61 protein-coding genes, 7 tRNA genes, 2 pseudogenes and 1 riboswitch (1 of these 71 only partly in view) are annotated in these 57,267 nt (G+C 40.7%); of the genes and pseudogenes, 57 read left to right on the top strand and 13 right to left on the bottom strand.

Going from position 1 to position 57,267, the window contains the following annotated elements; translation table 11 throughout:
* The 3 genes and pseudogenes from ACP69X_RS17430 to ACP69X_RS17440 all read left to right on the top strand — a co-directional run.
* A pseudogene (locus ACP69X_RS17430) lies at positions 1-543 on the top strand (hypothetical protein); the annotation flags it as partial.
* A 21-nt stretch (positions 544-564) separates the two neighbouring features.
* Positions 565-882 carry a hypothetical protein gene (locus tag ACP69X_RS17435; RefSeq protein ID WP_039179063.1) on the top strand — a complete coding sequence of 106 codons (318 nt, stop codon included), beginning with the start codon at positions 565-567 and terminating at the stop codon, positions 880-882.
* Between the two features lie 540 nt (positions 883-1,422).
* Positions 1,423-1,647, top strand: a complete 225-nt coding sequence (locus ACP69X_RS17440; RefSeq protein ID WP_073979350.1) for a hypothetical protein — start codon at positions 1,423-1,425, stop codon at positions 1,645-1,647.
* A gap of 39 nt (positions 1,648-1,686) precedes the next feature.
* Here ACP69X_RS17440 and ACP69X_RS17445 read toward each other — a convergent pair whose 3' ends face one another.
* The 4 genes from ACP69X_RS17445 to ACP69X_RS17460 all read right to left on the bottom strand — a co-directional run bounded on the left by ACP69X_RS17445 (position 1,687) and on the right by ACP69X_RS17460 (position 4,450).
* Positions 1,687-1,950 carry a hypothetical protein gene (locus tag ACP69X_RS17445; protein ID WP_008346966.1) on the bottom strand — a complete coding sequence of 88 codons (264 nt, stop codon included), beginning with the start codon at positions 1,948-1,950 and terminating at the stop codon, positions 1,687-1,689.
* Positions 1,951-2,048: 98 nt separating this feature from the next.
* Positions 2,049-2,618 carry a GNAT family N-acetyltransferase gene (locus ACP69X_RS17450; RefSeq protein WP_039176679.1) on the bottom strand — a complete coding sequence of 190 codons (570 nt, stop codon included), beginning with the start codon at positions 2,616-2,618 and terminating at the stop codon, positions 2,049-2,051.
* 71 nt (positions 2,619-2,689) lie between these two features.
* Positions 2,690-3,967: an Nramp family divalent metal transporter gene (locus ACP69X_RS17455; RefSeq protein ID WP_041089177.1), complete on the bottom strand. Its 1,278-nt coding sequence runs from the start codon at positions 3,965-3,967 to the stop codon at positions 2,690-2,692.
* Positions 3,968-4,189: 222 nt separating this feature from the next.
* A complete protein-coding gene (locus ACP69X_RS17460; protein WP_003214275.1) occupies positions 4,190-4,450 on the bottom strand; it encodes a GlsB/YeaQ/YmgE family stress response membrane protein in 261 nt (86 codons plus the stop codon).
* Positions 4,451-4,610: 160 nt separating this feature from the next.
* Here ACP69X_RS17460 and ACP69X_RS17465 point away from each other — a divergent pair, with 160 nt between their 5' ends.
* Positions 4,611-5,441, top strand: a complete 831-nt coding sequence (locus tag ACP69X_RS17465; protein WP_426052922.1) for an EcsC family protein — start codon at positions 4,611-4,613, stop codon at positions 5,439-5,441.
* Between the two features lie 26 nt (positions 5,442-5,467).
* Here the strand turns inward: ACP69X_RS17465 and ACP69X_RS17470 are convergent, their stop codons facing one another.
* The gene (locus ACP69X_RS17470; protein ID WP_041089181.1) at positions 5,468-6,565 is read right to left on the bottom strand and encodes a DctP family TRAP transporter solute-binding subunit; all 1,098 of its coding nucleotides are present in this window, start codon (positions 6,563-6,565) and stop codon (positions 5,468-5,470) included.
* A 67-nt stretch (positions 6,566-6,632) separates the two neighbouring features.
* Here ACP69X_RS17470 and ACP69X_RS17475 point away from each other — a divergent pair, with 67 nt between their 5' ends.
* From ACP69X_RS17475 to ACP69X_RS17510, 8 genes are all read left to right on the top strand, one after another.
* On the top strand, positions 6,633-8,252 hold the full coding sequence (locus tag ACP69X_RS17475) for an ATP-binding protein (RefSeq protein WP_073979362.1): 1,620 nt from the start codon (positions 6,633-6,635) through the stop codon (positions 8,250-8,252).
* Positions 8,249-8,932 (top strand): response regulator, encoded by a 684-nt coding sequence (locus ACP69X_RS17480; protein ID WP_041089182.1) that lies wholly within the window; start codon positions 8,249-8,251, stop codon positions 8,930-8,932. The genes ACP69X_RS17475 and ACP69X_RS17480 overlap by 4 nt, the downstream gene beginning before the upstream one ends.
* A gap of 124 nt (positions 8,933-9,056) precedes the next feature.
* On the top strand, positions 9,057-10,325 hold the full coding sequence (gene dctP, locus ACP69X_RS17485; protein ID WP_041089184.1) for a C4-dicarboxylate transporter DctP: 1,269 nt from the start codon (positions 9,057-9,059) through the stop codon (positions 10,323-10,325).
* 198 nt (positions 10,326-10,523) lie between these two features.
* On the top strand, positions 10,524-11,546 hold the full coding sequence (locus tag ACP69X_RS17490; protein WP_426052923.1) for an AI-2E family transporter: 1,023 nt from the start codon (positions 10,524-10,526) through the stop codon (positions 11,544-11,546).
* A 63-nt stretch (positions 11,547-11,609) separates the two neighbouring features.
* Positions 11,610-11,743, top strand: a riboswitch (cyclic di-AMP (ydaO/yuaA leader).
* Positions 11,744-11,820: 77 nt separating this feature from the next.
* The gene (locus tag ACP69X_RS17495; RefSeq protein ID WP_041089333.1) at positions 11,821-13,062 is read left to right on the top strand and encodes a dicarboxylate/amino acid:cation symporter; all 1,242 of its coding nucleotides are present in this window, start codon (positions 11,821-11,823) and stop codon (positions 13,060-13,062) included.
* 125 nt (positions 13,063-13,187) lie between these two features.
* A complete protein-coding gene (locus tag ACP69X_RS17500; RefSeq protein WP_426052924.1) occupies positions 13,188-14,114 on the top strand; it encodes an ABC transporter ATP-binding protein in 927 nt (308 codons plus the stop codon).
* Entirely contained in the window at positions 14,092-14,859 is a 768-nt protein-coding gene (locus ACP69X_RS17505) for an ABC transporter permease (protein ID WP_075610918.1), read from the top strand. The genes ACP69X_RS17500 and ACP69X_RS17505 overlap by 23 nt, the downstream gene beginning before the upstream one ends.
* A 117-nt stretch (positions 14,860-14,976) precedes the next feature.
* Entirely contained in the window at positions 14,977-15,312 is a 336-nt protein-coding gene (locus tag ACP69X_RS17510) for a hypothetical protein (protein WP_008359528.1), read from the top strand.
* 82 nt (positions 15,313-15,394) lie between these two features.
* Here ACP69X_RS17510 and fbpB read toward each other — a convergent pair whose 3' ends face one another.
* Positions 15,395-15,544, bottom strand: a complete 150-nt coding sequence (gene fbpB / locus ACP69X_RS17515; RefSeq protein ID WP_065215285.1) for a Fur-regulated basic protein FbpB — start codon at positions 15,542-15,544, stop codon at positions 15,395-15,397.
* A gap of 315 nt (positions 15,545-15,859) precedes the next feature.
* Positions 15,860-16,180 (bottom strand): thioredoxin family protein, encoded by a 321-nt coding sequence (locus ACP69X_RS17520; protein WP_012008983.1) that lies wholly within the window; start codon positions 16,178-16,180, stop codon positions 15,860-15,862.
* Between the two features lie 184 nt (positions 16,181-16,364).
* Here ACP69X_RS17520 and ACP69X_RS17525 point away from each other — a divergent pair, with 184 nt between their 5' ends.
* The 7 genes from ACP69X_RS17525 to ACP69X_RS17555 all read left to right on the top strand — a co-directional run bounded on the left by ACP69X_RS17525 (position 16,365) and on the right by ACP69X_RS17555 (position 23,811).
* Complete coding sequence (locus ACP69X_RS17525; RefSeq protein ID WP_305960843.1) at positions 16,365-17,447, top strand: D-alanine--D-alanine ligase; 1,083 nt, start codon at positions 16,365-16,367, stop codon at positions 17,445-17,447.
* 79 nt (positions 17,448-17,526) lie between these two features.
* Positions 17,527-18,891, top strand: coding sequence for a UDP-N-acetylmuramoyl-tripeptide--D-alanyl-D-alanine ligase (locus tag ACP69X_RS17530; protein ID WP_338594077.1), 1,365 nt, complete (start codon positions 17,527-17,529; stop codon positions 18,889-18,891).
* Between the two features lie 18 nt (positions 18,892-18,909).
* Complete coding sequence (locus ACP69X_RS17535; RefSeq protein ID WP_058837372.1) at positions 18,910-19,602, top strand: alpha/beta hydrolase; 693 nt, start codon at positions 18,910-18,912, stop codon at positions 19,600-19,602.
* Between the two features lie 127 nt (positions 19,603-19,729).
* Entirely contained in the window at positions 19,730-20,068 is a 339-nt protein-coding gene (locus ACP69X_RS17540) for a glutamate synthase (protein ID WP_039176701.1), read from the top strand.
* Between the two features lie 165 nt (positions 20,069-20,233).
* Positions 20,234-21,733: a degradosome RNA helicase CshA gene (gene cshA / locus ACP69X_RS17545; RefSeq protein WP_024427371.1), complete on the top strand. Its 1,500-nt coding sequence runs from the start codon at positions 20,234-20,236 to the stop codon at positions 21,731-21,733.
* 112 nt (positions 21,734-21,845) lie between these two features.
* Complete coding sequence (locus ACP69X_RS17550; protein ID WP_058837374.1) at positions 21,846-22,325, top strand: PH domain-containing protein; 480 nt, start codon at positions 21,846-21,848, stop codon at positions 22,323-22,325.
* Positions 22,315-23,811, top strand: a complete 1,497-nt coding sequence (locus ACP69X_RS17555; protein ID WP_039176705.1) for a PH domain-containing protein — start codon at positions 22,315-22,317, stop codon at positions 23,809-23,811. The genes ACP69X_RS17550 and ACP69X_RS17555 overlap by 11 nt, the downstream gene beginning before the upstream one ends.
* 54 nt (positions 23,812-23,865) lie before the next feature.
* On the opposite strand, the gene ACP69X_RS17560 is transcribed toward ACP69X_RS17555, so the two are convergent.
* Positions 23,866-24,471: a rhomboid family intramembrane serine protease gene (locus tag ACP69X_RS17560; protein ID WP_126681956.1), complete on the bottom strand. Its 606-nt coding sequence runs from the start codon at positions 24,469-24,471 to the stop codon at positions 23,866-23,868.
* 94 nt (positions 24,472-24,565) lie between these two features.
* On the opposite strand from ACP69X_RS17560, the gene acpS reads away from it, so the two are divergent.
* The 14 genes from acpS (at position 24,566) to ACP69X_RS17630 (ending at position 35,567) form a co-directional block, all read left to right on the top strand.
* Complete coding sequence (gene acpS / locus ACP69X_RS17565) at positions 24,566-24,931, top strand: holo-ACP synthase (RefSeq protein ID WP_059376208.1); 366 nt, start codon at positions 24,566-24,568, stop codon at positions 24,929-24,931.
* A gap of 160 nt (positions 24,932-25,091) precedes the next feature.
* Positions 25,092-26,108 carry an outer membrane lipoprotein-sorting protein gene (locus tag ACP69X_RS17570; RefSeq protein WP_087975235.1) on the top strand — a complete coding sequence of 339 codons (1,017 nt, stop codon included), beginning with the start codon at positions 25,092-25,094 and terminating at the stop codon, positions 26,106-26,108.
* A 141-nt stretch (positions 26,109-26,249) separates the two neighbouring features.
* Complete coding sequence (gene alr / locus ACP69X_RS17575) at positions 26,250-27,431, top strand: alanine racemase (RefSeq protein ID WP_064498172.1); 1,182 nt, start codon at positions 26,250-26,252, stop codon at positions 27,429-27,431.
* A 294-nt stretch (positions 27,432-27,725) separates the two neighbouring features.
* Complete coding sequence (locus ACP69X_RS17580) at positions 27,726-28,007, top strand: hypothetical protein (RefSeq protein WP_003214273.1); 282 nt, start codon at positions 27,726-27,728, stop codon at positions 28,005-28,007.
* A 4-nt stretch (positions 28,008-28,011) separates the two neighbouring features.
* Positions 28,012-28,362: a type II toxin-antitoxin system endoribonuclease NdoA gene (gene ndoA, locus ACP69X_RS17585; RefSeq protein WP_024425388.1), complete on the top strand. Its 351-nt coding sequence runs from the start codon at positions 28,012-28,014 to the stop codon at positions 28,360-28,362.
* A 116-nt stretch (positions 28,363-28,478) separates the two neighbouring features.
* Positions 28,479-29,309: an RsbT co-antagonist protein RsbRA gene (locus ACP69X_RS17590; RefSeq protein WP_039176712.1), complete on the top strand. Its 831-nt coding sequence runs from the start codon at positions 28,479-28,481 to the stop codon at positions 29,307-29,309.
* Positions 29,310-29,313: 4 nt separating this feature from the next.
* Positions 29,314-29,682 (top strand): RsbT antagonist protein RsbS, encoded by a 369-nt coding sequence (rsbS, locus tag ACP69X_RS17595; RefSeq protein ID WP_003214235.1) that lies wholly within the window; start codon positions 29,314-29,316, stop codon positions 29,680-29,682.
* 2 nt (positions 29,683-29,684) lie between these two features.
* Positions 29,685-30,086, top strand: a complete 402-nt coding sequence (locus ACP69X_RS17600) for an anti-sigma regulatory factor (protein WP_024425390.1) — start codon at positions 29,685-29,687, stop codon at positions 30,084-30,086.
* Between the two features lie 10 nt (positions 30,087-30,096).
* A complete protein-coding gene (locus ACP69X_RS17605) occupies positions 30,097-31,104 on the top strand; it encodes a PP2C family protein-serine/threonine phosphatase (RefSeq protein WP_039176714.1) in 1,008 nt (335 codons plus the stop codon).
* A 59-nt stretch (positions 31,105-31,163) separates the two neighbouring features.
* Positions 31,164-31,493 carry an anti-sigma factor antagonist gene (locus tag ACP69X_RS17610; protein ID WP_017358393.1) on the top strand — a complete coding sequence of 110 codons (330 nt, stop codon included), beginning with the start codon at positions 31,164-31,166 and terminating at the stop codon, positions 31,491-31,493.
* On the top strand, positions 31,490-31,978 hold the full coding sequence (rsbW, locus tag ACP69X_RS17615; RefSeq protein WP_024425393.1) for an anti-sigma B factor RsbW: 489 nt from the start codon (positions 31,490-31,492) through the stop codon (positions 31,976-31,978). Before ACP69X_RS17610 ends, rsbW begins: the two co-directional genes overlap by 4 nt.
* Positions 31,944-32,732 (top strand): RNA polymerase sigma factor SigB, encoded by a 789-nt coding sequence (gene sigB, locus ACP69X_RS17620; protein ID WP_024427378.1) that lies wholly within the window; start codon positions 31,944-31,946, stop codon positions 32,730-32,732. The genes rsbW and sigB overlap by 35 nt, the downstream gene beginning before the upstream one ends.
* On the top strand, positions 32,732-33,331 hold the full coding sequence (locus tag ACP69X_RS17625; protein WP_041089211.1) for a PP2C family serine/threonine-protein phosphatase: 600 nt from the start codon (positions 32,732-32,734) through the stop codon (positions 33,329-33,331). Before sigB ends, ACP69X_RS17625 begins: the two co-directional genes overlap by 1 nt.
* 76 nt (positions 33,332-33,407) lie before the next feature.
* Complete coding sequence (locus ACP69X_RS17630; RefSeq protein ID WP_411264482.1) at positions 33,408-35,567, top strand: Tex family protein; 2,160 nt, start codon at positions 33,408-33,410, stop codon at positions 35,565-35,567.
* Positions 35,568-35,586: 19 nt separating this feature from the next.
* Here the strand turns inward: ACP69X_RS17630 and cmpA are convergent, their stop codons facing one another.
* Complete coding sequence (cmpA, locus tag ACP69X_RS17635) at positions 35,587-35,721, bottom strand: cortex morphogenetic protein CmpA (protein WP_008346893.1); 135 nt, start codon at positions 35,719-35,721, stop codon at positions 35,587-35,589.
* A 99-nt stretch (positions 35,722-35,820) separates the two neighbouring features.
* Between cmpA and ACP69X_RS17640 the strand changes: the two genes are divergently transcribed.
* The 14 genes and pseudogenes from ACP69X_RS17640 to ACP69X_RS17705 form a co-directional block, all read left to right on the top strand.
* On the top strand, positions 35,821-36,294 hold the full coding sequence (locus tag ACP69X_RS17640) for a SprT family protein (RefSeq protein WP_426052925.1): 474 nt from the start codon (positions 35,821-35,823) through the stop codon (positions 36,292-36,294).
* Between the two features lie 200 nt (positions 36,295-36,494).
* Positions 36,495-37,472: a thiamine pyrophosphate-dependent dehydrogenase E1 component subunit alpha gene (locus ACP69X_RS17645; protein WP_041089217.1), complete on the top strand. Its 978-nt coding sequence runs from the start codon at positions 36,495-36,497 to the stop codon at positions 37,470-37,472.
* A 20-nt stretch (positions 37,473-37,492) separates the two neighbouring features.
* Positions 37,493-38,530 carry an alpha-ketoacid dehydrogenase subunit beta gene (locus tag ACP69X_RS17650; protein WP_008346887.1) on the top strand — a complete coding sequence of 346 codons (1,038 nt, stop codon included), beginning with the start codon at positions 37,493-37,495 and terminating at the stop codon, positions 38,528-38,530.
* 17 nt (positions 38,531-38,547) lie between these two features.
* Positions 38,548-39,681, top strand: coding sequence for a dihydrolipoamide acetyltransferase family protein (locus tag ACP69X_RS17655; protein ID WP_338527761.1), 1,134 nt, complete (start codon positions 38,548-38,550; stop codon positions 39,679-39,681).
* A gap of 18 nt (positions 39,682-39,699) precedes the next feature.
* Positions 39,700-41,079 (top strand): dihydrolipoyl dehydrogenase, encoded by a 1,380-nt coding sequence (gene lpdA, locus ACP69X_RS17660; RefSeq protein WP_426052946.1) that lies wholly within the window; start codon positions 39,700-39,702, stop codon positions 41,077-41,079.
* A 108-nt stretch (positions 41,080-41,187) separates the two neighbouring features.
* Entirely contained in the window at positions 41,188-43,029 is a 1,842-nt protein-coding gene (locus tag ACP69X_RS17665; protein ID WP_426052926.1) for a sigma-54-dependent Fis family transcriptional regulator, read from the top strand.
* Between the two features lie 223 nt (positions 43,030-43,252).
* Positions 43,253-43,327, top strand: a tRNA-Asn gene (locus tag ACP69X_RS17670).
* Between the two features lie 4 nt (positions 43,328-43,331).
* Positions 43,332-43,422: transfer RNA gene (locus tag ACP69X_RS17675), tRNA-Ser, on the top strand.
* A gap of 9 nt (positions 43,423-43,431) precedes the next feature.
* Positions 43,432-43,503 (top strand) — tRNA-Glu (locus ACP69X_RS17680).
* A gap of 20 nt (positions 43,504-43,523) precedes the next feature.
* Positions 43,524-43,598, top strand: a tRNA-Gln gene (locus ACP69X_RS17685).
* Between the two features lie 31 nt (positions 43,599-43,629).
* Positions 43,630-43,705 (top strand) — tRNA-Lys (locus tag ACP69X_RS17690).
* Between the two features lie 7 nt (positions 43,706-43,712).
* A tRNA-Leu gene (locus ACP69X_RS17695) sits at positions 43,713-43,795 on the top strand.
* 48 nt (positions 43,796-43,843) lie between these two features.
* Positions 43,844-43,927 (top strand) — tRNA-Leu (locus tag ACP69X_RS17700).
* Between the two features lie 103 nt (positions 43,928-44,030).
* Positions 44,031-44,126 (top strand): annotated as a pseudogene (locus ACP69X_RS17705) (hypothetical protein); the annotation flags it as partial.
* A gap of 80 nt (positions 44,127-44,206) precedes the next feature.
* Here the strand turns inward: ACP69X_RS17705 and ACP69X_RS17710 are convergent.
* Together ACP69X_RS17710 and ACP69X_RS17715 are read right to left on the bottom strand one after the other, a co-directional pair.
* The gene (locus ACP69X_RS17710; RefSeq protein WP_426052927.1) at positions 44,207-44,764 is read right to left on the bottom strand and encodes a hypothetical protein; all 558 of its coding nucleotides are present in this window, start codon (positions 44,762-44,764) and stop codon (positions 44,207-44,209) included.
* 226 nt (positions 44,765-44,990) lie between these two features.
* A complete protein-coding gene (locus ACP69X_RS17715; protein WP_426052928.1) occupies positions 44,991-45,335 on the bottom strand; it encodes a hypothetical protein in 345 nt (114 codons plus the stop codon).
* A 547-nt stretch (positions 45,336-45,882) separates the two neighbouring features.
* Between ACP69X_RS17715 and ACP69X_RS17720 the strand changes: the two genes are divergently transcribed.
* The 9 genes from ACP69X_RS17720 to ACP69X_RS17760 all read left to right on the top strand — a co-directional run bounded on the left by ACP69X_RS17720 (position 45,883) and on the right by ACP69X_RS17760 (position 54,833).
* Complete coding sequence (locus tag ACP69X_RS17720; RefSeq protein ID WP_426052929.1) at positions 45,883-46,026, top strand: hypothetical protein; 144 nt, start codon at positions 45,883-45,885, stop codon at positions 46,024-46,026.
* A gap of 96 nt (positions 46,027-46,122) precedes the next feature.
* Complete coding sequence (locus tag ACP69X_RS17725; RefSeq protein ID WP_426052930.1) at positions 46,123-47,649, top strand: ATP-binding protein; 1,527 nt, start codon at positions 46,123-46,125, stop codon at positions 47,647-47,649.
* A gap of 643 nt (positions 47,650-48,292) precedes the next feature.
* On the top strand, positions 48,293-48,868 hold the full coding sequence (locus tag ACP69X_RS17730; protein ID WP_248351592.1) for a TetR/AcrR family transcriptional regulator: 576 nt from the start codon (positions 48,293-48,295) through the stop codon (positions 48,866-48,868).
* Between the two features lie 80 nt (positions 48,869-48,948).
* Positions 48,949-49,797: an alpha/beta fold hydrolase gene (locus ACP69X_RS17735; protein ID WP_426052931.1), complete on the top strand. Its 849-nt coding sequence runs from the start codon at positions 48,949-48,951 to the stop codon at positions 49,795-49,797.
* Between the two features lie 14 nt (positions 49,798-49,811).
* On the top strand, positions 49,812-50,870 hold the full coding sequence (locus ACP69X_RS17740) for an alkene reductase (protein ID WP_426052932.1): 1,059 nt from the start codon (positions 49,812-49,814) through the stop codon (positions 50,868-50,870).
* A gap of 166 nt (positions 50,871-51,036) precedes the next feature.
* Positions 51,037-51,822 (top strand): SDR family NAD(P)-dependent oxidoreductase, encoded by a 786-nt coding sequence (locus ACP69X_RS17745; RefSeq protein WP_426052933.1) that lies wholly within the window; start codon positions 51,037-51,039, stop codon positions 51,820-51,822.
* A 182-nt stretch (positions 51,823-52,004) separates the two neighbouring features.
* Positions 52,005-52,754, top strand: coding sequence for an SDR family NAD(P)-dependent oxidoreductase (locus ACP69X_RS17750; RefSeq protein WP_248351596.1), 750 nt, complete (start codon positions 52,005-52,007; stop codon positions 52,752-52,754).
* 243 nt (positions 52,755-52,997) lie between these two features.
* On the top strand, positions 52,998-54,011 hold the full coding sequence (locus ACP69X_RS17755; RefSeq protein WP_248351597.1) for an NADP-dependent oxidoreductase: 1,014 nt from the start codon (positions 52,998-53,000) through the stop codon (positions 54,009-54,011).
* A 618-nt stretch (positions 54,012-54,629) separates the two neighbouring features.
* A complete protein-coding gene (locus ACP69X_RS17760) occupies positions 54,630-54,833 on the top strand; it encodes a cold-shock protein (protein ID WP_003214229.1) in 204 nt (67 codons plus the stop codon).
* Between the two features lie 274 nt (positions 54,834-55,107).
* Here ACP69X_RS17760 and ACP69X_RS17765 read toward each other — a convergent pair whose 3' ends face one another.
* Positions 55,108-55,569 (bottom strand): CarD family transcriptional regulator, encoded by a 462-nt coding sequence (locus ACP69X_RS17765; protein ID WP_248351598.1) that lies wholly within the window; start codon positions 55,567-55,569, stop codon positions 55,108-55,110.
* A gap of 353 nt (positions 55,570-55,922) precedes the next feature.
* On the bottom strand, positions 55,923-56,972 hold the full coding sequence (locus tag ACP69X_RS17770) for an NAD(P)-dependent alcohol dehydrogenase (RefSeq protein ID WP_248351599.1): 1,050 nt from the start codon (positions 56,970-56,972) through the stop codon (positions 55,923-55,925).
* Positions 56,973-57,190: 218 nt separating this feature from the next.
* Here ACP69X_RS17770 and ACP69X_RS17775 point away from each other — a divergent pair, with 218 nt between their 5' ends.
* On the top strand, positions 57,191-57,267 hold the 5' end (the start) of the coding sequence (locus tag ACP69X_RS17775) for a MerR family transcriptional regulator (RefSeq protein WP_248351600.1). The gene runs 325 nt beyond the window's last position; only the first 77 of its 402 coding nucleotides appear in the window; the start codon lies at positions 57,191-57,193; the stop codon falls past the right edge of the window.

A 57,267-nucleotide genomic window follows, 5' to 3' on the forward strand; every position in this document is an offset into this window, starting at 1 on the left:
AAAGCATCTCAAAAAGGCTTATATGGCCTCACCGCCACCAACGGCTTCAGCGAAGCAATCACAGGCCGCGATATGTTTGGAAATAAGGTCTCGAAAGAACAGCAGGAAGCGAGTATGAACGCGGCTCTGGGGATACTTTTGCCGTTCGGGGTGAAAGGGTTTCATGGTAAGATGGGGATTAAGGGTACGGGTGAAATTGGTTGGAATATGTCAAAAGGCGGAGGGAAAATAAATGGAAGAAGGTATTCTCACCATGCTTTGGAAAGAATGGCACCTGATACTCCTGAAGTAAAAGCTACTTTAACAAGTAGAGCAATTAAAAAAGCTGAAGAATTAGGATTTAAACCACAAACAAAAGAATTTAGTGATTTCATCAAAAAATATGTTGATCCAAGAAATATTCCACCTTCAGTTATTGAAGACGCTATAATGAATACGAAAAAGATACCTGGTAATAGAAGTGGAACGTTTGTTCATGAAACACGGGATGTCAAAGTAATTATAAATGAAGCAGGCGATGTTATCACAGTTATACCAAAATAATTAATAAAAGGATGAATACGAATGTTTATCAAGTATGATGAATATGATCTATTAGAACTTTTTCAAAGTGAGCCGGTGAGTATAACAGGCAATATAGATGATGGAGAATTAATTTATACTTACAAAGATGACCAAAATTTCAAGGTGATTTTAACTTTAGATGTATATAAGCAAACGAGTAGTCTAAGTATTACATTTAATGATTCTATAGTATTTACAGGTGATTTTAATAATGTAACAAGTATAAAAAAAGATGACAAAGCTATGGTAATGAACGTGGGCGAAGAAGAGAGGCTAAAAGTTAAATTTTATAAACAAGTTGGAGTGGAGTTACTTTAAAATAGCCTTATTGTATTAGAAAGAAATATAAAGCAATTATGATATTCTCTCAGATAAATCAGTAGGTGAAGTAGTTGATACTTCTAAATATAATGTTATTGTTATCATACCTTGACTGGCTATATGCCTTTCAAGGTTTTTGTGTTTATTGGCCTTCATACCGAGAAAAAACCGATAAAATGGAGATGTTTTTCCTGAGTGGATCATCTTATGATAGAGAAAAGCAAAACGAACGCATTGAGTGATTAAAAGAAATAATGGAAGAATTACAGGATTACGACGATGCTATGTCTGATGAGTGAAAGTGAACAGTTAATAAAAATATAATGAATGAAGCTTTGCCAGTAAAAGAAGCTATGTAATTTTAACGTCTAAATGATGACATAAAAACTAAAAGATTACGATACTATGTTAACCTTGATTTTTTTACGAAATCAAGGTTTTTTAAACTGAAAATGCACTTGCAAACCCAATCAATCACTCATTATTGGAAATCATATGTTAAACTAATCCAATCACCACAAAAAAGGAGTTAAAACCATGCTATGGATTTTCACACAAAACCAGCAAAGTTTCGTTCATGTCCACGAAGTCACAGTAACCGGCAAAAAGATTGAAGGGATGATCGCAGGAAGCGATACTTGGGTCAAGACGCTTGGCAAGTATGACTCAAACGATCGTGCAGCAGAGATCCTTCAAGACATTGTGAAAGTAATTGAAGCCAATCAAGATGCCACCGTGACTTACAGAATGCCAAATCAATAAAAAAGAAACCACCTTTCCATTGAAAAAGGTGGTTTTTGTTTATGATGGTGTTTTTGTAAAGGCTAAAAATAAAGGAATGCCTGTGCCGACAAGGGTTGTGGCAAATAGGAACATACCGCAAATGAATAGAAAATGGCTAGCTGAAAAGACAAGTGCCAGAATGAGAAAAACGATGCTGAGTCCTGCCATGCTATATGATGGAACAAAGCGGCGTTTGTAGGTGGCTTTCTTTGTTAAGAATGAGAAGAAAATGCCAAATAATAAAGGGACTATCCATAAGTAAAATAAAATAATAAGAGACATACTTCATACCTCGATTTTTCCTTCTATTTTATCAGATGCTGATCGCAACCGATACTACAAAGCTTCACTTTGTAAAATAATTCATTCAATCGACACAATTAAGTGGGCTGATTCATGGAATGTGTTTTTTCTTTCATATATTCAGGCTGCAAAAGGGCGTATACACAATGATCCGTAAAGCGGTCGCCCAGCCATTCACATTGTCTCAAAATGCCTTCAAGCGAAAAGGATAATCGCTCTGCGATGCGTCTGCTCTTCTGGTTATCGACAGCAGCCCTGATTTCAATGCGGTGCAGTCCACATTCTTCAAATAAATATTGAATGACTGCTTTGCATGCTTTTGTCATGATGCCTTTTCCTTGATAGCCTTCTCCGAGCCAATAGCCAATTGAAACAGTTCTGTTGATCCAATGAATTTGGTGGGTGCCAATGATCCCGACAAGCTCTCCATGTGACCAGATGCCCGCTTGAAAACCGTTGTTCTGCAAGGCTTGCTGCATCGCGCCTTGAATGAACGCCATGCTGTCTTCTTCTGTCTGAGTTGAATCCACCCAAAGCATCCATTCACGTAAATGCTCTCTTGACCGCTGGATGAGCAAATATAGACTTCTTGCGTCTCTTGGCTCAAGCAGCCGCATGGATATCTCTTGATCCTGATAAAAAAACATGTGCCCACATCCTCTCAGGGGAATTTTACCATAACCATATGAAAAGAAAAAGACAGCATCACGACTGTCTTTTACATAAACGTATCCACAATTAAAAAGAGATTGAGTGCGACAACAAGAGCTGCTATCACCCAAGATATTCCTGTCACCCAGCGGGCATTCGTCAATTCGCCCATAATTCGTTTTTTACTTGTAAATAAAATGAGCGGAATTAAAGCAAAGGCAATACCAAAGGATAAGACCACCTGACTCATCACAAGTGCAGATGTCGGATTCACCCCAGATGCAATGATCACAATAGGGGGAATCATGGTAATCAGCCGGCGGACATACAGTGGAATGCGGTATTGAATAAAACCCTGCATAATGATATCGCCTGACAATGTACCGACAGAAGAGCTGGATAGTCCGGCTACAAGCAGGCCTACACCAAATAAGATAGCTGATACAGGACCTGCGAGTGTGCCAAAATGCTGGAACGCAACATCTAGATCTTCAACAAAGAGACCATTTTTATAAAATAGAGCGGCTGCCACAATCAACATACTGGCATTGATGGCTCCGGCAACTAGCATCGCAATGAGGATATCGAAAAACTCAAAGCGGAAAATCTGTTTTTTCTCCTTTTCTGTTCTGCCGACGACTCTTCTTTGGGTTAATGCTGAATGTAAATAGATCGCATGCGGCATCACAGTGGCACCTAAAATTCCAGCTGCAAGTAGCACACTATCTGCGCCATCAAATTTTGGAATGAAAAGCCCGCCTGCGACACTTGCCATATCAGGCTTGGCAACAAAGGTTTGCACAGCGAAAGCAATCACGACAACGAAGAGCATGCCGGTAATGCCAGCTTCTAATGCTCGATATCCCCGTCTTTGCAATTCTAAAATCGCAAATGATCCGATGGCTGCAATAATGGATGCTTCAAGCAGCGGGATCCGAAAGAGCAAGTATAAACCAAGTGCTGCTCCAATAAACTCAGCTAAATCTGTGGCAATAATGACGAGTTCGCCCTGAATCCATAAACCGATGGAGACGGGTTTTGGAAACTCTTCACGTGCAATTTCAGGTAAGTTTTTACCTGTTGCTATTCCAAGCTTTGCGGACAAGGATTGGATGAGCAAAGCCATGAGATTTGATATAAGAATGACCCATAAGAGGAGATATCCGTATTTGGAGCCAGCGGCAATGTTGGTGGCAAAATTCCCTGGATCAATATATGCAATGGCAGCGATAAAAGCAGGGCCCAGAAAAGGAAGAAGCCTTCTAAATCCTTTGACTTTTCCTTCAAGTGCACGCTCAGCTGCTGCTGACATGTGTGCTTGTGCCTCGATGTATTTGTTTGTCATATGTCATCACCTAGATTCTACAAAGTTTTGCTTGGGCACAAAAAGTTTCCTTCATGCAATTTTTAATCATCATATGCCCATCTTCATGAAAAGTCAACTATCTGAACTAATAGGTTTGTTTATCATATGTAAGTGAAAAAAATAGATACCTTGTCAACGCGCAACATAAAAAACACCGCCCCTTAGACGGTGTCCCTACTGCTTCCTCTGTTATTTGTTTTTTTAAGATACCCTTGATCCCACGCTGCGGAAGATCAGGCTTAAAATAATGACAAAGATTGCTGCTCCTAAGATCGCTGGAATGATCGCAAAGCCTGCCAGACTAGGACCCCACGTTCCAAGTAATCCATGACCAATCCAAGCGCCTGCAAGCCCGGCAATCATTGAACCGATCCATCCTCCTGGTACACTGCCTCCAGCGAGTGCACTCCCAATGAGCCCGATGACAATCGCCACAACCAATGAAATTAGAAATCCTAACATGTTGATCACTCCTCTTTTGTTTGTTTATTAAGCAATAACCGTTTTGAAAAAGATTAAAACCTTTCGGAACCGCTTCAATGTTCTATACGTATGATGGACAAGGATTGTGTATAATAACAGACAAATACTTCAGCGGCATCTAAGGAGGCATATGACTGACATGGAGGAAAGAGAATGGCTAAAAGCACAGTTAAAGGAGATTGAAAAGTGGGAGAAAGACCAGCAAAAGGTATGGTTTTGGGAGAAACTCAGCCGTCTTCCATTTCAAATGCTGGACAAGCTGACGCCTGCTTTTATTCAGAAAAAAATCGGTGTACTGCTAGACGAAATGGGCCATTACATTCAATCCGGCGGTGCCTATTTGACATCGGAAAAAGGCATCATTCATCAATTTCAAAAGAAGTGTGCCGATGAATCCATTCAGCGTATAGAGGATATTGGAAAGGCTCCGATCGAAATGATGGATGCCATTAGTGAGCATATGGGGAAAAACAGAACGAATCTCGCGACAGTGCAAGGGGCGACAACTGGTGTTGGCGGAATGTTTACACTAGCCGCTGATATTCCTGCTGTACTCGGTCTCTCTCTGAAAACATTACAGGATATTGCCGTCACCTATGGCTATGATCCTAAAAACAAAGAGGAGCGGGTCTTCATCATTAAATGCTTGCAGTTGAACTCTGCGGATGTCGTTGGAAAGAAATCGATTCTAAAAGAGCTGAAAAGCTATCATGCATCTGAAGGGAAGTATGAAAACATGATTTCCCAAATCCAAGGGTGGCGTGAGGTCGTCTATAATTATCGGGATTCGTTTGGCTGGAAGAAACTGTTTCAGCTTGTGCCCATCGCTGGGATTTTGTTTGGTGCCGTTTCGAACCGCTCCCAATTAAAAGGAATTGCCGAAACAGGCATGATGCAATACCGAAAGCGAAGAATTTTAACAAGATTAGAAGAGCTCACCGAGCAAGAACAGAGTGAGTCCGGCGCATAAAAAGATCCCTTATCAAAGGGATTTTTTTATTTGCTCTCATCCTCTTCCTGAAAAGCATGAATAGGTGAGTGTTCATAACGTGCACGAAGTTCGCGGATCTGCTTGATTAGGGTGGAGCCAATCGTTTTTTCGGCTTCGTCATACAAAGGATCAAGAGCTTTCATCCATTTTTGTCTTTCAGCTAGCGTCAATTCATGAATGGCAATGGGCGATTCACGTTTAATGTCCTCCAGCTGATCTTTGTTCATCTGTTCTGCATGCTTTTCATTCCAAGCCGTTGTTTCCTCCATGGCTTCGAGTAAAATTCGTTTCGTTTCGGGTGTCTGGCGGTCAAAGAAGGATTGATCTGTTAAGACCACATAGCCTAAATACCCGTGATTGCTGATCGTCATATAGTCTTGTATATGATAGAATTTTTTTGAATAAATATTTGAAATGGTATTTTCTTCACCGTCTACTTTTTTGGTTTCTAATAGCTGAAACGTTGAATTAAATGATTCCTGATAGGGCTTTGCACCAAGAAGCTTGAATTGTTTTTCAATCATGTCGCTTTGCATTATGCGGAGAGACTGGTTTTTTAAATCAGCAGGCTGTTTGATGGGCCCATTATTTGAGGTAATTTGCTTAAAGCCATTTGTCCAATAAGCCATTCCCTTTAATCCATCTTTTTGCAGCGTGCCAAACAACCTTTGTCCAATTGCACCGTGCAGGCCTTCTTGAACTGCGCTGTAATTTGAAAAAGCAAAGGGGAGATCAAGTGCCAGCCACTCAGGGGACAGCATGCCGAGCTTTGAGGTAGATGGAGCGATAAATTGAACTTGATTCTCTTTGAGTGCATTAATTTCTTCAATATCAGAATAAAGGCTTCCGTTGGAGAAAATTTGAATGCTGATCTTTCCATCGGATTTTTCGTGCACGAGTTCAGCAAATTTTTTTGCGGCAAGTCCTTTAGGTGTATTGTCTGCCACGACATGACTGAATTTGAATACAAGCTGATCCTTCAGTCCGGTCTGTTCATCATCAAAGGTTGTCGCTGATTTTGGCATCATATGATAAAAGCCAAAGTATAAAGCGGTTACAAAACCGATCATGAGCAATAGTGTATAAGCGAGTAAATTCTTCATGCGTCAAATCCCCCTTATGTCAAGCATACTTGACAGAGGAAGAATTCGTAAAGATACAGGTGAAAAAATGATGAGAAATCGATTGAAATTACAACAATTATCTATTAGATGGAAGCTTACCATCCTCACATATTTCGTTGTCATTTTCGCCCTTTTAATCGGAGGAATTGTCCTTGTCGGGGGAATTCAGCAAACAGAGGAACGGGAGCTTCGAAAAAGACTCATGAACACGGCGAGAACCGTCGCTGAGATGAATGAGGTGAAGCAGGCGTTAGCTGATCAGACAAAGGAACGTGATCGATTACAGCATGCAATCGAAGAAATTCGCATTATTCAAGACGCTGACTACATTGTCGTGATGGATATGGATCATGTGAGATTAACGCATCCAGTAAAAACAAGAATTGGTCAGCGTTCAGAAGGAACAGATGAAGAGCCGGCTTTTGCAGAGCATATTTATTTCTCAGAAGCAGAGGGAGAGCTTGGAACAGCCATCAGAGCTTTTTATCCAGTGAAGGATGATCAATTTAATCAAACAGGGGTTGTGCTTGTAGGAAGAACCCTGCCAAGTATGGCAGATATATTAGGAGAAATGAAGCGGGATATCCTCATGATCCTCCTGCTGACGCTGAGCTTTGGGCTTGTGGGTTCATTTTTGCTCGCCCGCCATATTAAACAGCAAATGTTTAAGCTGGAGCCGCATGAGATTGTTAGAATGTTAGAGGAACGTACTGCAACCTTTCACTCTATTAATGAAGGGGTCATCGCCATTGATAATCAGCACATAATCACCATTTTTAATGAGAAGGCGAAACAGATTTTTGGCGTGACGGGTGATGTCGTGGGCCAGAATATTTGGGGTGTGCTCTCTGATACACGACTTCCTGAGATCATCGATCGCGCAGAACCCGTCTACAATGAAGAAATTCATATGAGCGGAAAGCGGATCATGAGCAGCCGGATTCCGATTGTGATGAAAAAGAAGATCATCGGAGCGGTCGCCATTTTTCAGGACCGGACGGAAGCGGCAAAATTGGCGGAGGAGCTCACAGGGGTTAAAAACTTTGTGGACGGTTTGCGGGTGCAAAACCATGAGCATATGAATAAGCTTCATACGATTGCCGGGCTGATTCAGCTTGGTAAAGCCGATCAGGCGCTCGATCTAGCCTTTCAAACGACAGAGGAGCAGGAACATGTGACGGACTTTCTTCATCGCGTCATTCAGCATGATGCTGTCGCAGGGTTAATGATGAGCAAAATCAGAAGGGGCAAGGAGCTTGGCATCAAGGTCGAAGTAGATGAACATAGCAGTCTCCGTCATTTCCCTGAGCGGCTTGATCAGCATGATATGACAAAGCTGCTCGGAAATCTCATCGAAAACGCCTTTGCTTCGTATGATACTGTAGAAAGAGATACAAAAGTCATTTCCATTAGCATCGATCAAACGGAGGATGTCCTCGCGATTTTAATTGAAGACAATGGCTCCGGAATCGAAGAGGAACTAATTCCTTATATTTTCGATAAAGGCTTCACACACGGCAAAGAGGGCGGAACAGGCTATGGCCTGTATATTGTAAAAACGATTATCGACAAAGGGATGGGAAATGTAGAGGTCACATCAAGCATCGGCATTGGTACCACCTTCTCAATCGAATTCCCAATGACCATAGAGGAGAGAGACAGATGACTCAGATTAAGGTGCTGTTAATTGAAGATGACCCGATGGTGCAAGAAGTGAATAAAGAGTTTATTATGAGTGTTCCTGGTTTTCAAGTAGCAGCTGTCGCTGGAAATGGGGAGCAGGGCATCCAGCTGATTAAAGAGATTCGTCCAGATCTCGTGGTACTTGATGTCTATATGCCAAAAAAGGATGGCGTCAAAACGCTGCAAGACATCAGAAAACAGAAGATGAAAGTGGACGTGATTGTCATTTCAGCAGCGAAGGACAAAGAGACCATCGGCATCATGCTTCAAAATGGTGCGCGGGATTATATTATTAAACCATTCAAATTTGAACGAATGAAAGAATCACTTGAAAACTATAAGGCGTTTAAATCAAAAATTCGAACCGCAACAGAATTTTCTCAGGAGATGCTCGATGATATCATACGAAAGCCTGCTGTTAAGCAGGAAGAAATTTGGCTTCCTAAAGGGCTGAATGTGCATACGATGAACGAAATTAAAGCTTATATGGGCTTGCAGGAAGACCCTCAGTCTGCAGAGGAAGTCGCCAATGCACTTGGCATTGCCCGTGTCACGGCACGCCGGTATTTAGACTTCCTCGTAAAAGAAGGCGAGCTGAAATTAGATATGCAATATGGCGGGGTAGGACGGCCTGTGAATAAATATATCGTACATTCTGACTAAGAGACCAAAAAGACCAAAATGTACGATATGTCCATAAGCTTCACAGCCTTTGATGAAATCGCTATCATTTATCTACAGATAATAGTTAAGCGTTTACATCAAAGGGTGAGGGAGTTGATTTTTTATGAAAAGGCTTTTGAAGAACCTGACATTTCAGGTGATTGCAGCTGTCATCATCGGGATCATTGTCGGGATGGTGTGGCCAAACGTCGGAAAAGAAATGAAGCCACTTGGTGACACCTTTATCAATGCCGTTAAAATGGTGATCGCACCAATTATTTTCTTAACTATTGTTCTTGGTATTGCCAAGATGGGGGATATGAAAAAGGTTGGAAAAGTTGGGGGAAAAGCATTTATTTATTTTGAAGTCGTCACGACACTTGCTCTCGTCATCGGTCTTTTTGTTGTAAATATCATGAAGCCAGGTGCAGGTCTTGACTATAGCAAGCTTGAAAAAGGGGATGTCTCACAGTATACACAAAATGGGGGACAGGGCATCGACTGGATGGAATTTGTTACACACATCGTGCCATCTAACATGGTTGATGCTTTCGCAAAGGGTGATATTTTACAGGTCTTATTCTTCTCTATTTTATTCGGTGTTGCGCTCGCTGCACTTGGCGAGAAGGGGAAAGGCATCATCGAATGGCTTGATAAGCTTTCACTCGTTTTCTTTAAAATCATTGGATATATCATGCGTGCAGCGCCGCTTGGTGCATTTGGAGCAATGGCTTATACAATTGGACACTTTGGGCTGGCATCGATTAAACCGCTGGCAAGTCTGATGCTCTCGGTTTATATGACGATGTTCCTGTTCATCTTCGTTGTACTGAACATTATTTGTAAAATGTATGGCTTCAGCCTGTTCAGCTATCTGCGATTTATCAAGGATGAAATTTTGATTGTTCTTGGCACAAGCTCTTCAGAATCTGTGCTGCCAAGAATGATGGATAAAATGGAACGCTACGGTTGCTCTAAATCTGTTGTTGGTCTTGTTATTCCAACAGGTTATTCCTTTAACCTAGACGGAACTTCAATCTATTTATCGATGGCCGTCGTCTTCTTGGCGCAAGTGTTTGGTGTAGACCTGTCCATCGGTCAGCAGATCACGATTATCCTTGTTCTGATGCTGACATCAAAGGGAGCTGCTGGGGTGACAGGAAGTGGATTTATCGTGCTTGCATCTACACTTGCAGCACTTCAGGTCATTCCGCTAGAGGGGCTTGCACTGCTGCTTGGGGTTGACCGGTTCATGAGTGAAGGAAGAGCCATTACAAACCTCATTGGAAATGGAATCGCAACAATTGTTGTCGCGAAGAGTGAGGGTGAATTTGACGAAGCGAAGAGCAAAACAGCACTTCAGGAAATGCGGAATATGAAGCAGGCTGTTTAGTATAAAAACAACCAAAAACCGAAACCTTATGTTCTACATAGGTTCGGTTTTTTCTTGTGTAAAAAGAAAATCAATAAAATTTACTACGAATCGTAAGACCTCATTGACCTTTTATTATATAATTTACAGAAAGATCCGATATAATGTATATCAGATACGATGAAAAATAGACTTTAGTCCTGGCAGGTGTGTAACGTAATGGCGGCATTTTTAAAATTGTTCGAAAAACCCGGTGTTAAGCGGTTTTTAGTATTTGTAGTATTAGCCACAGCATTATATCTATTAAGGGGAATGATGAATTTAATTCTTCTGACCTTCATTTTCACCTTTTTGATGAATCGGTTAGAAGGGGTCATTAGGGGCTTTTTAAATCGCTTCCTGAAAATAGGACAGAAATCGGTCATTACTATTTTGTATATTCTTCTGGCTGGTGGATTGACATTTGGCGGATTCGTTTTTGTACCAATTATCGCCAAACAGGTAGAGCAGCTATTTCATTTAGGAAAGAAAATTGCGGATCATCCACAAGATTTACCCTTCTTTGACGTCATCACGAACGTATTCGGTGATTTCAAAATATCAGCTTTCTTTGAGAAAGGGTTTAATTTCCTCTATACATACTTAACCGATTTCAGCACGTTCAGTATCCAGGTCATTATGTCCTTAATATTAAGCATGTTTTTCCTGTTCGAAAAGGAACGCCTCATTCAATTCATGAACAAGTTCAAAACGAGTAAAATCTCCGTGTTCTATCATGAAATTGCCTTCTTTGGACGTAAATTTTCCCGAACGTTTGGAAAAGTACTCGAAGCACAGTTTATTATTGCAACCGTTAACTGTGTGCTAACGACAATTGCGCTAGGCATTATGGGTTTCCCGCAGTTATTTGGCTTAGCGGTCATGGTCTTTTTGCTAGGCTTAATCCCAGTAGCGGGTGTAGTTATCTCTCTTATTCCACTCAGCATCATTGCTTATACACTCGGAGGCGGAATGTATGTCCTGTATATTGTGCTGGTGATCGTGATTATCCATGCCATTGAAGCATACTTCTTGAATCCGAAGCTCATGTCAGCTAAAACGGAACTCCCTATTTTCTTCACGTTTATTGTGCTGATCTTTTCTGAACACTATATTGGCATTTGGGGACTTATTATTGGTATCCCAATCTTTGTGTTTATTTTAGATATTCTGGAGGTCACAAATAGGGAAGAAAGTAATTAAAAAGTTCATATGAACCTGTTTACAATTTTCTAAAAATAAGGTATAAATGGTATGAAAATATCATATTACCACACGCTTAATCCTTCTAAAGGAATGGGGGACCCATGTTTTTGGGGTGAATTTTTCTTATTTGAGAAAAAAGGACATCTCTTCGTCCTAACCCGTCAGCTAACCTCATCAGCGTGAAGAGAGTAGACAGTGGTACACGTATGGACACGTAGGCCCACGAGAAGACTCTCTCGTGGGTCTTTTTGACGAGGAAGGGGAGATTTTATTGAAGCTGGCTACAAAAATTATTATTGCCCTTATTGTAGGTGCAATCACGGGACTTTTGCTTAACATTTTCGCTCCAAATGTATTCAAAACGTTAGACCCTTATCTATTCACACCTCTAGGTCAAATCTTTTTAAATCTAATCAAAATGCTAGTTGTACCTATCGTCTTCTTTTCCATTACACTTGGTGTGGCAGGCCTCGGCGATCCAAAAAAGCTAGGCCGAATTGGCGCAAAAAGCATCTTATATTTTCTACTGACCACAACATTCGCTATTATCATTGCGATGTCTTTGGCATTATTGATCAAACCAGGTTCCTTTGGTACATTCGATACGAAAGGGGCAGAATACAAACCTCAAGAAGCACCATCTACCACCGACACTTTATTAAACATCATTCCATCAAATCCAGTTCAATCTTTAGTCGAAGGAAATATGCTACAAATCATTGTATTCTGTGTTTTCTTAGGACTAGGAATTGCAGTATTAGGTAAAAAGACAGAAGGATTACTCAAAATATTAGAACAAGGCAATGAACTCATGATGTACCTTGTAGGTGTGGTCATGAAATTTGCTCCATACGGAACATTCGGCTTAATTGTGACGGCGATTGGGAGTCAAGGTCTTGATGCCATTAAAGCCATGGGACTGTATTTTACAGTGGTGTTAGTAGCGCTATTGGTGCATTTCTTTCTCACTTACGGCTCAACGTTGGCTATATTTGCAAAAAGAAATCCATTTACATTCTTTAAAGACTTTTCACCTGCCATGGTCGTAGCCTTTAGTACGTCCAGCAGTAGTGCAGTTCTCCCTGTATCAATGGAAACCGCTCAAAAGAAATTGAAAGTACCTGAGCCGATCTCTAGTTTCGTACAGCCGTTAGGCGCTACGATCAATATGGATGGAACAGCGATTATGCAAGGGGTTGCAACCATTTTTATTGCTCAAGTGTTTGGTGTGGAGCTAACGCTGATGCAAATGCTCACAGTTGTATTAACGGCAGTATTAGCCAGTATTGGGACAGCCGGTGTACCAGGCGTTGGCTTGATCATGCTTGCGATGGTATTGAATTCAGTTGGACTTCCTGTCGAAGGCATTGCGCTTATTCTTGGAATCGACCGCCTACTAGATATGGCAAGAACTGTTGTCAATATTACAGGTGACGCAGCATGTGCGGTGATCGTGACAGAAACCGAGAAAAAACATGAGAAAGATACAGCTTCACCGAATCTATCCATGTAATGTGAAAGAAGGGCTGACTTGACCAGCCCTTTTTTTCATGGAGTCCCTTGTCCTGCGTGATATACTTTTAACAGAATGAGCGGCCATACGCCGCCATAGGCTTTACATCAGAAGGAGGAACCACTTTGCAGTCTGCTGTTTTAAAAGTAGAGAAAGTCGATAAACAAATCGGCCGTAAAATGATCTTGCAGGATATTTCTATAGACATTGGGCGGGGAGAAATTGTGGGATTACTTGGTCCCAATGGGTCTGGAAAAACAACCTTGATTCGATTGATCGTTGGCTTGATGAAAAAAAACAATGGCCGCATCATGATCAATGGATATTCACAAGATGAGGATTTTCTCCAGGCGATGTCATCTGTTGGTGCGATCATAGAAAACCCAGAATTTTATTCATATTTAACAGGCTTTGAAAACCTTGAAATGTATGCAGCGATGCAGGACGGGGTGACGGATGAACGCATTCAGGAAGTAGTGGAAAGAGTTCGTCTGGAGGAATCCATTCATCAGAAGGTCAAGACGTATTCACTAGGGATGAAACAAAGGCTTGGCATTGCACAAGCTATTTTGCATCGGCCGAACCTGCTCATTTTAGACGAACCGACAAATGGACTAGACCCTGCAGGAATGAAGGAATTCCGGGAGCACTTGCAAATGCTCGTAAAGGACGAAGGAACCTCGGTGTTATTTGCGACGCATTTATTGCATGAGGTAGAGGAGCTATGTGACCGCATGATCATCATTCAAAAGGGTCAGATCAAAGCTAGTACTCATCTCCGGGATATGGAGGGGAAAGAGCAGGTGCTGATGAATATTCAGCCAGTAGAAAAGGCGGTTTCATGGCTTGACGCACAGGAGTATACATATGAACAAGACGGAGCGCGTGTACTGCTTCAACTGAACAAAGAACGTGTGCCAGAACTGAACAAACAGCTTGTGCTGGCGGGGTTTGATGTACTTGAAATGACGCCTCAAAAGCAATCAATTGAAGAGGCGTTTATGAAATGGACGGAAGGCGGGAAGACAGATGCTGAACCTCATCAAGAATGAGCATAAGAAAATTATGAGGAAAAAAATCACATTCATTGCTCTTGGGTTGATCGTTGTATTTCAACTAGCAATGGCTCTCACTTTGAAACGAGTCATATCAAGCTTTGGTGGACAAGACACTGTCGCAAACTATTTTGCTTATTCTACGAATGTCGTGTTTATTTTACAGGTGCTTGCTGTCGTTATTGGCGCAACCTTGATCTCAACAGAGTTTCAGAAAAGGACGATCAAGTTTTTATTGATCAGGCCAAAAACAAGACTGCACATTTTTCTGTCAAAATACATCACACTTCTGCTGACAGTCATTTATTTGTTTGTTTTTTATTATGTGTTAGCTTTTCTATTTGGTCTTATATTCTTCGGTACTGATTTTGATGAAAGAACGGGGCGATTATTTCAGCATACGTTTGCCGTCATTGGATCTCAATGGGTGGAAGTGGTCATGATGGCAAGCTTTGCTTTTATGTGTTCCAGTTTGTTTAGAAACAGTCTTGTTGCACTTGTGACCTCGTTTTTTGTTTTATATGCGGCGAAATCACTTGTACCGATCATGTCGCTCTTAGAAAATCAGTGGGGGAAAATCCTCCTTTTTGCGAATACGGACTTTACTCAGTACAGCTTTCAAGGACCGCCGCCTTTTCATGGGATGAGCCTTTTGTTTTCTCTATTTATAGTAGGGGCGCATTTTGTTTTCTTTGTTGGATCGGCTTGGATTCTTTTTTGGAAACGTGATGTAAATGTGTAAAAATTGTGTCAAATAACAAGAAAAATTCGTGACATCTTTGTGAAAACGAGTCTGTATTTCACGATAACCGGCTGATTTTGTCTTATAATAAGAAGGAGTCATGGAGGTGGCACTATCGTGAAAAATTTCATTACGGCTTTACCAATTTTGTTGCTGCTGTCGTTTTCGTTTGTGTCTTTTGCCTTCCAGTTTGATCATCTTGTTTATTTCAGACTAGCGCTGGGGATCTTTTCGTTAGCGGGTCTTTTCTTTCTGTATACACTTAAAAGAAACATGAAATGGTTCATGGTTTATTTATATGCGAGCTGGATCATTCTTGCTGCCGTCACAACATTTGAGGAACCAGTCTTTTCTCAATTTTTCTTCGGTGGTTTAACGATGACAATGGGTTATCTCACATATATGCTCATTTATTTAGGAATGAAGCAGGACCGTGTAGCGAAATCACATTAAAACAAAAGCCGATAAAATCGAATAACAGATTTTATCGGCTTTTTTATTTTGTTGAAGCAGACGATGCCTGCTCCTCTTGTGCTTATGATTCACGCCCAGCAGCTGCAAGCTGCTTCTGATGTTTTTTGTCGATGGTTTCGTATATACTTTCCATCATTTGAGGATCACGCATGATCGCCTTTTTGTTCTCTTCAATCAATTGCTGATAGGTTTTGATCTTCTTCTTAGACATGTGACTCATCGCTCCTTTATTAGAATGGACGTCTATAGGATTTCACACAGATGAAATTGATAATCATTTTCAATTAGCAACTCCATTATACAAAGACAAATGTCAGAAGTAAAGATTCAATTCAGAAAATTCACGTAACCGACATATTCCAATCTGGTTCGACGCTGCATTCTTTCCCAGGAAATAATTTTGTCATGACTTGTCGTAAGTGAAACATCAATTTGAAACGTTTTGGCTGCGAAGCTCGTCTTATGTAGAGATTTAAAAAGAAAAAAGACATCAGCAAGAGTTTGCTGATGTCCTTCGTTTCATCAATTAAGAAACGTGCTCTTGAAGAAACTCTGTCACTTCTTCAGGCGATTTTGCGTTTGCACTGTGTAAATGACCTGTTTTTTCACCATTTTTGAAAATTAACAGGCTTGGAATACCCATAACCTGATACGTTTCAGCTAATTCAGGAAAATCATCTTTATTTATTTCAAACCATTCATGGTGAGCATAAGCTTCTAGGATGTCTGGAATGAACATGTCCATTCTTGTGCAGTCAGGACACCATGTTGCAAAGAATTTAACGATGACTTCTTTGTCTGATTGAATAATTTCATTGAATTGTTCAGTACTTGTGATTTTTTTCAATTTGTCACAACTCCTTTTCAATGTCATTTTAATATAAAATAAAGGCGAATAACATACAAATGCTCGGGAGGCGCTTACAACCTTTACAAATCATTTCAATTACGTAACAACAAAAATTAATTAGAGCATTTTTGCTTGAAAGTGATAAGATAGTAAAGATGAATTTTAGTGGGGGGAGTATCCATTGAAAATAAGTTTAGGATTGATTTACGGCGGAAAGTCAGCCGAACATAATGTATCACTGCAAACAGCCCTTGCAGTTACAAAAGCACTTAACACTGAGAAGTTCGATATACATCCAATTTATATTACAGAAGAGGGTGAATGGTTAAGAGGGGAAAAACTCACTGAACCAGTATCAAACGTCAAAATGCTTCAATTTGAACAGAACGCAAAGACGTTTTTACCAACTTCTTTAAATGAAAGCATGTTTCCACAGCCAGCATCGGCTGATGAGAAAATTGATGTTGTCTTCCCGTTGCTGCACGGACCAAATGGAGAAGATGGCACAATGCAAGGATTACTTGAGCTGTTAAATATCCCGTATGTCGGCAACGGCGTTCTCGCGTCTGCTGCGGGTATGGATAAAGTCATGATGAAAGATGTTTTTGCACAAGCAGGACTTGCACAAGCAAAGCACCTTTCTTTCAATAAAAAAGACTATGAGAAAGCGACACCAGACAGCTTAGAACAGGTGGAACAAGTACTTGGCTATCCATGCTTTGTGAAACCTGCCAATATGGGATCGAGTGTTGGAATTAGCAAATGCCGCAGCAAAGAAGAGCTGCAGACTGCATTTGACCTCGCTTTCCAATATGATCGTCGTGTGGTCGTAGAAGAAGGCGTCGTTGGAAGAGAAATCGAGATTGGTGTATTAGGCAACGATGAGCCGAAATGCTCTGTTGTTGGTGAGATTGCACCTAAAACAGATTTTTATGATTACAAAGCAAAATATGAAGATGGCGATACAGATTTGATCATTCCTGCGAGTGTGTCAGAGGATGAATATAAGACGATTCATGACATGGCGATTAAGGCATTTAAAGCCCTTGATGGATCTGGTCTCGTACGTGCAGACTTCTTCCTTACAGAAAAAGGTGAAGTGTTGATCAATGAAGTGAATACAATGCCTGGATTCACACCTTTTAGTATGTTCCCATTACTTTGGAAGAACACTGGTGTAGAGTATCCAGAGTTGATTGAAAAGCTGGTGTCACTTGCAATTGAACGCCATCAAGAAAAACAAACCATTAAAACAACTTTTTAATGTGAGCAGTAAGCAGACACTATCCTTAGGTAGTGTCTCTTTTCCTTCAAACGTGAAATGAGAAAGAGAGGCGAAAATCATGATCAAACGTACAGTGAAACAAATCGCCCAAATGGCTGGGGGAACCCTATCTAATCAAGCTTTTGGCGAAGAGCAGATTCACGGAGTGACAACAGATACACGAAAAGTATCAGACGGCGCCCTGTTTATCCCGCTTATTGGAGAACATTTTAACGGTCACACATTTGCTTCGAAAGCAGTAGAGCTTGGAGCATCAGCTGTTCTTTGGAATCAAAAAGAAGCTAATCCGCCAGAAGGCGTTCCTGTTATTCTTGTAGAGGATACATTAGCTGCGCTTCAACAGCTGGCGAAATCATACTTAAAAGAAGAAAACCCTCGTGTTGTCGGTATTACAGGAAGTAATGGGAAAACCACAACGAAAGACATGATTCATTCTGTCTTGCAAACAGCGTATCAAGTTCATAAAACAGACGGTAACTTTAATAATCATATCGGTCTTCCGCTCACCATTCTTGCAATGCCAGAAGGAACTGATATTGCGGTTTTGGAGATGGGTATGAGTGCAAAAGGCGAAATCGAATTTTTATCAGACCTCGCTGAGCCGGATGCAGCAGTCATCACAAATATCGGGGAATCTCATATGCAAGATTTAGGATCAAGAGAAGCTATTGCTGATGCAAAATATGAGATCGTAAAAGGCTTAAAAGAAGACGGCATCTTTTATTACCTAGGTGATGAGCCTTTGCTTCGCGAAAGAGCAAGTTCACTCTCGCAGCGTGTAAAAACCTTTGGAGAAGCAGAGGACTGTGATATCAAGGTAACGCACATCAACCAGCTTGCAGAAGGAACAGAATTTCAAGTAGAAGGGTATGCCCAGGGTTTTCTCATTCCTGTATTAGGGAAACATAATGTGAAGAATGCACTTGCTGCTATTGCAATAGGTCAGCATTTTGGGCTGAATGAAAGACAAATTGCCCAAGGACTGATGCAAACGAAGTTGACAGGGATGCGGCTTGAGCTGTTTAAAACAGACAAGGGAATCACTGTCATCAATGATGCGTATAATGCAAGTCCGACTTCAATGAAAGCGGCCATTGATCTTGTGGGGGATATGGACGGCTTTGCCAACCGTATTCTTGTACTTGGAGATATGCTCGAAATGGGCAGCGAAGAAGAAACGTATCATTATGAACTTGGCCGTTACATCAAGCCAGAATTTATTGATCATGTCATGACGTATGGCCGCCTAGGTGCATTTATTGCTGAAGGAGCGAAAAAATCATTCGGGGCTGAGCACGTATTCTCCTTTATGGACAAAGAGGACCTGAAGAAAAAACTAGCTGAAGTGGCAGGGCCTGACGATGTTGTGCTTGTCAAAGCCTCACGCGGTATGAGATTGGAAGAAGTCATTACTGCACTATAAAAGTGAGAAGGTGACAGAATGATTGGCTGTTTATGTATTCACGGTTTTACTGGTGCCCCTTATGAAGTAGAACCGCTGGCGCAATATTTAAAACAGGCGGCAGATTGGAATGTGCAGTCTGTCACGCTTCCAGGGCATGGGGATGAGCTGCAGTTAAAAGGCATTCTTTATCAAGAATGGATAGCGACAGCTGAACTCGAACTTCTATCCCTTTACCGGACTTGTGACACCGTGTATTTGGTCGGCTTTTCTATGGGCGGAATGATTGCTTCTTACTTAGCGGCGAAGTACCCAGTTGCCCGCCTTGTCCTTTTAAGTGCTGCGGCCAAATATGTGAACCCAAAACAAATGATGCAAGACACACGGCAGATGGTAAAGGAGTCCCTGTCAGGGATCGTTGATACAAACCCTTTATATGATCGATATCGCCATAAGCTCACAAGCACGCCGCTGTCAGCTGCGATAGAATTTATGAAGCTGGTAAAGCAAACGAAGAATTCGCTTGAGAAGCTTCATCTGCCTGTGTTAATTGTTCAAGGTGAAAGCGACGGGATTGTGCCTGCTTCAAGTGCAGAATTTATTTATCATAAAGTCCCGTCTCGCCAGAAAGAAATGTTTTATTTGCCGGATTGTAAACATCATGTTTGCCATGAGCCATGTGCCCAGCAATTGTTTGAGAAAGTAGAACATTTTCTAAAAAAAGCAATTTAATATATAGAAAAGCTAAAATGTGGCTAAACTAATATAAATTGAATCCCACTTGTTAAAATTTGCATCATTTTTGTCGAATGAGTGACAGGCCTATGGTACAATAGGAAAGAAAAGGTGGTTGATTCGGTTGTTTCAATATGACGGAAAAACCTTTATCCCGCAGTCTAATTCGAGTAACGGAGAAGTATCAGCAGGAACCATATTTCAATATCGTCAAGACGGGAATATATTAACGGGCACATATCAAGGCGGCAGTATTGTATCTGGCGTACTTGTAGGAACTGTGAATGAGGATGGAACACTTCATTTTAGATACCACCATGTAAGCAAGGACGGCAGCATGAGAAGCGGGTCTTGCGATTCCACTCCTAAGCAGCTGGATAATGGAAAAATCCAACTGTTTGAAAAGTGGAAATGGATGGACGGAGACCAAAGTGAAGGTGAATCTGTCATTGTAGAGCAGTAGATATATCCATTTCTGTCTTGTTGAAAAACAAATAGTGTAATGGTAAGATATAAGGTAGGGTAATTCGGGCTTTGTATATAATGGACCTGTCCTTTCAGAAAAGGGCAGTTTTTAATGATCATTCACGAGATTACTGAAACAGCAATTAGAAGGAGTTTGAATAAATTGACTATAACGTTTCAAGATTTTCAATTAAGCGAAAGTCTCATGAAGGCTATTAACCGCATGGGATTTGAAGAAGCAACACCGATTCAAGCAGAAACGATTCCTCTCGGTCTTCAAAATAAAGATGTCATCGGACAAGCACAAACAGGTACAGGAAAAACTGCAGCATTTGGTATTCCTCTGGTTGAAAAAATCGACCCAGCGTCTCCAAATATCCAAGCGATTATCATTGCGCCAACAAGAGAATTAGCGATTCAAGTATCTGAAGAGCTATATAAAATCGGCCAAGACAAGCGTGCACGCGTACTTCCTATTTACGGTGGACAAGATATCGGCCGTCAAATCCGTTCGCTCAAGAAAAATCCTCATATCATCGTAGGGACTCCAGGACGTTTACTCGATCACATTAACCGTCGTACAATGCGTCTTCAAAATGTTGAAACAGTCGTGCTAGATGAAGCAGACGAAATGCTAAACATGGGTTTCATCGAAGACATTGAAGCGATCCTTTCAAATGTACCAAGTGAACACCAAACACTTTTATTCTCTGCGACAATGCCTGCACCAATTAAGCGCATTGCAGAGCGTTTCATGACAAACCCAGAACACGTAAAAGTAAAAGCGAAAGAAATGACTGTATCTAACATCCAACAGTTCTATTTGGATATTCACGAACGTAAGAAGTTTGATACATTGACTCGTCTTCTTGACATTCAATCACCTGAGCTCTCAATTGTCTTCGGCCGTACGAAACGCCGTGTTGACGAATTGACTGAAGCACTTAACCTAAGAGGTTATACAGCTGAAGGAATTCATGGTGACCTGACTCAAGCAAAACGTATGGTTGCGCTTCGTAAATTCAAAGAAGGTTCAATCGATGTGCTTGTCGCAACAGACGTTGCAGCACGTGGACTTGATATCTCAGGCGTCACACACGTGTATAACTTCGACGTGCCGCAAGATCCAGAAAGCTACGTACACCGTATTGGACGTACTGGACGTGCTGGACGTACAGGTATGGCGATGACATTCATCACACCACGTGAAAAAGATATGCTTCGTGCGATTGAGCAAACGACTAAACGTAAAATGGATCGTATGAAAGAACCTACACTTGATGAGGCAATTGAAGGACAACAGCAAGTAACAGTTGACCGTCTACGCACGATCATCAGTGAAAACAACTTGAACTTCTACATGACAGCTGCTGCTGAATTGCTGGAAGATCATGATTCTGTAACAGTGGTTGCAGCTGCTATCAAAATGATGACAAAAGAGCCGGATGCAACGCCTGTTCGTTTGACAGATGAAGCACCAATGATTTCAAAACGTCATCGTAACAACCGCAGCTCTTCTAAACGCAGAGACGGCGGCGGTGGCGGAGGCTACCGTGGAAAAGGCAAGAACAGCCGTTCATCTTATGGTGATAAAAAGCGTTCTTCAAATGACCGCAATCGTTCTTCTAACGATCGTCGTCAAAAGAAATCTTATAACAACTAATACAAGAGCGAATCCTTTGCAGGGTTCGCTTTTTTTAACAGGCTAAAATTGAAACTTTTTAGGCTTTGTTACGTAATATATTGATAGAAAAGTAAGAGAATGGGGGAAGAATGTGAGAAAACAGCCGCAACGTCAAATTAGTCTAAATGGTTTAAAGGTATGGCGTCTTCAAAATGGAATTATCTCATTGATTTTCTTACTCATCATCATTGGGGTATTTGTTACTAGCTACTATTTACAATGGCCATATTGGATTGGAGCGATCCTTTCTGGTTTATGGGTCTTACAGGTCATCTTTGGCATTTGGCTCATACCAAAAATCCGCCATCACATCTGGCGCTACGAAGTATTCGAAAATGAAATTGAAATACAGCATGGACTCATTCGTGTCACACGTGTGATTGTGCCGATGGTTCGTGTTCAGCATGTTGATACATCTCAAGGGCCGCTCTTAAGGCGCTACCGTTTAGCCTCTGTTCAAATTTCGACTGCTGCCACAGTTCATGATATACCGGCGCTAGAATTAGAAGAGGCAGATGAGCTTCGTGATTACATATCTCGTTTAGCAAGGGTGACGGAAGATGATGTCTGAACCAAAACGTGTACATCCTATCTCGATGTTCATTGATTTTATATCAGATGCTGTATCCATGATTAAAAACTTCATTATCCCTTTTTTCGTATTGATTTTTGTGAACTCGAATTCGAGCATCCGCTTTTATGCATTTATCATTCTTGGTGTGCTTCTTTTATGGAAAGCCGTTTATACCATTTTAGAATGGAGACGATTCACCTACCGGATGGAAGACGATGAATTTCGTGTGGAATCGGGCGTAATTACGAAAAAGAAAAAATATATCTCATTAGAACGAATTCAAACAGTCAATACAAGTGAAGGTATTTTCCAACGGATTTTTGGTTTAGTACGGGTTCAAATCGAAACGGCAGGCGGCACGGATGGTCCAGAAGTGAGCCTGACCGCTATTACTAAAGCAGAAGCGGAACAATTAAAGCAGTCGATTTTCAACCGGAAGAAAAGCTTGCAGGAAGAAGAAATGACGGATGAAGCAGGAGATCTGCATGGCCATTTGGCTGCCCAGAAACCTGTGCAGGAAGAAATCAATGTCTCCTATCGTATGGGTGTGCCAGAATTGCTTTTGGCTGCGACCACTTCAAGCGGTATCGGGGTCATTATATCTGGGTGTCTTGCCATCTACACGCAAATAGATGAAATTCTCCCTTTGGACGGGTTCTTCAAAAAGTTCTCTTTTTTAAGTCATGCGAGCGTTGAAATTTATGCGATTTTGATTTTTCTTGCCGTATTGATCGCGTGGATCCTGAGTGTTGGGGTAACAGCGCTTCAGTATGCGAATTTTGCTGCAAAACGAAAAGGGAATGACATCATCATTACAAGAGGACTCATCGAGAGACATCAAATGACCATTCCACTTGCGAGAATTCAAGCAGTGAAGATCAAAGAGAATATTATCCGTGAGCCTTTTGGCTTTGCGACAGTGATGCTTGTTAGTGCAGGAGGTTCGATTACAGAGAAAGAAACCTCTTCCGTCTTATTTCCGCTCATTCGGAAGAAAAAAATAAATGAATTGCTGTCCCAATTCACGGATCATTATCATGTTGCACCAGAAACAGAGCTGAAAAAGGTGCCAAAGCGTTCACTCAAACGCTACCTGATCTCATATGGCTTTGTGCCGTTACTTGTAGGTGTTATCCTGTCGGTGCGCTTTCCGCCATGGGGATATTTGGGACTCATTCCGTTACCACTTGCTCTATTCTTTGGCTATTTAGCTTATAAACAATCAGGATATACAATCAAAGATTCATTGATTCAACTGACATCAAGAGGCATTGGCAAGACCACTGGCATTGTCTTGAGAAAACGAATGCAAAACTATACGATGACGCAATCTTTTTTCCAAAAGAAAGGCCGGGTCGCAAGTATTCACACCTTTGTAAAATCCTCCGCGCTGCTTGATTCCTTTGGTGTGCATCACCTTGAGGAAGAAGATGCTGCACGTGTATTTGATTGGTATTCATATGAAAAAAATCAATCGTCTTAAACGAAAAATGTCGATCAGCTCCAGCTCAAGGAGGGATCGACATTTTTTATGAGATTAATAGCGTCTTTTTTTCGAATGGAAGAACAGCGTAATAGGTGCTAGAATCATACCGCCGATCAATCCAAACAAGTGAGCCATGATATTGATGTTCGAATTGACGAAGGTCATGATGACAGAAACAGCAAGAATCGTTAAAATCACTTGTGAATTGCCGCGGTCCATCATGTGCGGTTTAAATAGGACAAGGTATAGATACACCCCAAATAAACCAAAGATCGCACCAGAAGCGCCAACGTGTACATACTCCAAAGGCTCCACCCAATAGGTCCCGAGATTGCCAATGAACCCTGCACCAAGATAAATGATTAGAAATCGAACCTTCCCTAGCAAATGTTCAAGCGCTGGGGCGAATAAGAAAAGGGACATAGAATTAAATAAAATATGCGTGAGACTTCCGTGGAGAAAAATAGGTGTGACGAGCCGCCACCATTCCCCAGCCGCTACACCATAGTTGAAACCGACGAGATGATCCTGTCCAAGCTGTATAATAGGGATAGGAATCGCAAATATAAGCCACAGGCCGATTTGTAAAGCGAGGATCGCTGTTACGATTGGATACGATTTAATAAATTGTTGAAAGCTCTCCGTTCGAATAAACATAACAAACCCCTTTTGACTAGATAATGGTAAGTTTATAGTAACACGTTTATGAAGAGAACACTCAAATTAGTACGAGTATCATAGGAGGTACCTCATGATCAAAGGAATAGGCATTGATATTGTAGAGATCGACAGACTATCGCGAGTGCTCAGCAGACAGCCCCGTTTACCAGAACGAATTTTGACTTTAAGTGAACAGGATGTCTTTCGTACACTCAGTGAAAAAAGACAGCTGGAATTTTTGGCAGGACGTTTTGCGGCAAAGGAAGCTTTCGCTAAAGCATACGGAACCGGAATCGGTCAGTATTTAAGCTTTCATGACATAGACATTCAAAAAGACGATAATGGAAAACCCTTCATCAAAAGCGAGAAAGCGGAGGGAGATCAGGTTCATGTGTCCATTACTCATACAAAGGAATATGCTGCTGCACAAGTTTTAATTGAAAGGTTGTCAAGCTAGTCTGCATATTGTTTGTCCCCCCTTCATATATTGGGTAGTGCGATAAGGAAGGGCGAGTTGCTAACAGGCTTTGATGGTTCGCGGTACGCAGTTAACTTTTGAGGCGTACTGTTAAAGTCAAACAAGCGGTTTCTTCCTTTTAACACAATTAACGAAGGGGTTGAAAAGGGTGAGAAAAAGCTTTGTTTTGCTTGTAACGGGAATCCTTTTTGTACTGATTCTCTCCGCATGCGGTCAAAAATCTCAGCAGGATATCGTTGGAGATTTAAACAAAAAGGCAGAGGAAATGACATCATACAAAGCCAAAGCAAAAATGACCATTGAGACAGGAAATGACCCGCAGGAGTACCAGGTAGAAATTTGGTACAAAAAGCCGGAGCTTTACCGTGTCTATTTAGAAAATCCGAAAAAGGATCAGAGTCAAGTCATTTTAAGAAACGGCAATGGTGTGTTTGTGCTGACACCTTCATTGAACAAGAGCTTCCGTTTCCATAGCGATTGGCCGAATAATAGCAGTCAAGTCTATTTATTCGAATCACTCGTGAAGGACATTAAGAATGACAGTGCAGCTCAGTTCAAAGCGAAAGAGTCAAAGTATGTATTCGAAACGAAGACCAATTATCAGCACAATCAAATGCTGCCTACCCAAGAGATTACCTTTCATAAGAAAACAATGGCGCCTGCCAGTGTAAAAGTGCTGGATAGCGACAAAAAGCCAATGGTGAAAGTGGAATTCTCTCACTTTGAATTCAATAAATCCTTTGACAAAGATGCATTTGATGAGAAGAAAAACATGACACTCTCTCAAATGGATGTTGCCACAAGTGCAGACCCATCTGACAGCTTTGCGGTGAAAACACCAGTTGATATGCCAGAAGGCGTGAAGAAGATGGAAGAGAAAGAAATGACGACAGATGCTGGGAAGCGTTATGTGATTACGTACGGCGGCAAGAAATCCTTCACACTCATCCAGGAAAAAGCGAGAGTAGCGGAAGCATCTACGCCTGTCACGATGAACGGCGAGCCGGTCGATCTTGGTATGACAGTAGGGGTTCTGACAGATCAATCTCTCTCATGGACTTCTGACGGAGTTGACTACTTAATTTCCTCAAGTGATCTATCGAAGGAAGAGCTGTTGATGGTCGCAAAGAGTGTAGAAGGCCAGTCAGCTAAATAAATGAGGTTCTCAGGCGGAAAGCCTTGATAAATGCAGCATCAGCCCTGTGCAAGGGCTGATTTTCTTTGATTTGTTTCACATTATTCTTGATTTTTAGTATCATATGAGGGGATTGAATCATTCAATAGGGAAGTGTGACTGATGGACACAAATGCCTTTTATAGAGACACATGGGCAGAAATTAATTTAACAGCAATCAAGCACAATGTTTCACATATGAAAGATCATATCGGTCAAAATGTTCAACTGATGGCTGTTGTGAAAGCCAATGCATATGGACATGGAGATATAGAAGTGGCAAGAGCTGCCCTCAAAGCAGGAGCAGACTTGTTAGCTGTAGCCTTTTTAGATGAGGCCATTTCTTTAAGAAATAAAGGTATCAAAGCACCGATTCTTATACTCGGCGCAGTGCCGCCGGAGTATGTCAAAACCGCTGTTCGATACAATGTAATTATGACCGCTTACTCCACCAGGTGGCTGAGGGAAGTCGTCGATATGGTGAAAGGGCAGATGGGACAACCCATTCGTTTTCATTTGAAAATAGACAGCGGAATGAACCGTTTAGGTGTGAAAACGTTAGAGCAAGTGAATGAAGTAAAGAAGCTTGTCAGCGAGCATTCTTATTTACAGCTGGAAGGAGTATTTACTCACTTTGCGACCGCGGATGAAAAGGATGAGAACTATTTTGATCGGCAGGTCGACACCTTTCAAACCCTGCTTCAGCCGCTTCATACGGAAAAACTGCTTGTTCATTGTGCCAATAGTGCAGCAGGATTAAGGTTTAAAGAAGTGTTATTTAATATGGTTCGCTTCGGCATCAGTATGTACGGGCTGTCACCGTCAGAGGAAATCAAAGATGAACTTCCTTTCAAGCTGGAAGAAGCCATGTCGCTTCATACAAAGCTTGCCCATGTAAAGCTCATTCAAAAGGGTGAGAGTGTCAGCTATGGGGCGACGTATACAGCTAATCAAGATACGTGGATCGGTACGGTACCAGTCGGCTATGCAGACGGGTGGATTCGGAAGCTGGCAGGTACGGAAGTACTTGTTGGCGGAAAGCGCCGGAAGATTGCAGGAAGGGTATGTATGGATCAATTCATGGTTGAACTGAAAGAGAACCTTCCAGTAGGGGAGCCAGTCGTTTTGATTGGTGGACAAGGTGAAGAAATGGTATCAGTCGATGAAATTGCAAAAAGGCTTGAAACCATTAACTATGAAGTCACATGCTCCATTGGACACCGCGTCCCAAGAGTATATATAGAGGACGGCAAAAGGGTGCATGTGCGGAATCCGCTGCTTCAAGGCGGGCCAAGCTTTTTCTAAACAGCTTTCACAGGAACGATCGTCAAACTGACATCGTTCCTTTTTATTCTACAAAGAAGGGGTAAACATTCTCCCTTTTTTAGAGATTTTGGAAATACCGTATGATTTTCGGAAAAAAGCGTATAATGTGAAAGAGGAACTCCATTATCATCTTTGATTTACGGGTGAACAGCCGCTTCATGTTCTAATAAGAAATCATGAAAAAACAGCTTTGCTTGCGCATTGAATAATGGTATGATTAGTCTTGGAATGGATCGAAACGGTATCCGTAAGTTTTGTGGAGGTGTATGTTTTTTGTCTGAATCCAGCGCAACAAACGAAATGAAGATTCGACTACCGGAGGCTTTGATGTCTGAAATCGAACGAGTAGCAGAGCAGGATAAGGTAACAAGAAATGAATTGATCTACCGAGCGACAAAAACGTATATTCGTGAACGTAATATTCGACAAAATCGTGAATCGATGAGACGCGGCTACATGGAGATGGCGAAAATTAATCTGAATATCTCTTCAGAGGCACAATACGCAGAATTTGAGGCTGAGAATACAGTTGAGCGATTAGTCAGCGGGGGTTAAACATTTGATTGTTAAACGCGGTGATGTTTACTTTGCTGATTTATCTCCTGTTGTTGGCTCCGAGCAGGGCGGGGTTCGCCCAGTATTGGTGATTCAAAATGACATTGGAAATCGCTTCAGCCCGACTGCTATCGTTGCAGCCATAACAGCCCAAATACAAAAAGCGAAATTACCGACTCACGTCGAAATTGATGCAAAGCGCTACGGCTTTGAACGAGATTCTGTCATTCTCTTGGAGCAGATTCGTACAATCGATAAACAAAGATTGACAGATAAAATCACACATCTTGATGATGAGATGATGGAGAAGGTTGATGAAGCCTTACAAGTTAGTTTGGCTCTTATTGATTTTTAATATGGTGAGATTTGGTTGCTCTCTTGAGAGCAACTTTTTTTTGTGTTCAATTTTTATTAACGTTATAATGAAGAAAGAATAAAAGAAGTGCTGTTTATGTACGTAGGGGGTAAAACATGTCGAATCATATCGTGTTAGCTTTCGCAAGGGAGCATCAAGAGGAATTACAAAAAGAGTGGACGGACATTTTTAGACGACTCGGAGAAAAAGAAACGGACATGATGCTGAACGACAAAATGTATGAAACCATCTGTTCGGAATATGTTCAACTAATCATTACATCTCTTTCAGAGGGGTATAATGAGGATTTTGAAGAAAAAGTGCAAACTCTTGCTTTAAACATTGTTCAAATGGGTATATCACTTAAGTTACTGGCAAATGGTCTAACTGAAATCCGTACACATTTATATCAAAAAATGAACGATGACAAAGATACAACAGAAGAAAGTCATGACCTCATCTGGCAAATCGACCAATTCATCACACCAATTCATAACGAGATCTTAAACCAGTATTCCATCTCATGGGAGAAAACAGTCAGCCTTCAAAAAATTGCGCTGCAGGAACTTTCTGCCCCGCTGATCCCTGTATTTGAGCACATCACCGTCATGCCGCTTGTTGGAACAATTGATACAGATCGTGCGAAAAAAATTATGGAGAACCTGCTCAATGGTGTCGTCAAACATCGCTCACAGGTCGTCTTAATTGATATTACGGGTGTCCCTGTTGTTGATACAATGGTAGCCCACCATATCATTCAAGCGTCTGAGGCTGTGAGATTAGTAGGTGCGAAGTGTTTGCTTGTCGGTATTCGCCCAGAAATAGCCCAAACCATTGTGAACCTTGGAATTGATTTATCTCAAGTTACAACAAAGAATACCCTTCAAAAAGGAATTCAAACTGCTTTGGAAATGACAAATCGAAAAATTGTTTCATTGGAGGGATAACCTAGTGAGAAATCACCCGAAGATTCCAATCTTAAAACTATATAACTGTCTTCTGATTTCAATACAGTGGGAGCTTGATGATCAGACAGCTCTCCACTTTCAAGAAGACTTGCTGAATAAAATTCATGAAACAGGAGCAAACGGTGTTGTCATTGACCTCACATCTGTCGACATGATTGATTCCTTTATTGCAAAGGTATTAGGCGATGTCATCACGATGTCCAAGCTCATGGGGGCAAAAGTTGTATTAACAGGAATACAGCCAGCAGTCGCTGTGACGCTGATTGAACTTGGAATATCGCTTGAAGAAATTCAGACAGCACTAGATCTTGAACAAGGGCTTGAGACACTGAAGCGGGAATTGGGGGAATAGATATGAAAGACCAATCCTGTGTAAGAATATTGACGGAATGGGACATAGTCGCAGCAAGACAATTGGGGCGCAATGTTGCAAAAGAACTTGGATTTGGAACAGTTGACCAAGCAAGAATTACGACGGCCATTTCAGAATTAGCTCGAAACATCTATTTATACGCTGGTAAAGGTCAGATTTGTATAGACGAAGTGATGGAGCGCGGAAAGCGTGGACTCAAAGTCATCGCAGCCGATGAGGGCCCGGGTATCATGGATATACGTAAAGTAATGGAAGACGGATTTTCAACATCAGGCGGACTCGGAGCAGGTCTTCCGGGTGTCAGAAGACTGATGGATGAATTTAAATTAGATTCTGCACCAGAACAAGGAACGGAGATACAAGCTGTTAAGTGGCTTCGCTAGGAGGGAAACCATGGATTTTAAGGAGGTAATGGAGCAGCGGTACCATCAGCTGCTCAGTCGTTATATCAGTGATTTAACTGAAACATCGCTTTATCAAGCTCAAAAATTTAGCCGTAAAACCATTGAGCATCAAATACCTCCTGAAGAAATAGTGAGTGTTCACCGAAAAGTGATTCAGGAGCTTTACCCTGATTTGCCGGAAGATGTTTTTCATTCACTAGACTTCTTAATTGAAGTCATGATTGGGTACGGACTTGCCTACCAAGAACATTTAACACTCAGAGGCATCCAGCAAGAAATAAAATCTGAAATCGAAATTGCTGCAAATGTTCAGCAAACCCTTCTGGAAACGAAAATTCCAGAAGGAGATACCTTTGATATTGGTGCGATTAGTGTACCGGCAAAACAGATGAGTGGAGATTATTACCACTTTGTAACGGATCACGATACAATCAATATCGCGATCGCAGATGTCATTGGAAAGGGAATCCCGGCTGCGCTCTGTATGTCGATGATTAAATATGCGATGGATTCCTTACCAGAGTCAGGGAGCGGCCCAACAAAGGTGCTGAAAACCCTGAATCGTGTTGTCGAGCAAAACGTAGATCCAAGTATGTTTATCACCATGTTCTATGGCAGCTATAATAAAGAAACGCATGAGTTTAAATATGCATCGGCTGGTCATGAGCCGGGCTTTTTCTATTGCAAAAAAGAGGACAAATTTTACGATTTAGAAGCGAAAGGGCTTGTCCTCGGGATTGCACCAGACTTTGATTACAGACAGTATGAGAAGCATTTAGACATAGGAGACATGGTGATCTTATTCTCTGATGGGGTCACAGAATCCAAGTCAGAGGACGGTTTCCTAGAGCGGGAGGACATCAAAGCACTCATATCAGAGCACCTATCCTACTCAGCTCAAGAAATGGTGGATGCCATCTACGCCAGCTTACTCAAACTGCAGGATTTTCAGCTGCACGATGACTTTACTTTACTTGTTCTCAAAAGAAAGGTTTAGAAAGTGAACATGCGGGTATATAAAACTTTAGGAAACAAGAATTTCGAGGTGAATGCATAATGAATATGTCTGTAAAAGAGCATCAAATAGATCAAAAAACGAAAATCAGTGTCAGCGGAGAAATCGATGTGTACTCCGCTCCTCAGCTAAGAGAAACGCTCATGCCTAAAGCAGAGGCGGGAGAGCATCTTGAAATCTGTCTAAAGGATGTTACGTATATGGATAGTACAGGTTTAGGTGTATTCGTTGGGCTGTTTAAAGCGGCTCAAAAAGCAGGTGGAACATTAAAGCTTGAGAACTTGTCAGAACGGCTTGTAAGGTTGTTTGAAATCACTGGATTAAAGGACATCATTGACATTTCTGCAAAGTCAGAGGGTGGGGTACAATGAACGAATCAGTAGATCTAATCGAGATGAAAATACCGGCAAAACCAGAATATGTAGGCATCATTCGTTTGACTCTTTCAGGTGTAGCGAGCCGAATGGGCTATGCCTATGAAGAGATTGAGGACTTAAAGATTGCCGTCAGTGAGGCCTGTACAAATGCAGTTCAGCATGCCTACAAAGGTGAAGACGGCGAAGATGGAGAGGTGGCTGTTCGCTTTCTTGTCTACGAGGATCGTCTAGAAATCATTGTCGCTGACAAAGGCGGTAGCTTTGACTTTAAGCAAAAACAAGAAGACTTGGGACCGTACACATCTGCTCATACGGTGGATCAATTGGCAGAAGGAGGTCTTGGTTTATACTTAATGCAAACATTGATGGATGAAGTCGAGGTGCAAGCAAACTCCGGAGTTACCGTGGCGATGACAAAGTTTTTAAACAGGGAGCGAGTTGACCATGACACAACCATCCAAAACTATGAAACTAACTAAAGATGAAGTAGACCGCCTCATCCAAAGCTATCAAACCAATCAAGACGAGCAGGCGCAGCTCACGCTGGTCGAATGCTATACAAACTTGGTTGATATGCTGGCGAAAAAATATTCTAAAGGAAAAAGCTTTCATGAGGACCTCAGACAAGTTGGAATGATTGGTTTACTTGGCGCCATTAAACGATACGACCCGCTCGTCGGTAAATCATTTGAAGCCTTTGCTATTCCAACCATCATCGGGGAAATCAAACGCTTTTTACGAGATAAGACATGGAGTGTCCATGTACCAAGGCGGATCAAAGAGCTTGGACCAAGAATCAAAATGGCAGTCGATCATTTGACAACAGAGACACAGAAATCACCTAAAGTCCAAGAAATTGCAGAATACCTGGATGTAACAGAAGAAGAAGTACTTGAAACCATGGAGATGGGCAAAAGCTATCAAGCGCTGTCTGTTGACCAAGGCGTAGAGGCTGATTCTGAAGGAAGTACTGTGACGATTTTAGACGTTGTCGGCTCACAGGAAGAAGGCTACGAACGTGTGAACCAAAAAATGATGCTTGAGAGTGTGCTTCATGTGCTGTCGGATAGAGAAAAAGAGATTATCAATCTGACTTACTTGCAAAATAAGAGTCAGAAAGAGACAGGCGATTTACTTGGCATATCTCAAATGCATGTATCGAGACTGCAGCGGAAGGCAGTGAAAAAACTGCGAGATGCATTATCAGAAGATGCGTCTATGGAGCTAGGGTAATGAAACAGATTGAACAGCATGAGCATGTAAACGCCATTATCTATCAATCGAATAAAGAAGGAAAACCATGCTGCGGGGACAGTTTTTTTATTAAAGCAGATGATGAAGAACTAATTTGTGCTGTAGCAGACGGATTAGGCAGCGGCCAGTACGCCAATGAATCATCTTCTTTAGTCAGCGAAATTGTCGAAGAATATGGACATGAGGATGTGGCAACTCTCATCGACAGATGCAATCAGGCCATGAAAAATAAACGCGGTGCCACAGTTGCGATCTTAAAGGTGAATTTTTCCCAGCAGCAATTTACCTATTGTTCGGTTGGTAATATTCGTTTTATCTTGAATGCACCTTCTGGCGACTATATTTATCCACTTCCGACATCAGGATACTTATCAGGCAAACCTAGAAAATATAAAACATACACCTATTCCTACGAAAAAGGATCGATATTCATTATGTATTCAGACGGACTGAATGTGCCAAACATGCGCATGTGTTTAAAGCATGGACATTCAGTTGAAGACATCGCCAAACAGCTTGAAACATACACACAAGACAAAAAGGACGATCTCACCTATGTACTTGGTCAGCTCACGTAAAATAGCTGACCTTTTTTCTGTTTTGCCGGTTTTTTTGATACACTAAAAGAGAAGACACAGTGAGAGGATGCAAAGTATGAAGACATCTGACTTTTTATTGAAACAAATTGCGACAGAATTAAAGCTTTCAACGAAGCAAATTGAAAGTGTGATCAAGCTTTTAGAGGATGGCAACACCGTCCCGTTTATTGCCCGTTATCGGAAAGAGCAGACAGGCTCACTGGATGAGGTGCAAATTCAAACCATTTCAGAGCGCTATACATATATCCAAAATGTCACGAATCGAAAAGAAGAAGTCATTCGCTTAATTGCTGAACAAGACAAACTAACCGATGAATTAAAACAGAAAATTGAACAAGCTCATAAACTGCAAGAGGTCGAAGATTTATACCGGCCTTTCAAACAAAAGCGCAAAACAAAGGCGAATGTAGCCAAAGCAAAAGGGCTGGAGCCGCTGGCGGAATATTTACTCACGCTGCCAAGCGATCAGATCGAGAAGAAGGCAGCTGCTTTTATGAATGAAGAAAAAGAAGTGACGAATGTAGAAGAGGCACTTGAGGGTGCACAGCACATCATTGCTGAACAGCTAGCAGATGATCCTGATATGCGAAAATGGATTCGCAGTGAAACGTACCAAAAGGGCAATCTGGTCACATCAGGAAAAGACGTCGAAAGCGATGAGAAAAACGTCTATGAAATGTATTACGATTATCAAGAGCCAATCAAAAAGATTGTCCCGCACCGTGTACTAGCGGTCAATCGTGGGGAGAAAGAGGGCATTTTAAAGGCAGCCATCGAACCACCTGCTGAAAATATTCGCTTCTATCTCGACAAACAAGTTCTAAAAGGCAAACAGACGACAGCGAGACCGTTTATTGAAGCAGCAATCGATGATGCATATAAACGTCTCATTCAGCCTTCCATCGAACGAGAAATACGAAAAGAGCTGACAGAAAAAGCAGAGGAACAAGCGATTCATATTTTTGCTGAAAACTTAAGAAAACTGCTGCTTCAGCCGCCGATGAAAGGGAAGCGTGTACTTGGAGTCGACCCCGCATTTCGGACAGGCTGTAAATTAGCCGTCGTGGATGATACGGGCAAAGTCCATCATATTGGCGTCATTTACCCGCATCCGCCCGTGCAGAAAAAAGCGGAAGCGAAACAAAAAGTCAAAGAGATCATTCAATCATCAAACATTGAAGTCATTGCGATTGGAAACGGTACAGCCTCAAGAGAGACAGAACAATTCATTGCAGACTTGATTCAAGAGCTGGATCAGCCGGTGTCCTATTTGATCGTGAATGAAGCAGGAGCAAGTGTTTACTCAGCATCTGCGCTGGCACGAGAAGAGTTTCCAGATCTGCAAGTCGAAGAACGAAGCGCCATTTCAATCGCTAGAAGATTACAAGATCCTTTAGCAGAGCTCGTGAAAATTGATCCGAAGTCTGTTGGTGTGGGCCAATACCAGCATGACGTCAGCCAGAAGCAATTAAACAGCTCGTTAACCTTTGTCGTTGAGACAGTCGTCAACCAAGTTGGTGTAAACGTCAATACAGCATCACAGGCGCTGCTGCAATATGTATCAGGCCTTTCAAAAGCCGTCGCTGGGAATATCATCAAAAGGCGCGAAGAGATTGGGAGATTCACAAGCAGAAAAGAATTGAAGGATATTCCAAGGCTCGGTGCTAAAACATATGAGCAGTGTATCGGTTTCTTGCGTATTACAGACGGACAAGATCCGCTTGACCGTACAGGCATTCACCCAGAGAGCTATAAAGAAACAAAACAGTTTTTACGCATGATCAACATGACGCCAGACGATCTTGGCACAGAGCAGTTAAAAGAGAAAATTGCTGAAGTGAAACTGGATGAAGCAGCAGAACAGCTAGATATTGGAACAATTACACTTCAAGATATCATCGATCAGCTCACAAGACCTGAGCGTGATCCGCGGGATGAAGTACCAAAACCGCTGCTCAAAACAGATGTATTGAAATTGGAAGACTTGAAGCAAGGAATGGAGCTGCAAGGAACGGTAAGAAACGTCGTAGACTTTGGCGCATTCGTTGATATTGGCGTAAAGCAGGATGGGCTTGTGCATATTTCCAAACTAAGCAATCGTTTTGTGAAGCATCCGCTTGACGTTGTATCAGTTGGTGACATTGTGACCGTCTGGGTGGACTCCGTTGACCAGGCAAAAGGCCGCGTTGCCCTCTCCATGCTGAAACCAGAGTAAACAAAAAACGAGGCGCACCTTAGGATGGGGTGTGCCTTGATGTGACTGAATGTTTTTTTCTATAGAAGTACCAGCATTGATTCAGCAATTTGATTTGATAATGATTTTTCTCATAAAATGCCTTCTGCATCTGATTTTTCAGCCAGTTGGGCATCGCCCATTCCTCCTTTGATCGAAACAGTGGGTGTATCTTCAATGTATGCATAGGGGAAATTGTCCCGTTCGAGGTTTTTATAGAAAGGAACGATCTTGATTGAACGAGAGAGAGTTACAGCAGTTAACAGAGCACATTTCCCAGCAGTTCTTTGGCAAGACATTCCGCCATCAGGCTGTTTTTAATGACCGGTTAAAAACGACAGGCGGGCGATATTTACTTGGTACACACAATATCGAACTGAACCGCCGATACCTAGAGGAGCATGGACGAGAAGAATTAATTGGGATCATCAAGCATGAGCTGTGTCATTATCATCTACATCTTGAGGGAAAGGGCTATCAGCATCGCGACCGTGATTTTAAAGCGTTATTAAAACAAGTAGGAGCCCCGCGTTTTTGTACACCGCTTAAGACCGTACAAAAGAAGCGACGTGCGGGGAAACGCCATGAATACATTTGCACAGGATGCGGCCGGTCTTTTATCAGAAAAAGACGGTTTGATACCTCTCGTTATGTATGCGGCGTCTGCAAAGGGAAATTAAAGTGGCAGCGTACAACCGATTCATTGTGATAAGCATTCCTCTATGGGGATGCTTTTTTTGTTCCATTAGATGTGTGGACATATGGAGACAAAAAGAGACGCATGTCTCATTTTGTCTCTTTTTTCATCGGTGTGATTCGGTCAAAGCCTAAATGTTCATGTATCTTCATGTTGGCACGATTTTTGCTTGTATAGAAGTGCAAGCAAAAAAGGATAGGAGGTTTTACCAAATGGAAATGGCATTGACTAAAGAAAAAGCCGTATGGATGTATCAAAAAATGCAGGAAATCCGCCAATTTGAAGACCGGGTGCACACGCTTTTTACAAAAGGAATCTTGCCGGGGTTTGTCCATCTTTATGCTGGCGAAGAAGCTGTTGCCGTAGGAGTCTGTGCTCATCTGAATGAAAAAGACAGTATTACAAGTACCCACCGCGGCCACGGCCATTGTATAGCGAAGGGCTGTGATCTAAAAGGAATGATGGCAGAAATCTATGGAAAAGCCACAGGTCTTTGTAAAGGCAAAGGCGGATCCATGCACATTGCAGATTTTGATAAAGGAATGCTTGGTGCCAACGGAATTGTTGGAGGCGGCTTTCCTCTTGCGTGCGGGGCAGCACTCACAGCCAAATATAAAAAGACCGAAAATGTAAGCGTTTGCTTTTTTGGAGATGGTGCAAACAATCAAGGGACTTTCCACGAAGGAATCAATCTCGCGGCCATCTGGAAACTGCCCGTCATTTTCATCGCAGAAAACAATGGGTACGGAGAAGCGACACCATTTTCCTATGCTTCAAGCTGCAAATCAATCGTCGATCGAGCGGCCGGTTATAACATTCCTGGGATTCAAGTAGACGGAAAAGATTTGATGGCCGTTTATCAAGCCGCAGAACAAGCAATTGAACGAGCGAAAAATGGAGAAGGTCCGACATTGATTGAATGTATGACATATCGGAATTATGGCCATTTCGAAGGAGACGCCCAGCGTTACAAAACCAATCAAGAAAAAACAGAACATCAAGAAGAGAGAGATGCGATCACTCTTTTTAAAAATGAATTGATCAAGCAGCAGCTGCTGACGAATGGAGAGCTATCAAATATTGAAACGGCAGTAACTGAAGCGATAGATGAAGCCGTTCAATTCAGTGAAGAAAGTGAATATCCAGATCAGACCGAATTATTGACCGACGTGTATGTTTCGTATCAATAAATCAGAAGGAGGAGAGGAAAATGACAAGAGAAATCAGCATGTCTAGTGCATTGAATGAAGCGATTAAGCTTGCCATGAGAAGAGACGAGGATGTCATTTTAATGGGGGAAGATGTTGCTGGCGGCGCTCATGTAGATCACTTACAGGATGATGAAGCATGGGGCGGTGTGCTCGGTGTAACGAAAGGAATCGTTCAGGAGTTTGGACGTGAGCGAGTCCTTGACACACCGATTAGTGAAGCTGGCTATGTAGGTGCGGCCATGGCAGCTGCTTCCACAGGGCTAAGGCCAATTGCAGAACTCATGTTTAATGATTTTATCGGCACCTGTCTGGACCAAGTGCTGAATCAAGGAGCAAAATTCCGATATATGTTTGGCGGAAAAGCAGAGGTACCGATCACGATCAGAACGACACATGGAGCGGGTTTTAGAGCAGCTGCTCAGCATTCGCAAAGCTTGTATGCGCTATTTACAAGCATCCCTGGATTGAAAGTAGTGGTGCCTTCTTCACCATACGATGCCAAAGGATTGCTGCTGGCAGCCATCGAGGATCAGGACCCTGTCATCTTTTTTGAAGACAAAACGCTTTACAATATCACAGGAGATGTTCCGGAGCGATATTACACGCTGCCGCTTGGTAAAGCAGATGTGAAAAGAGAAGGATCAGATGTGACCATTTTTGCAGTAGGCAAACAAGTTCATACAGCACTCGAAGCAGCAGAGCAATTAGCTGCGCAAGGAATTGAAGCCGAGGTGATTGATCCTAGAAGCTTGTCGCCGCTCGATGAAGAGGCCATTCTGACTTCAGTAGAGAAAACAAATCGGCTTGTCATTGTGGATGAAGCAAATCCAAGATGCGGAATTGCCGCAGATATTTCTTCTCTGGTTGCGGATAAAGGCTTCGATTTACTCGACGCTCCAATCAAAAAAGTGACGGCTCCTCATACACCGGTCCCATTTTCACCACCGCTTGAAGATATCTATTTGCCGACACCTGATAAGGTTGTGAACACTGTCTTAGAGATGGTTGGAAAAAGTCATGACAAGATCTTGAACTAAAGAAAGGAGAGAGGGAGATGGCTGTCGAGGTTGTGATGCCGAAATTGGGCATGTCAATGAAAGAAGGAACGGTATCTGTCTGGAATAAAGAGATCGGAGAGACCGTGAATAAAGGGGAAAGCATTGCAAGCATCAACTCTGAAAAAATTGAAATGGAGATCGAATCACCTGCAGAAGGAACCATATTGGATATAAAAGTGTCTGAGGGAGAAGGTGTACCGCCTGGCACGGTCATCTGCTATATCGGTGAAGGAAATGAACAGGTCGAGGAAAAGAAAGAAAAAGACCTGCCGCCAAAACAAAAGAAAGAGAGAATAAAAATCTCCCCTGTTGCACGTAAGATTGCTCAAAGTGCTAATTTGGATATTCATACACTAGTGGGAACAGGTCCAGATGGGAGAATCACGAAAGCGGATGTGCTTCGGGCACTTCCTGATGAAAAAGAAAAACAACATAATGAACCAACAAAGCATCAGCCAGTCAGCATGATGCGGAAAACCATTGCCTCGCGAATGATGGAAAGCCTGCAAACAAGTGCACAATTAACAATAACGATGAAAGCGGATGTGACAAAACTTACAGCATTACAGTCTGAGTTGAACGAAACAGCTGGAGCACAACACGATATGAAATTAACCATGACCGATTTTGTAGCCAAAGCAGTGATTCTTTCTCTGCAAAAGCACCCTGCAATGAACAGTCAATATCAACATGATAGAGTCGAAACTTTTGAGCATGTACATCTTGGAATCGCTGCTGCTTTAGATCACGGGCTGGCAGTACCTGTTATTCGGCATGCGGAAAAGCTTTCACTTATTGAGCTGGCGAAGAGTATCAAATCGTATGGCAAAAAAGCACGTGAAGGCAAACTTCTCCACGATGAAATTGAAGGCTCTACCTTTACAATCACTAACCTAGGTGCTTATGGTGTGGAACATTTTACCCCGATTTTGAATCCGCCGGAAGCAGGTATTCTTGGCGTTGGAAAAGCGGATCACATGCCTGTTTATCATGGGAATGAATTATGTAAAGGGACGATCCTGCCACTCAGTCTGACATTTGACCACCGCGTGCTGGACGGGGCTCCGGCATCACAATTTTTATCAACTGTTAAAGCCTATTTAGAAAAACCAGTATCCATTCTTTTATAGGAAGAAGGTGAAATGACCATGACGCTAGTCATTATAGGAGGCGGGCCAGCAGGATATGTGGCGGCAATAACAGCCGCCCGTTTTGGCAGAGAGGTTGTATTAATCGACCGAGGCCTGTTAGGAGGTACCTGCCTGAATGAAGGCTGTATCCCAACGAAAGCCCTTTTGCAAAGCGCCGATATGTACGAGCATGTGAAATCAGCTGGTCATTTTGGAATTGAGCTTCCAGAAAATGACCCTATCATTCATTGGGATGCTGTTCAAAAGCGGAAGCGGTCAGTCGTGAAGCAGCTGACTGATGGCGTTCGTTATTTGATGAATAAAAACAAAATCAGCGTGTTAAATGGGAAAGCATCATTTCTTTCAGCACATGAGCTATTGATAGAAAGTGAAGGGAAATCAGACATCATTCAAGCAAAACAAATCATTATTGCTTCAGGATCAGAACCTGCTGCTTTACCCTTCGCCCCATTTGATAGAGAGTGGATCATTGATAGTAAGGATGCGATGACGCTCCCTTCAATACCAGATTCGCTTTGTATCATTGGCGGAGGAGTGATCGGCTGTGAGTTTGCAAGCATCTTTAGCAGAATGGGATCAAAGGTTGTCATGGTTGAACAGGCAGCACACATTTTACCTGAAGAAGATCACGATACCGCTAACTGTCTTCACGATCAGCTTCAAAAAGCTGGTGTGGAGATTTTGACATCAGCAGCAGTCAAACAGCTTGATGCAATCTCAAAAAAAGTGGTGGTTGAGAAGGAACATGGAGAGCGCTGTGACATCAAGGCCAATCATTGTTTAGTCGCCATTGGCAGAAAGCCGAGGCTGGGAGAGCTGAATCTTGAGCAGGTCGGCATAGAATTTGACAGAAACGGCATCTGCGTCAATGAGCATATGCAAACCAATCTCCCGCATATCTATGCGTGCGGTGATGTGACAGGCGGTGTTCAGCTTGCTCATGCTGCTTTTCATGAAGGAACGATTGCGGCATCACATGCATCAGGTGAAGATGTAAAGGTCAATGAACAAGTGATTCCAAGGTGCATCTATACGTCTCCAGAAATCGCGAGTGTCGGTTTAAATGAAGAGAGTGCTAGAAAAAAATATGGGGAGATTCGGATAGGGAAATTCGCATTTTCTGCTAATGGAAAAGCACTAATCTTAAATCAACCAGCCGGTCACGTAAAGGTCATTGTAGAACCGCAATATCAAGAAATATTAGGTGTTTCAATTATCGGACCGCATGCAACAGAACTGATTGGACAAGCGGCGGTGATGATGCATACAGAGCTGACCGCTGATACATTAGAGCAGTTTATTGCGGCACATCCGACACTTTCAGAGGCGATACACGAAGCCTTGCTGCAAACCATTGGACGAGCGGTGCACTGCTGAAAAAGGCTTCTTTTCTATCCGATTGACTTCTAGGGTTAGCTAATGATAATTGAAAGCGCTTTTATAATTATCTATAATGGATAAAAAGCCCCCAGAGGAGAGGATGGAATGAATCCGACGCCTTGTTATTTAAATACTTGGAAACGCTTTGTTCGTGAAGGTTTACTTGATAGGTCTCGTCTGGACAAGAGAGTGATGGAGTCATGGCACAGATGTAAACAGGCAAATGTGAACCCGTATTTAGATAAAGGACAGTCGTTGTTAGAAAAGGAATTATTCAGTATTCAAAAAAAGAAGTACTCACTATTCCTAAATGCCGCTCTTCCTTACTTAAATAAAATTAGTCAGCAATTAAAAGAATCGGACATGATGGCCTTACTCATCGATGCAGATGGCTATGTGCTGAGTTTGACAGGAAGTCAAAGGACGCTGGTAGAAGCGAAAAAAATAAATTTTATGGAGGGCGCGCGCTGGACCGAAGCCGATGTGGGGACGAACGCTATTGGAACGGCACTGGTCATTGGGGAAGCTGTAGCGATCAACGGAACTGAGCATTTTTCAGTCGCTTCCCACCATTGGAGTTGTTCAGCGGCCCCTATTCGTGATGCAGACGGCACGATCATAGGAGTCATTGATATCTCCTGTATGGCGGATCAAAGGCATCCTTTTATGCTTGGGATGGCTTCAACAGTTGCATATGCTATAGAGAGAGAAATTCAGGTCCAGCAAAAAAGGAAAGAGATGGAGCTGGTCAGTCATTGTCTCCAGCAGGTAGAAGCGGACGAGCCGTATGTTGTCTGTAATGAGAAAAAGCAGATTGTTTTGGCAAGCAAACCGATTAGAGATCGATTTTCAGACTGGTACGGAATGGATGTTGAGCTGCTCATGGCTGATACATTTGTTACACGAGACAAGCGTCTCATTCAGTCAGAACAAGACGGAGAGCTGCTTGGGATGTCTTTTTCTCTTGAAGAAGCAGCGAAGAGCAATATAACCGTTTCTTTTGCTCAATTTCCCGGGGAATCTGGAACAAGTACAGTATTTCAGCAGACGCTCAGCGAATTGAAACGAGCGGCACAAACAGATGTAAATGTATATATTTGGGGAGAAACAGGTACAGGGAAAGAACTGGCCGCTCGAGCGATTCACTTAGCTAGTGAAAGAAATAAAGGACCGTTTATTGCCGTTAATTGTGGAGCCATACCAGAAAGCCTGTTAGAAAGCGAACTATTTGGTTATGCTGAAGGAGCTTTTACAGGGGCAAAACGTCATGGAGGAAAGGGGAAATTTGAACAGGCGCAGAAAGGAACGCTCTTTTTAGACGAAATTGGCGAAATCCCTTATGCGATGCAAGTGGCGCTTCTTAGGGTCATTGAAGAAAGAAAAGTCGTACCGCTCGGCGGGACACACGAAATCCCTTTGGATATTAGAATCATTACAGCGACACACCGGAATATGAACGAACTGCTGAAGGAAGGAAAAATACGTGAAGATTTGTATTACCGTCTTCATGTCTATCCAATCAACATCCCGCCGCTTAGAGAAAGAAAAGAAGACATTGTTGATTTCTATCGCTATTACCAAAAGAAACACCAATGGAATGCGACATTTCCTGAATCTTTTTTTCGTAAGCTAGAAGCGTACCACTGGCCAGGAAACATACGAGAGCTTTTTAATCTGTTTGAACATATAAGGGTACTGTTTCCTAAAGGAGGATGGATTGGTGAATCGCAATATGCGACGGTATTAGAGGCGATGAATCAGAAAAAGCTGCATCTACCAGAGTATACCGAGAATCCAAAAGAACTCACGCTAAGGGAACGCATTCAAAAGCAAACGGTGATTGAAGCACTGCACAAAACAAAAGGTCATGTGTCAGAAGCAGCGAGGCTGGCAGAGGTGCCAAGAAGCACCTTTTACAAGTGGATGCGAAAGTATAAGCTGTCATGAACTCATAGGGAGCGCAGCAGCAAGAAGGCCTTGGTCTTTCAGTTAGAGGTCGGGGTCTTTCTGTCATGACTAAACAGAAAACAAAAAGGAAGGAAGAAAGGCTTGACTGTTATATTAGTATATGTTAAATTATAAAAGCCGTCGCTAATGAGACAGGAATGAAACACTTAAAAATTCTTGACACATTTTTCTGGCATAGATATAATGAAACATGTCTTATTATTCCGCAGTAGCTCAGTGGTAGAGCTATCGGCTGTTAACCGATCGGTCGTAGGTTCGAGTCCTACCTGCGGAGCCATAATGGAGAAGTACTCAAGTGGCTGAAGAGGCGCCCCTGCTAAGGGTGTAGGTCGCGTAAGCGGCGCGAGGGTTCAAATCCCTCCTTCTCCGCCATTATTGTATGGCCCGTTGGTCAAGCGGTTAAGACACCGCCCTTTCACGGCGGTAACACGGGTTCGAATCCCGTACGGGTCATGTTTTGTTTTTTGATTCGTTGGGCTATAGCCAAGCGGTAAGGCAACGGACTTTGACTCCGTCATGCGTTGGTTCGAATCCAGCTAGCCCAGCCATTTTTTATATATGTTTTTCTGCATAGCAGATGAGCCATTAGCTCAGTTGGTAGAGCATCTGACTTTTAATCAGAGGGTCGAAGGTTCGAGTCCTTCATGGCTCACCATTGTCACGCGGGTGTGGCGGAATTGGCAGACGCGCTAGACTTAGGATCTAGTGTCTTTATGACGTGGGGGTTCAAGTCCCTTCACCCGCATTGTTTTTTCAAACAGTGCACTTATGAATATATGAGCACAGCATACACGCGGTCGTGGCGGAATGGCAGACGCGCTAGGTTGAGGGCCTAGTGGGTGAATAACCCGTGGAGGTTCAAGTCCTCTCGGCCGCATCTAAGAAACCAAAGGTTGTAGACCTTTGGTTTTTTTATTTTTATCACTTCTAAATGAATCTGTCCAAAATCTGTCCACTTATCTTAAGTAAGTGGACTTTTTTTATCAATGTTTTTATGTTGGAGAGAACAATTGGTTCACTTTGATATTTCTCGATTAATAAAAAACTTTGAGTGGAATGGTGTGCCTTTATTAATTTAAAAGTATTTAATGCCCCATGTTGAAATATGGATATACCTTATATATATAGAAACTCGTTGATGATTGCAGAGAACTTATTAATACTCGATAAACAGGTTGTTATAAAAGTAAGGTATGAATCTTATAAATCGGTCTAGTTTTGGAAATCCGAAATAATAACAAGTAAAAGTTTTATCGGTATTTAGATAACTCACTAATTCGTTGAGGTGTCTAAATTTATTGAGGTTAGAAGAGAAAATTTTAATTGAAGGTGTGTCAGTCACGATTTCATTTGGGTGATTCTTATGATGTTGTTCTGTTGTGAACTTTATAATATCGTGTTCGTTTTCATTTATAAATTGGGCTTGGCCATAATAGACACGTGGTTCAAATTTAATCTCGTTAGGTGAATCGAGAGAATAAAATAGTTCGTTTAAAGTTAGTTTCATATTTTTGTTAATTTCAAAAACTGTGTTCTGTTTATTATCTGACATAGTATTTTTTATATCAATTAGTTGAGCTAAAGATTTAACCTCTTTACTTGTATGGTAAATCTCTATGGGAGTTGTTGTTGTGTCTCTTTTGGCTAAATAATCATCATTTGATTCAAAAAATGAAGACGAATTCTGTTTGAAAACTAAAGAGAAATTAGACATATAACCACTCCTATATTCGAATTATTTCCATATCATGATTAAGAAGAATATTACATTACTTTGTAGAGTAGTGCATTTCTATTGAGTTACCTACCGGAATCCTCCGAAGAATCGAGGATATGAGTTTTTAAGGATAGTCAAAAGACTTTCCTTTTTTTGTTTCTAAAAATCGCTGTAATTAGAAAAAGTTTAGAAGGAGTGAATAGACACTCCCTCTAAACAAAAATTATCGAGGTTCAACTGTAATCTTAAAAATGACGTAGTTATCGTTTATATCATAGGCATAAACCAACGCCGTGCCAAGTGATGAGTAAGAAGATACGACACCACTAGAACTAATGCTAATAAGGTGACTGCCAGAGATGATTTCCCATCTTGTATAGCCATACAGCAATCCAACATTTGAATTTCTTAACATATGGAAATCGACTGTTCCAATTTCATTTGTAGGCTTTGCTATATTGTAACTATTTGCAGGTTCTTGGGCAGATGCATGGTTTGTTAAAGCTGGAAGAGCTAATGAAGAAATAGATAATACTGAAACAATTAATCCCTTGTAAAGTTTATTCATAATATTTCCCCCTAAGTTTGGTTTTGTTACAAATCCATCATAACATGTAAAATATTTGAAATATATGGATTGTTTGTGAAGCTGAATAGATCAATTTTAAAGAGGTGCAATTCCAAGTTAATTTTCGTGAACAAAGAGAAGGAGTAATGTATGTTGACGTATTCTATTCTGGACATGAAATTCAAAAATAATCTAAAAAAGGAGTAGTAAGAATATTTAATATGGCTCATGTTTTAAGCAAAAATAACAGAAGGACTGAGGCTAAGGTTTATGAGACAAAGGGTATTTCTTTGGCTCAAATGAATAATGATGTTGAATATATTTCGAAATTTAATATTCTTCATGGTCTATATATAAAAGAAGATAAGTTTTTGTTAGACCAGTGTTTTTGCATTCTTTAAAAGTAGGCAAATGTATGGTGATATTGAAGACTTTGCATTAGAAGCAGCTGAATACTTTAGAAGAGTTGGAAGGTTCGAAATGGCTAGTGATTATTATCATATTGTCAATCTAGCTCGAACAGAAATTAAAAAAGGAGAAATTATTTATGAAAATAAAAATGATTATCTTGACATTGATGATAGTCGGGGGCATAGGTATCTCAGGAAATTTAGCAAAAAGTGAAGATATTTATTTACAAAAAGCATTTAATAAAGAATTAAGGATCTTGGCTGAACGGGTAGGGAGTTAACCACTAAAAAAATTGAATTATTGCAGAGTCTAGACTTTATTTGTCTAGACTCTTTTTTTATTTGGAAGGAAAGTGTATTATTATGGAATTAAATGAATGGGAGAAAAAAATATGAGACATGTCAACCTAATGTCAATTGCCTGTGCAAAAGCAGATTTTGAAGATGATCATTTTCTTGATCTGTATTTAAAAAATTTCGGTATTGAATTAAAATCTGTTAAAGAAACTGAATGGTCATCTATACAAAAATTAATCAAGTGTTTAGTTAGTAAAAATACAGCAATAAATAACTTTGAAAACTTTTTTTGGGGTTATACAATTCCTCAAATAAGTAAAGAGTTTGATTTATTGAGAATTAATAGTCAGACTATAATTAACATAGAATTGAAGAGTACTAATACCGGAAGTAAAATGTTAAAACAACTAATAGAAAATAAATATTATCTTGAATTCTTGAAACGAGAAGAAGTTATTAACTATACATTTGTAGCAGATGAGGAAAAGTTATATAAGTTAAATCACGAACACGAATTAGAAGAAGTGACTATAGACGATCTTAGATTAAACTTGGGATCTCAAAATGGAGAATTCTTCAATGAGGATATTAATGGTTTGTTTAATCCAAGTAACTATTTGGTATCACCTTTTAATTCAACAAAAGAGTTTCTTAATAATAATTATTTTTTAACAGACCATCAAATAAATATAAAAAAACAAATAATTGACTATATATTTAATACGTCCTATAAATATTTTTCAATTCAAGGAGGAGCAGGTACAGGTAAAACACTTTTAGCTTATGACATTATAAAAGATTTAAGAGAGAAAGATAATTCAGTTCTAATTTTTCATTGTGGTGTTATAAACGAAGGCCACGAAAAGTTACAAGCTGAAGGTTGGAATGTTGCTCCTATAAAGGATTTAGCTACTTATAATTTAAATGATTATAAAGTAATTCTATTGGATGAAGTTCAAAGGATATACTTGCACCAATTTAAAGAGATTATTGAGTTTATTAATAAGGAAGGTTCGACTAGTAAGGTCATTTTTTCGTTTGACAAAAAACAGTGTTTAGCTGGTTTTGAAATTGATAGAGATATCCCGAGTCATATTGATAAATTAGTAAACAAAAAAACTTCATTTAAACTTACTACAAAAATAAGAACCAATAAAGAATTAGCTTCTTTTATACAAAGTTTGTTTGATCAATCCTCTGCTGTTGAGGTTGAATACTCAAACATAGATATACAATATTTTTCGAAAGTGGAATTGGCGAAAAAATACTTGACCTATTTATCTAGAGATACAGACTGGAAAGTCATAAATTTTACTGAATCTAGTAGAACAGTGTATCCATATGATGAATATTTGTTAAGAAATATACCGAATTCACATAAAGTTGTTGGTCAGGAATTTGATAATGTTGTTGCCGTTATTGATGAATATTTTTATTATAATGATAGGGGGCATCTAGACACAAAGGGTTGGGCATCCAAGCCTTATTATCACCCGACTAAAATGTTATATCAAAATGTTTCAAGGGCAAGAAAAAAGTTGAAACTAATTATTATAAAGAACGAAGAAGTCTTAAATTATTGTTTGGAGACATTAAGTAAAAATTAAGAATCAATCAATTATATTAGAATATAAAATTTGTTAAGGTGAAATTGCCCATCTATTGTCCATATTCTAATGGAAATAGTAAGTGTTTATATAAAAAGTGTATTCTTTTTGTAATATAATCAACTTTTCGTAAGAGGTATTTCATTTTTTCTAGGTTGAGGGCCTAGTGGGTGAATAACCCGTGGAGGTTCAAGTCCTCTCGGCTGTATCCCAATAATACCAAGGATTTAACCATCTTTGGTATTATTTTTTTATGTAGAACATAAGGTCATGAGAGAAGACTCTCTCGCAAAATGGTATTACTGTAGCATTGGTTAAAATTACTTTTTTTCGTCATAAGTACTTGCTTCAACAACAACCAGTTAAAAATACAGTTGCCAGTTCAAAATCTTCTCTTGCATTTGATAATAAGTATGGGTAATAACATTTCTAAATGATTAATTTCGATCCCGTTTGAAAAGATGGTAGCTTAAATTTTGGTTATTATTGGTTGTTGATAATTCTTTACTTATCGTTCTAAAAAGGGTATGATTTAATCACGGTTTGATATTCATGTGTTTATTTTAGAACGTTCATTCTATAATGGATTATGACGTTTGTTTTTGTTAGTATTGGTTCATTGATTTTTTTAAGGAGAATTAAAATGGCTAGAAGTAAAGAGTTCGACGAAAAAGAAGTATTAAGAAAAGCCATGAAGCTTTTCTGGGAACAGGGCTATGAAAAAACATCCATGCAAGATTTAGTGGATCATATGGGGATACACCGCAGGAGTATATATGACACATTTGGTGACAAGCGTTCATTGTTTTTAGCTTCCCTTAATTATTATGAAGAGCTCATCGTCAATGAAATGGAAAGTATCATTAGCAACACTTCATCCTTTAAACAGGCGATACGTGATGTTTTTATTTTTGTACTGAATGCCGTTGAACAATACCCAAAAGGTTGTCTATCAGTAAATGCAGCCATTGAATTATCTTTGTTGGACAAAGAAATTGGGCGCATCGTTACAAAAATGTTTTACCGTACTGAAGATATGTTTAGTAACCTTATAAAACGAGGCCAAACTAGTGGAGAGATATCAAAAGAAATCGATTCTCAGAACATATCTCGTTTTTTACACAACAATTTGGTAGGTATAAGAGTACTTATAAAAACTAATTACAGTAAAAAAGAATTAGAAGGCATCATTACTCTAGCACTTTCAGTGTTGGACTAGCTTTCTTTTTCCACTCATTTTAGAACGATCATTCTAAATTATCATGAAACAAACCATCATATTCTAAGGAGGAACACAAAATGACAAAATTTAATATACCATCAGAATCAGAATTTGTTGAAATAGATGGAACTCGTTACGCATATAGAAAATTTGGTACACAAGATGGTATACCACTAGTATTTCTTGTTCACTTTAGAGGAACGATGGAAAACTGGGATCCAGACATGCTTGAACCTATTGCAAATAAACGCCCAGTAATCTTATTTGACAATAAAGGGGTTGGTGAGACAGATGGACTAACGCCTACTACAATTGCTGATATGGCAAAAGATACAGCAACATTTATAAAAGCTCTTGGATTGGAACAAGTTGATATTCTTGGTTTTTCCATTGGTGGCATGGTTGCACAAGAGCTAGCTTTACAAGAAGGAGATTTAGTAAGAAAAATGATTTTGGCAGGTACTTCGCCTGAATCTGGTATTAATCCAAATCCAGAGATTTTTGAAAGAATGAATCGTCACGGCGGAACGGAAGAAGATGGAATAAATGATTTTATGTTCTTTTTCTACGCACAAACCGAAACAAGTAAATCTGCAGGAATGGCTTCACTACAAAGAATTTTTAATCAGAAAAAAGTAAACAGTTCAGAACAAGTAAAAGAGGCACAATTACAAGCCATTGCAAAATGGGCTAAACAAAAATCTAATCATGATTATGAATGGTTACAAAACATCAAACACCCTGTACTTGTTACTAATGGTGTTAATGATGTAATGGTACCGACTAAAAACAGTTACATCTTAGCAGAGAAATTACCCAAAGCACAGCTGATTATATATCCTGATTCTGGTCACGGGCATCTGTTTCAATTTCCAGAACTATTTGCAGAACACGTAAATTTATTTCTTGATTCTAATTCTTATTAAAAAGGGGGATTCATATGAGCAGATTATTTGAAAAAGTTCGTATTGGAAACATTGAATTAAAAAACCGTATAGGTATGGCTCCGATGACTAGAAATAGAGCTTTACCAGATGGTACGCCGAGCGATTTAGTAGCTGAGTACTATGGTCAGCGTGCTTCAGTCGGTTTAATTATAAGCGAAGGAACCCAACCTTCAGATGATGGGCAAGGTTACACGAATACACCTGGTATTTATACAGAAAATCATATTAGAGGGTGGAAAAAAGTAACTTCTAAAGTTCATAGTGAAGGCGGTCATATTTTTATTCAGCTTATGCATGTGGGACGTGTATCACACCCTGATAACACACCTCACCACCGCCAAGCAGTTGCACCGTCAGCTATTGCACCTGGTGTAGAAATTTTCACGGCAGATGGAATGAAAGAAATTCCAACACCAAGAGAACTAAGTGAGCTTGAGATAAAAGATGTTATCAAAGAGTTTCGTGTAGCAGCACGTTCAGCAATTGAAGCAGGTGCAGACGGAGTTGAAATTCACGGAGCGAATGGTTATTTGATCCAACAATTCCTTAGTGAAAACTCCAATCATCGTCAAGATGCATACGGTGGTACGATTGAGGGGCGTTCTCGTTTCGCAATTGAAGTAGCTAAAGCAGTTATTGATGAAATAGGAGCAGAAAGAACAGGTATTCGTTTTTCTCCTCAAGGAACACTGCAAGGAATTGATGAGGGGGAAAATAGTCTTGAGATGTATCGCTATTTAATAAGTGAATTAAATAAGCTTAACCTAGCATATCTGCATTTAATGCACTTTGGAAACGAGCAATTCCTCAAAGATGTACGTCAACTTTGGGATCAATCACTTCTTGTTAACCGTCCAGGTCGTCCTCTAGATCAACTTTCGTCTGATGTAGATAATGGTATTGCAGATGTTGTCACAGTAGGCACTTGGGTACTAGCTAATCCAGACTTTGTAGAACGGATTAAATCAGGTGCTCCCCTAAACGAATCTGATAAAAACACGCTCTATGCAGGAGGAAAAGAAGGTTATACAGATTATCCTTTCTTAAAATAATTGATTTAATATGACTATCCCATCTAGGGAAGGGATAGTCATATCCTTTTTTCTTAGGTTCTTTATAAAAGATACATGTGCGTTAAAAAATATAGAGAATTTTAATAAGCTTTAGCGATAGCAGACTATGGTAAAAATTAAACTAAAAATGGAGATTTGCTATAAAATGAAAAAAACTGTTCTTATCACCGGAGTATCTGGTGGGATTGGAAAAGAGTTGGCAGATCGTTTTGCCAAGGGAGGATATAATTTAGTACTGGTGGCGCGTAGCGAGGGTAAGCTTTTTGAACTTGCAAAAGAATATCGTAAAAGGTATGGCAGTCAAGCGGCGGTCATCGCCAAGGATGTGGCGTCACCCGGCGTGCCGGCGGAGATTTTTGCTGAGCTCAAGGAGAAGGGGATCGTTGTCGACTATCTTGTCAATAATGCCGGCTTCGGTTTGTACGGGACATTCTTGGAGACGCAGTTAGAACAAGAGACGAATATGATTGACGTCAATATCAAGGCTTTGACTGTGATGACGAAACTGTTCTTACCGGATATGGTCAAACGGGGCCAAGGAGGCGTTATGAATGTGGCTTCGTTGGTGGCTTTTTTCCCGGGACCTATGATGTCGGTTTACTACGCAACGAAGGCGTACGTGCTGTCGTTCACCGAGGCTTTGGAGAACGAGTTGAGCGGCACAGGAGTGACTGTGACGGCTCTATGTCCGGGACTTACGTCAACCGGCTTCGTTGATCGTTCGGGTATTGGTGAATCGAAGTTGTTCCAGAGTGGTACTATCATGGAGGCCGGGCAGGTGGCTGAGGAAGGGTACCGAGGCTTCTTACGCGGCAAGACATTCATAATACCAGGTGCTCGTAACCGATTCATGGCATTCCTTCCGCGGTTGATGCCACGCAAAATGGTAACCCGTATGGTCAGATCCACACAGCAAAGAACAGGGCATTGACCTAATTGAGGGTGACTTGGAGTGGGGGTGTTTTATGATCTGCCATTCTAGCCAAAACCCAGAAATGGAATAAATGGTTGTTGGGAAAATTGCAGAGACTTTTATAAAGACAGAAACCTAGAAATACGTGTTGTGTCATATCGATTAATGAATTAAAAATATGATTTTGAGGAGAGAATGATATGAAGTATACAGTTATTACAGGAGCAAGCTCAGGTATTGGATATGAAACAGCATTAGCATTTGCTGCTCGTGGCAAAAATCTAATTATTGTGGCTAGAAGATTAGATAAATTGGAAGAGCTTAAATCAAAAATTCAGAACATCCATTCAGATGTAGATGTGATCATTCGTACAAGTGATTTATCTGACACAGCCAACTCATATAAACTTTATGAGAATTTAAAGGAATATCAAGTTGAGACGTGGATTAACAATGCTGGTCTTGGTGAATCTTCTTCTGTATCGGATCAGAGTTTAGAAAAAGTAGAGTCCATGTTACGTCTTAATATCGAGTCATTGACAATCCTTTCTACACTTTTTGTGCGTGATTATTCTCATGTAGAGGGAACTCAATTAATTAACGTATCTTCTGCACTTGGATATGCAACTTATATTGGTGGTATTACCTATTCTGCATCTAAATATTTTGTAAGTGCATTTACAGAAGGGCTTGCAAAAGAACTAGAGCTTAAAAGTGCAAAAATGAAGGCGAAAGTATTAGCACCAGCAGTGACAGAAACAGAATTTGAGAAAACTGCTCAGGGTGTAGATGAATTTGATTACAAAAACTTTATCCCTATGTTTCATACAGCTAAGCAAATGGCTGGTTTTATGCTGGAACTTTATGATAACGATAAAGTCGTAGGTATTGTAGATGAGAGCTATAATTTCAACTTAAGAAATCAAATCTACCCAATACTAGGAGTTTAGTGTCTTAACAATACATGTGAAAAACGAAGTAACCGATTAGAATGATAAACAAAGATTTTGCAGTATCGATTTCAACCATTTAAGAATGATCGTTCTTAAAAGGGGGTTGTCAGATGAAAAAGGTAATTTTGTAAGTATTTAAGGTTTAGGTGATGGATTGATCCTAATAAAAGTTTCCCTCCACCTAAACGATTAAACATTTTAAATGATAAAAGCAACTCTATGAAAGGGTGTTAATGAAAAATGAAAACACTCATGAAAGCAGCTCAGATCACTAAGTACTCAAAAAATCTCCATGCACAAATCAATGACATTTCAATTCCAGAGATCGCTGACAATGAAGTCTTAGTAAATGTCAAAGCTGCGGCGGTCAATCCACTTGAAATGTTAATAATGACAGGAAGCGTCAAACTCATTCAAGATGGAGAATTCCCATTAACGCTGGGTAATGAATTGGCAGGAGTGATCGAAAAAGTCGGGAAAGCTGTGACAGAATTTCACGTAGGAGATGTCATCTATACACGTCTCCCTATAGAAAAGATTGGCGCCTTTGCAGAATATGCTGCAATTGACGCTGGTTCTATTGCCCTCATGCCGAAAAATTTAACCTATGTGGAAGCTGCTGCAGCACCACTTGCTGGACTCACAGCGTATCAAGGCTTACATGAAGAGCTTGAGGCACAATCTGGAGAAACTGTTTTCATTCCAGGCGGATCAGGGAGTTTTGGGCAAATGGCTGTACCAATCGCAAAAGCAATGGGCTTACACGTCATTGTTAGCGGCAGTGCAGAGGCGCGCGAACGCACCTTGGAAATGGGTTCATCTCAATATTTGGATTATAGAACCGAAGACTATGTTGAATTGTTGTCGAATGTGGATTACGTGATTGATACATTGGGACCTAAAGAATTTGACCGTGAATTGAGTATAATCAAACCGGGTGGAAGGTTACTCTCACTTCGGACAGGTCCAAATAAACAATTCGGGAAAGATCGAAATTTCCCACGGTGGAAACAAATATTATTTGCCCTTGCTGGTGCAAAGTATGACCGCAAAGCCAAAAAACAAAACGTGGAATATCGTTTTATCTTCGTTCGTTCTGACGGTGAACAACTGAAAGAGGTGGCAAAAATTATTGAAGAAAACAATATTGTGCCAGCAGTTCATCCAACCATATTCACCATAGAAAGCGTAAATGAAGCGCTAAAACTAGTCGCAAATGGACGGCCGAAAGGGAAAGTGATTGTTCGTTTTTAAAAGGGAAATGAAGTGTAAAGAATTTTGAACGCAATTATAAAGTGAATAGATTAAAAAGCTAAGCATTTGGAGTGAAGTGTCATCAGAAGCACTCGCATCAAGTGCTTAGTTTAATCTATCTTTTCATAGTAAGTGTCATACACTTCTTGATATTGACTTTTTAAATTGTATATTAGATGTTGGTCATTAGAGATGATGTCCATCACATCCCCACTAACATATATAAGGTAGTTGCCATAATAAATAATGATATATGCTGAATTCATTAATGGTCTCTTTTTGGTTTAGTGTTTCGTTTAATATCTCTTTTAGTAAACGTAATTTCCCATGTTCAAAGAGTTCAACTCCGAATCGAATTCAATTCTGAAGATACTTGAAAAAATGGGGTGACAGTATTTTTCGTAAAATTTATATGCCTAACTATATTTGTGTTACCATAGCATGCGTGGTGCTCTTTTAAATCCTAAATTGCAATTATTTCCGATTCATGCTACAATAAGAATAATTATTTTTGTTCGGCGTAAAGGATAGCATGAAGAAAGACTTTTCGTCTTGAGGATACTTTGGGCAAGGATAGTATAATACATTGTGTGGTATACGCACGAGGAGGCAACAAACATGGAACAAGGTACAGTAAAATGGTTTAACGCAGAAAAAGGTTTTGGATTTATCGAACGTGAAGAAGGCGACGATGTATTCGTACATTTCTCAGCTATCCAAGGTGACGGATTCAAATCTTTAGACGAAGGTCAAAAAGTAACATTTGACGTAGAGCAAGGTTCTCGTGGAGCTCAAGCTGCTAACGTTCAAAAAACTGCTTAATCTTCATTCTTTTAAAACAGGTTCTCTGTAGAGAGCCTGTTTTTTTATGCTTTCACGTATTTTTTCAATAAAAAACCCTACTCAGCGTACAAGTAGGGAGATGTTACAAGGTAATCGTAAAAAAATTCATGCTTCAAAGGTTTATCAACAGTATAGCATATTGGATTTACAATATGCGGAATTTGCCTAAATAAATTCTTTTTTTTAATAAATTGCAGGGTGGAAATGTTCGTAGAGAACATGTATTCAAAAATGGTGAGCGTGGAAGAGGTTCTTAACAGAAACTTTTGATTTGCTTTTCTGTAATCCCTTTGATGACTTCTAATTCACTAAGCAAAAACTCATGGGCGTCATCCAGCATTTTCTTTTCACTTGCATTGAGTGCTTTCTCTTTCTTCATACGCATCAGATCACGTACAACTTCAGCACCTTCTTGGATGTTACCCGTTTTTATTTTGTTTGTGTTAATTGTATGCCGTTCTTTCCATGTCAGTAATTGATCTGATTTGCCATGCTGGAAAATGTGCATCACATTGTTTAATGCCAGTATATCTGTAACAGGTCTAATACGTGAACCCGACATTTTCCGTGTCGGAATCATCACTTTCATATGACTGATTGACATTTTAATCACATAATACTGTTGTTTTTCATCAGAGAATTCTTTTTCTTCTATGGCTTCAATTATACCTGCTCCGTGCATTGGATAAACAATGTTATCACCAATTTGAAACATATCATCCACCTCCATATAATGTATCTACTTTAAGGGTACCACACTTAGGGGTTAAATAATCAAATTTTTAATAATAACATGTTTATTTATTTGTTGTCAATAAATTTAGTTCTAAAAAAAGAGAGATTATTTTGAAAAAATTTTAGATGTGATTATTTTTTATTCTCCATCATTTTTGAACATATCCTCGCAATAAGGAAAGCAGGATATCCACAGAACACCTCTAACATTTCAGCTTTTATATCCATCATCCAATCATTTAAACGTAAACAGCTGTTTATGAGGACATCGTGTTAAATAACTGAAATATAAAAAGACCAGCCATTGAGCTAGTCTTTCAAAATAGGATCCGATCATAACGTCGAAATATCAATCACAAACCGGTAACGCACATCACTTTTCAGCACCCGCTCATACGCTTCATCAACTTGATTCGCGTTGATGACTTCAATTTGTGGTGCGATGTTGTGGGCAGCTGCGAAATCGAGCATTTCTTGTGTTTCTTGGATGCCGCCAACGAGTGAACCAGCTATGCTGCGGCGGCCGGAAATTAATGAAAAGACGTGGAATTGATCCGGTTTAGGCGGTGCACCGACGTTCACCAAGGTCCCATCTACACGGAGTAAGGACAGATAGGCATCCACATTAATGTTGGCAGAGACCGTATTGAGAATGAGGTCATACTGACCGGCTAGTGTCTGAAACGTTTCAGGATCACTTGTAGCAAAATAGTCTTTTGCGCCAAATGATAGTGCTTCTTCTTTTTTATTCAAAGAGCGGCTCAATACCGTCACATCAGCGCCCAGAGCACTCGCGAATTGAATGGCAACATGGCCGAGTCCACCCATTCCGACGATGGCAACCTTTTTGCCAGGGCCTGCCTTCCAGTGCTTTAATGGAGAATAAGTTGTAATGCCAGCACAGAGAAGAGGGCTTGCGGCATCAAGAGGCAGTTGATCAGGAATGCTGACGACAAATCGTTCAGTCACGACAATTTTTTGACTGTAGCCGCCATAAGTCGGTTCCCCGTCATAGTCACGGCTGTTATACGTTTGCACGACCCCTTTCGTGCAATACTGCTCGTCTCCATTTTGACAATATTCACAGGTGCCGCAGGAATCCACAAAACAGCCAACGCCTACACGGTCTCCGATCTGAAACTTCGTCACATCATCCCCTACAGCTGCAACGACCCCAGTAATCTCATGACCAGGAACCATCGGGAAAATGCCGCCGCCCCATTCATCAAAAGCGCTGTGGATATCTGAATGACAGATCCCGCTAAATTGAATATCAATTAAAATATCATGTGGACGAAGCGCTCTTCGTTCAATGGTCGTCCGTTCAAAATTCGCTTTTGCGTGTGAAACACTTAAAACATTTGATTGGTGCGTCTGACACATTCTTGATCATCCTTTCAAAAATAAGATTCGATTCTTTCTTCTATACTGTACTTCTTAAAGTGAACTATAAGTCAACAGAAAACCTTCTGTAATAACAAATTCAGGCTTTTACAACATTCTTGAATCGAGAATTGAGCCAAAAGCATCTTGCTTTCTTTTTCAAAATGGAGATGATGAGGAAAGGGAGAACGGAAGGTAAGGGAAAGAAGGAGGGCACAATGAAAATAGCACAAGCAGCAAAACAGCTCGATTTATCCACTGCGACACTTAGATATTACGAAAATATTGGTTTGAT

This window comes from Bacillus sp. DC4300-2b2 (assembly GCF_049895685.1).
GTDB lineage: Bacteria > Bacillota > Bacilli > Bacillales > Bacillaceae > Bacillus > Bacillus safensis.

Coding starts and splice junctions, on each gene's coding strand:
- cmpA (WP_008346893.1), bottom strand. CDS start 35,721: ATGCCCAACTGGCTGAAAAATCAGATGCAGAAGGCATTTTATGAGAAA.
- ACP69X_RS17610 (WP_017358393.1), top strand. CDS start 31,164: ATGAATATGTCTGTAAAAGAGCATCAAATAGATCAAAAAACGAAAATC.
- rsbW (WP_024425393.1), top strand. CDS start 31,490: ATGAACGAATCAGTAGATCTAATCGAGATGAAAATACCGGCAAAACCA.
- dctP (WP_041089184.1), top strand. CDS start 9,057: ATGAAAAGGCTTTTGAAGAACCTGACATTTCAGGTGATTGCAGCTGTC.
- ACP69X_RS17475 (WP_073979362.1), top strand. CDS start 6,633: ATGATGAGAAATCGATTGAAATTACAACAATTATCTATTAGATGGAAG.
- sigB (WP_024427378.1), top strand. CDS start 31,944: ATGACACAACCATCCAAAACTATGAAACTAACTAAAGATGAAGTAGAC.
- ACP69X_RS17655 (WP_338527761.1), top strand. CDS start 38,548: ATGGCTGTCGAGGTTGTGATGCCGAAATTGGGCATGTCAATGAAAGAA.
- ACP69X_RS17535 (WP_058837372.1), top strand. CDS start 18,910: ATGATTGGCTGTTTATGTATTCACGGTTTTACTGGTGCCCCTTATGAA.
- ACP69X_RS17645 (WP_041089217.1), top strand. CDS start 36,495: ATGGAAATGGCATTGACTAAAGAAAAAGCCGTATGGATGTATCAAAAA.
- ACP69X_RS17560 (WP_126681956.1), bottom strand. CDS start 24,471: ATGTTTATTCGAACGGAGAGCTTTCAACAATTTATTAAATCGTATCCA.
- ACP69X_RS17715 (WP_426052928.1), bottom strand. CDS start 45,335: ATGAATAAACTTTACAAGGGATTAATTGTTTCAGTATTATCTATTTCT.
- ACP69X_RS17465 (WP_426052922.1), top strand. CDS start 4,611: ATGGAGGAAAGAGAATGGCTAAAAGCACAGTTAAAGGAGATTGAAAAG.
- ACP69X_RS17760 (WP_003214229.1), top strand. CDS start 54,630: ATGGAACAAGGTACAGTAAAATGGTTTAACGCAGAAAAAGGTTTTGGA.
- ACP69X_RS17505 (WP_075610918.1), top strand. CDS start 14,092: ATGCTGAACCTCATCAAGAATGAGCATAAGAAAATTATGAGGAAAAAA.
- ACP69X_RS17745 (WP_426052933.1), top strand. CDS start 51,037: ATGAAAAAAACTGTTCTTATCACCGGAGTATCTGGTGGGATTGGAAAA.
- ACP69X_RS17730 (WP_248351592.1), top strand. CDS start 48,293: ATGGCTAGAAGTAAAGAGTTCGACGAAAAAGAAGTATTAAGAAAAGCC.
- ACP69X_RS17725 (WP_426052930.1), top strand. CDS start 46,123: ATGGGAGAAAAAAATATGAGACATGTCAACCTAATGTCAATTGCCTGT.
- lpdA (WP_426052946.1), top strand. CDS start 39,700: ATGACGCTAGTCATTATAGGAGGCGGGCCAGCAGGATATGTGGCGGCA.
- ACP69X_RS17490 (WP_426052923.1), top strand. CDS start 10,524: ATGGCGGCATTTTTAAAATTGTTCGAAAAACCCGGTGTTAAGCGGTTT.
- ACP69X_RS17770 (WP_248351599.1), bottom strand. CDS start 56,972: ATGTGTCAGACGCACCAATCAAATGTTTTAAGTGTTTCACACGCAAAA.
- ACP69X_RS17590 (WP_039176712.1), top strand. CDS start 28,479: ATGTCGAATCATATCGTGTTAGCTTTCGCAAGGGAGCATCAAGAGGAA.
- ACP69X_RS17445 (WP_008346966.1), bottom strand. CDS start 1,950: ATGTCTCTTATTATTTTATTTTACTTATGGATAGTCCCTTTATTATTT.
- ACP69X_RS17765 (WP_248351598.1), bottom strand. CDS start 55,569: ATGTTTCAAATTGGTGATAACATTGTTTATCCAATGCACGGAGCAGGT.
- ACP69X_RS17740 (WP_426052932.1), top strand. CDS start 49,812: ATGAGCAGATTATTTGAAAAAGTTCGTATTGGAAACATTGAATTAAAA.
- ACP69X_RS17665 (WP_426052926.1), top strand. CDS start 41,188: ATGAATCCGACGCCTTGTTATTTAAATACTTGGAAACGCTTTGTTCGT.
- ACP69X_RS17605 (WP_039176714.1), top strand. CDS start 30,097: ATGGATTTTAAGGAGGTAATGGAGCAGCGGTACCATCAGCTGCTCAGT.
- ACP69X_RS17435 (WP_039179063.1), top strand. CDS start 565: ATGTTTATCAAGTATGATGAATATGATCTATTAGAACTTTTTCAAAGT.
- ACP69X_RS17455 (WP_041089177.1), bottom strand. CDS start 3,967: ATGACAAACAAATACATCGAGGCACAAGCACACATGTCAGCAGCAGCT.
- ACP69X_RS17460 (WP_003214275.1), bottom strand. CDS start 4,450: ATGTTAGGATTTCTAATTTCATTGGTTGTGGCGATTGTCATCGGGCTC.
- alr (WP_064498172.1), top strand. CDS start 26,250: ATGGACACAAATGCCTTTTATAGAGACACATGGGCAGAAATTAATTTA.
- ACP69X_RS17750 (WP_248351596.1), top strand. CDS start 52,005: ATGAAGTATACAGTTATTACAGGAGCAAGCTCAGGTATTGGATATGAA.
- ACP69X_RS17450 (WP_039176679.1), bottom strand. CDS start 2,618: ATGTTTTTTTATCAGGATCAAGAGATATCCATGCGGCTGCTTGAGCCA.
- ACP69X_RS17720 (WP_426052929.1), top strand. CDS start 45,883: ATGAAAATAAAAATGATTATCTTGACATTGATGATAGTCGGGGGCATA.
- ACP69X_RS17440 (WP_073979350.1), top strand. CDS start 1,423: ATGCTATGGATTTTCACACAAAACCAGCAAAGTTTCGTTCATGTCCAC.
- ACP69X_RS17470 (WP_041089181.1), bottom strand. CDS start 6,565: ATGAAGAATTTACTCGCTTATACACTATTGCTCATGATCGGTTTTGTA.
- ACP69X_RS17600 (WP_024425390.1), top strand. CDS start 29,685: ATGAAAGACCAATCCTGTGTAAGAATATTGACGGAATGGGACATAGTC.
- ACP69X_RS17710 (WP_426052927.1), bottom strand. CDS start 44,764: ATGTCTAATTTCTCTTTAGTTTTCAAACAGAATTCGTCTTCATTTTTT.
- ACP69X_RS17755 (WP_248351597.1), top strand. CDS start 52,998: ATGAAAACACTCATGAAAGCAGCTCAGATCACTAAGTACTCAAAAAAT.
- ACP69X_RS17735 (WP_426052931.1), top strand. CDS start 48,949: ATGACAAAATTTAATATACCATCAGAATCAGAATTTGTTGAAATAGAT.
- ACP69X_RS17530 (WP_338594077.1), top strand. CDS start 17,527: ATGATCAAACGTACAGTGAAACAAATCGCCCAAATGGCTGGGGGAACC.
- ACP69X_RS17630 (WP_411264482.1), top strand. CDS start 33,408: ATGAAGACATCTGACTTTTTATTGAAACAAATTGCGACAGAATTAAAG.
- ACP69X_RS17555 (WP_039176705.1), top strand. CDS start 22,315: ATGATGTCTGAACCAAAACGTGTACATCCTATCTCGATGTTCATTGAT.
- acpS (WP_059376208.1), top strand. CDS start 24,566: ATGATCAAAGGAATAGGCATTGATATTGTAGAGATCGACAGACTATCG.
- ACP69X_RS17625 (WP_041089211.1), top strand. CDS start 32,732: ATGAAACAGATTGAACAGCATGAGCATGTAAACGCCATTATCTATCAA.
- fbpB (WP_065215285.1), bottom strand. CDS start 15,544: ATGTCTAAGAAGAAGATCAAAACCTATCAGCAATTGATTGAAGAGAAC.
- ACP69X_RS17480 (WP_041089182.1), top strand. CDS start 8,249: ATGACTCAGATTAAGGTGCTGTTAATTGAAGATGACCCGATGGTGCAA.
- ACP69X_RS17650 (WP_008346887.1), top strand. CDS start 37,493: ATGACAAGAGAAATCAGCATGTCTAGTGCATTGAATGAAGCGATTAAG.